Here is a 53,142-nt window from a genome sequence, read left to right on the forward strand (position 1 = left end):
CGAAGTCCTGGCGCGGAACCCCGGCACCCCGTGGGGCCGCCGGATGGCCCACGAAACGGCGATCCACCGCCTCGACGCCGAATCAGCCCTCGAAGACGTCCCGAAGACGCGCTTCTCCCCCGAGTTCGCGAACGACGGCATCGACGAGTTCCTGACCTTCCTCGTCCCGCGGCGCGGTCTCACCATCGGCGTGCGGATCACGACGCCGGAACGGACGTGGACCGTCGGCACGCCGGAGACCGACGTGTCGGGCGCCGCCGACGACGTCTACCGGGCGCTGTACGGCCGCCCGAACAACGCCTCGGTCACCGGGGACCGGCTCCCCGCCGTCTGACCAGCGCGAGGGACAATATCCGGCGTGACCGCTCCCGAACGCCGCTTCGTCATCACCTTCGGCTGCCCCGACCGCACCGGCATCATCGCCCGGATCTCCGGGTTCCTCGCCGAGCACGGCGGCTGGATCGTCGAAGCGGCCTACCACACCGACCCGGACACCGGCTGGTTCTTCACCCGCCAGGTCGTCCGCGCGGACTCGCTGCCGTTCGACGCCGCCGGCCTGCGCACCCGCTTCGCCGAGGTGGCCGCGGACCTGTCCGCGGACTCGAGCTGGCAGGTCAGCGACACCGGTGAGCGGCGCCGCGCGGTCGTGCTGGTCTCGAAGGCCGGGCACTGCCTGTACGACCTGCTCGGCCGGGTCGCGTCCGGTGAGCTCGACGTCGACATCGCGGCGGTGATCGGCAACCACGAGTCGCTCGCCGACATCACCCGCGCGCACGGCATCCCGTTCCACCACGTGCCGTTCCCCGCCGGCGACAAGGCCACGGCGTTCGAGCAGGTCCGCAAGCTGGTCGACGAGCACGACCCGCACGCGGTCGTCCTGGCCCGGTTCATGCAGATCCTGCCCGCCGAGCTGTGCCGCGACTGGGCCGGCCGGGCGATCAACATCCACCACAGCTTCCTGCCGTCGTTCATCGGCGCGAAGCCGTACCACCAGGCGCACACCCGCGGTGTGAAGCTGGTCGGCGCGACCTGCCACTACGTCACCGCGGACCTGGACGCGGGCCCGATCATCGACCAGGACGTGATCCGCGTGGACCACGGCGACTCGGTCGAGGACATGGTCCGCAAGGGCCGGGACATCGAGAAGGTCACCCTCGCGCGCGGCCTGCGCTGGCACCTGGAGAACCGGGTTCTGGTGCACGGCAACCGGACCGTGGTGTTCTGATCCGGTTGCCGTGCCCCGCCGTCACGCCCCGATGGTCGAGGCGTCGATGACGAACCGGTAGCGCACGTCGGAGTTCTCGACGCGCTCGTAGGCCTCGTTGACCTTGTCGGCCGAGATGACCTCGATCTCGGCGCCGATGTGGTGCTCGGCGCAGAACTCGAGCATCTCCTGGGTCTCGGCGATACCGCCGATCATCGACCCGGCCAGCACCTTGTTGCCGCCCAGCAGCGAGAAGGCGTTGTAGTTCAGCGGCTCGCCGGGCGCGCCGACGTTCACCATCGCGCCGCCGACCTTCAGCAGGCCGAGGTAGGCGTCGATCGGCAGCTTGGCCGAAACGGTGTTGAGGATGACGTCGAACTTGCCCTTGAGGACGTCGAACGTCGACTCGTCACTGGTCGCGTAGTAGTCGGTCGCGCCGAGTTTGAGGCCGTCCTCCTGCTTCTTGAGGCTCTGGCTCAGCACCGTCACCTCGGCGCCCATCGCGGCGGCGATCTTGACGCCCATGTGCCCGAGCCCGCCGAGGCCGATCACGGCGACCTTCTTGCCGGGGCCGGCACCCCAGTGGTGCAGCGGCGAGTAGGTGGTGATGCCCGCGCACAGCAGCGGCGCGGCGACGTCGAGGTCGATGCCTTCCGGGATGCCGCAGACGAAGGCGTCCTTCACGACGACCTGGTTGCTGTAACCGCCGTAGGTGTTCTCACCGTCGAAGCCGACGCCGTTGTACGTCTGGACGTTGCCCTTGACGCAGAACTGCTCGGTGCCGGCCTGGCAGTACTCGCACTCGCCGCAGGAGTCGACCATGCAGCCGACGCCGACGCGGTCGCCGACCTGGTACTTCGTCACGTCGGAGCCGACCGCGGCGACCACACCGGCGATCTCGTGACCGGGGACCATCGGGAAGATGGCCTGGCCCCAGTCCTCCTTGGCCTGGTGGATGTCGCTGTGGCAGATGCCGGCGAAGGCGATGTCGATCAGGACATCATTGGCGCGCAGGTCACGGCGCTCGATCGTGGTCGGCGCGAGCGGCGCACCCGGCGCCGGTGCGGCGATGGCGTGCGTGGTCGTGCTCATGGAACCCTCCAAGTTCAAGTACCGTTGTCCTCGTAAGAGGTCTCTTACATGGTCTACGTAAGAGGGGTCTTACATATTTCGAGCGAGAGATGTGATCCAGGTCATGGGCGGCAAGTACCACCACGGTGATCTTCGGGCCGAGCTCGTGCGCGTCTCCCTCGACCTGATCGCCGAGCAGGGGCTCGACGGGTTCTCCGTGGCGCAGGTGGCCAAGCGGGCGCAGGTCAGCCCGGGTGCGCCGTACCGCCACTTCGCGACGCGGGAGGCCCTCCTCGCGGAGGTCGCGCTCAACATCGTCTGCCAGCTCACCGAGCGCGTCGCGGCGGCGATCGCCGAGCACGACGCCCCGGCGGACGCGCTGGCCGCCGCCGCCGGCGCGTACACGCGCTACCTGATCGAGCGGCGGGCCGGGCTGAACGTCATCTACGCGGACGGGCTCCAGGGCCCGGACTACGCGGAGCTGCACGAGGCGGCCCGTGGCCTGACCGACCAGTTCCTCATGCTGTCGCTGACGGTCGCACCGGACCCGCCGACCGGGCTGGAGCTGCTGGAGCAGCTGTTCACCCAGGCCCACGGCTACGGCACGTTCCAGCTCGACGGCATCTTCGTGAAGCAGGGCTATTCGGTGGACCAGGTCGTGGCAAAGTCCACGGAGGCCGCCCGGATCGCGATCGCGGGCCGGATTCTGGGTTAGCTCGGGGTGATGGGGAGCCGGCGCCGGACGGCAGCTGCGCGAGGCTCAACGAGGGATCGCGGACCCAGCAATACTGAACCCATGCTGTGCGTCTTCGACGTCAACGAGACCCTGCTCGACCTCGCCGCGCTCGACGAGACCATCGGCAGCCCCGAGCTGCGGCGCGAGTGGTTCGGGCTGGCCATCCACACGGTCCTGACCGTGACGGCGTCCGGCGGCTACCGCGACTTCGCGGGCATCGCCGGCCAGGCCGCCGTCGAGGTCGCCGCCCGCCACGGCCGGGAGCTGACCCCGGACCAGCTTTCCGCGATCGGCGACGGCCTGCGCTCACTCCCGGCCCACCCGGACGTCGTGGCGGGCCTGACCAAGCTGCGCGAAGCCGGCCACGACGTCGTCGCGCTGACGAACTCACCGCTCGCCACGGCCGAGGCGCAGCTGCAGAACTCCGGGCTGGCCCCACTGCTCGACCGGATCTTCTCGGCCGAACAGGCCGGCCGGCTCAAGCCCGCGCCCGAGCCGTACCGGCAGGTCCTCGACGCGTACGCGCTCCAGCCGGCCGACGCGGTGATGGTCGCCGCGCACGACTGGGACATCGCGGGCGCGCAGGCAGCGGGCCTGCGGACGGCGTTGCTGACCCGCCCCGGCGTCCGCCCGCTGCCCGGCTCGCCCGCGCCCACCTACACCGCGTCGACCCTGCCGGAGCTGGCCGACCTGCTGGGTTAGCTGCTCGGCTGGTACTCGGCTGGTTTACTCGGCGATCCGGACCAGCATCTTGCCGGTGTTCGCCCCGGACAGCAGGCCCAGGAAGGCCTCCGGCGCGTTGCGGATGCCGTCGACGAAGGTCTCCGAGTACTTGATCTCACCGGAGTTGACCAGCGGCGCGATCTCGCTGACGAACTGCTGCTGCAGGCCCCAGTGGTCGAGCACGAGCAGGCCGCGGATGGTGATCCGCTTGGCGATGATCTGCGAGAGGTTGCGCGGCGCCGGCGTCGGCTCGGTGGCGTTGTACTGCGAGATCATCCCGCACACCGCGATCCGGCCGTGGAGGGTGATCGCGTCGATCGCGGCTTCGAGGTGCTCACCGCCGACGTTGTCGAAGTAGACGTCGATGCCCTCCGGCGCGGCCTTGTGCAGCTGCTCGGCGACCGGCCCGTCCTTGTAGTTGAACGCGGCGTCGAAGCCGAGGTCCTCGACCAGGTGCCGGACCTTCTCCGCCGACCCGGCCGAGCCGATGACACGCTTGGCGCCCTTGAGCTTCGCGAGCTGCCCGACCAGCGAGCCGACCGCGCCGGCCGCACCGGAGACGAACACCGTGTCGCCCGGCTTGAACTCGGCGGACTCCAGCAGGCCCGCGTATGCGGTCAGGCCCGGCATCCCGAGCACGCCGAGGTAGGTCGACAGCGGCGCGGCGGAGGCGTCCACCTTCACGAAGCGCTTGGCATCGAGCACGGCGTGGGTCCGCCAGCCGGCCTGGTGCAGCACGTGGTCGCCGGGCTTCACGTCGTCGACGTTCGACTCGACGACCTCACCGACCGCGCCGCCGTACATCACTTCGCCGACCTCGAAGGGCGGCGCGTACGACTTCACGTCGCGCATGCGCCCGCGCATCGCCGGGTCGACGCTCATGATCAGGTTGCGCACCAGGATCTGGCCCTCGCCCGGGCTGGGGATCTCGGTGTCCACGATGGCGAAGTTTTCGTCCGTGGGGACACCGTGCGGACGGGAAGCGAGCCGGATCTCGGTCGCCTGGGCGGGTGCGTTCACCGTCGAACTCCTAAGGTCGAGACGTCAAGCGGGGCAGGCGCCCCGATTTCTCCCGGTACAACCGGGTAACCGGGGCGCACATTCCGATTGTGACGGGCTACACGATCTCCGCAAGTTTTCCCAGAACGCCGTCGTAGATCTTCTTGAGCCCACCGGGCGCGAAGGTCTTCTCGAAGAAGCCGCCGATGCCGCCGGCGCCGTCCCAGGACGTCTCGATCCGGACCAGGCTCTTCTCGCCGGCCTCGTCGACGGTCCACGTGGTGACCATGCTGGAGTTCGCGTCGGTCTCGACCAGGGTGCCGGGCTTCGGCTCGCTGACGGTGGCCTTGACGTCGCGGACGCGCTTCGAGGTCGCCTGCAGCTTCCAGCCGGCCTTGGTCCCGGCGCCGACGCCGCCCTCGGTCACCTCGTAGTCGCGGTAGTGCTCGGTGAGCAGCTTCGGGCGCGTTTCGGCGTAGTCCGCGACAAGCGCGCGCACCTTGTCAGCCGGGGCGTCGATCGTCCGCTCCGCGGTGGCCGTGACCTTTCCCATTGCACTCCTTCTCCCGAGGTACCCGATCAGCGTCGACCCTAGACCGCGAGCGCGAGTGCCAGGGCGGCGGCGTTCACCACGAGAAACCCGTTCGCCAGGCCGAACTGGGCGGAGTAGTCGTGCGCCCGGATGTGCGTGTAGATCGCGCAAACGAAGAACAGCACGAGCCCGGCCGCGGCGGCCACCCCGACGGGCGCCCAGACGACGCCGACCAGCAGCCCAAGCGCACCGGCCGTCTTAAGAGTGCCAATAGGAAAGGTCAACCACGACTCCGGCACCCCGGCGGCGGCCATCCCCGGCAGGATCGCCTTGAAGTGCACGAGGGCAGCGACGCCGGAGAAGCCGTTGAGTGCCACGCCGACCAGCGAGACGATCAGGAAAGCTGTGGTCATCGATCTCCCTTCAGTACGCGACGGCAACGGAATGCCGCACAGTTTCCGGCATGCCAACCGAGCGGAGGACAAACTGAGCGGCATCCGCCCGCGCGATCCGGAAACCACCGCGGACGCTCTGCTCGTACGCGATCCGGTAATGCCCGGTAGGCGGCTTATCGATCAGCAGAGGCAGTTGCACAGACGTCCAGTCGAGGCCGCTCACCCGGAGCTCGTGCTCCATCAGGGCGACGTCCTCGTAGTGCTTCCGCAACCGCAGGTTCGCCAGCGGCGACAGCACGGTCCGCGTGAAGAACCCCACCCCCGGATCCCGCTTCGGCGGATTCGGACGACTCGGCGTCGGAATGGTCGAAATGCCGGCCACACTCACCACAACCAGCCGCCGCACCCCGGCCGCCATCATCGCTGCGACGATGGCCCGAGTGCCGCCGGACGTGACGCCGTACTCACCGTGGTGCCGCGGCCCCAGCGCGGAGATCACGGCATCACAACCGTCCACTGCGGACTTGAGCACCGTCGGATCGGCCGCGACCAAGTCCGCCCGGATGATGTGAACCGGCGCCGTGACAGCGTCCGGATTCCGCACCACGGCAGTAACCTCATGCCCGGCGGCAAGGGCCTGCTCAAGCACATGCGCACCAGTCCGCCCGGTTGCGGCAAAGAGTGTCAGCTTCACCGCAGCACCCCAAGGTGAGTGGCATGGTCGGCAGCCCACCCGTTCACGACAACACACCATCGCGAGCGGCGGCCCGCTCGGTCACCGCCGCACACCGAAGTCGGCGGCTGGTCTTTCACCACCACATCCCAAACCGCGCGACCTGACCGGCAACCCACCCGCTCACCGCGCCCCACCGAACCCCGCGACGTGCTCGACGACCGCTCGCTCACCGCCACACCCCGAACCGCGCGACCCGGCCGGCGCCCCACTCGCTCGCCACGACACGCCGAAGCCCGCAACGTCGTCGGCGGCTGCTCGCTCACCGCCACAGCCCGAAGCAAGCGGCTTGGTCGGCGATCCACCCATTCACCTCGGCACACCGAAGGCCGCAACATCGTCGACCGCTGCTCACTCACCACCACACCCAGAACCACACGGCCTGACCGGCAAACCATTCGTTCGCCGCGAGCCACTGAAGCCAACGGCATGCCTAGCCGCTGCTCGCTCACCGCCACACCCAGAACCACACGGCCTAGCCGGCGACTCATTCGCTCGCCGCGAGCCACCACAGCCAACGGCATGCCCAGCCGCTGTTCGTTCACCGCAACACTCCGAACCACGCGGCCCGACCGACAGCCCACCCATTCACCGCGGCACACCGGAGTCTGCGGCGTGCTCGGCAGCCGTTCGGTCATTGCGCCCCACCGAAGTCGGCGGTGTGGTCGGCGGCCCACTCGGCGAAGGTGCGCGCCGGGCGGCCGAGGATCTTCTCGACCTCGGCCGTCGGCGGGAACTGTGGCCGGACGAGGTGCGCGGCGTAGCGGGCCATCATCGCGGTGACGAACGGTTCCGGGAGTCCGTTGGCCAGCATGCCCTTCGCCGCGATCGGCGCCGGGACCTCGTGGAACCGCAGGGGTCTTCCGAGCGCGGTGCCGATCTGCTGCACCATTTCCTTGTGGGACAACGATTCCGGGCCGGTGAGATCGAGGCGCCGGCCGAGCAAGTCGTCGTCGAGGAGGGCTTTGGCCAGCACCTCGGCCAGGTCGCGTTCGTGGAGCGGCGACTCCTCGAAGTCCGCGTACACGTAGCGGACGTCGTCGCCCGCGAGGATCTGCCCGCCCCACGCGGTGAGGGCGTTGAGCGCGAACGAGCTGGGCCGCAGGCTGACCCATTCCAGTCCGCTCGTGGCGGCCGCGTCGTCGACCTCCTTGTTGCGGTCGCCGCGGAACCGCGACGGCTGCGCGTCGAGCCGGTCGTCCACGTTGGCCGCGGCGAGCGCGACCACCCGCCGGACACCGAGATCCCGGGCCCGCGCGACGACGTCGTACGCGGCGTCGCCGACCGCGCGCGAGTGGAGGAACAGCACATCCGCGCCGCGCAGTGCGTTCTCGAGGGTTTCCGGCCGTTGCGGGTCGCCTTCGACGACCTCGACGTCCGCCGGGAAGCCCGCGTCCTTCGGCGAGCGGGTGATGACACGGACTTCGTGACCCCTGAGCTCGGCGACGAGGAGACGGCCGACCAAGCCGGTCGCCCCGGTGAGCACGATCATGAGGGAACCCCTTCCCCTGGGTTACGCTTGTACCTGAAGTTCAGATGATACGAGGAGCATATCATATGAGTTCCGTAGCAGGTGGTGGGGCGGACGCCGCGCGCCGTCATCGGCGGTCGACCGTGGCCGTCAAGGAGTCGCTGCGCGAACTGCGGAACCAGCTTTCGCTGCTGAACCACCAGGTCAGCTCCCACCTAGCACTCAAGGACGTCGACCTGGACTGCCTCGAGCTGATCGCCCGGTACGGCCCGATGAGCCCGAGCGCGGTCGCCCGCAGCGCTGGTCTGCACCCGGCGACGATGACCGGGATCCTCGACCGGCTGCAGAAGGGTGGCTGGATCGTCCGGGAGCGCGACCCGGAGGCGTCCGACCGGCGCGCGATCGCCGTGCGCGCGGTCCGTGGCCGCAACGCCGAGCTGTTCCGGCTGTATTCGAGCATGAACGCCGCGCTGGACGAGATCTGCGACGAATACAGCGAAGCCGAACTGGACCTGATCACCGACTTCCTCCGCCGTGCGAAGACGGCGGGAAGCGCCGCGACGGGTGATTTGGCCAACAGCTGACCTGGGCTTTTGTGTGTTCTACTCGCACCGTGGCGGGAGACATGTGGGTGGCCGGGGACGCGTATGAGGCCTACATCGGGCGGTGGAGCCGGCGCGTCGCGGAGACGTTCGTCCGGCAGCTCGGCGCCCCGACGAGCCGCCGTTGGCTGGACGTCGGCTGCGGCACCGGCGCGCTGACGTCGGCTGTGCTGGCCGCGGGCGATCCCGCGGAAGTCGTCGGCGTGGACCCGTCCGAGCAGTTCCTGACGACTGCCCGCGCCGGCGTCACCGACCCGCGTGTGACGTTCCAGGTCGCCGACGCGCGCTCGCTGCCGTTCGAAGACGACCGCTTCGACGTCGTCGTGACCGGCCTGGTCCTCAACTTCGTCTCCGACCCGGCGCAGGCCGCTGCGGAGATCGCCCGGGTGACCGCCTCGGGTGGCCTGGCCGCCGCGTACGTCTGGGACCTCGCCGAAGGCATGCAGCTGATCCGGCACTTCTGGGAGGCCGCCGGCGAGCTCGACCCGGCGGTGCCCGACGAAGGCCGCCTTTTCCCGTTGTGCCGCCCGGAACCGCTCGGCCGCCTGTGGACCGAAGCGGGCTTCGACGCGGTGTCCGTCGAGGAGATCAAGGTCCCCACGGTGTTCACCGGCTTCGACGACTACTGGACGCCGTTCCTCGGCGGCCAGGGTCCGGCGCCGGCGTACCTCATGACGCTCCCCGAGGCACGCCGCTCGCAGCTGCGCGAGCTGCTGCGCAGCCGCCTGCCGACCAGCCCGGACGGCTCGATCCCGCTGTCGGCCCGCGCCTGGGTCGTGCGCGGCACGGCGACCGCATGACGAAGGCCGCCCCTTCCGGGACGGCCTTCGCGCGGTTGGTCAGCGAGCGGTTGGTCAGAGACCGGCCTGGGACAGCCAGTCCTTCGCGACGTCGGCGGCCTTCTCGCCGTCGGAGTCGACGCGCTTGTTCAGGTCCCGCATGACGTCGGTCGTGAGCTTCGCGCTCACCGCGTTGACGGCGGTGGCGAAGTCGGCGCCACGCTCGTCGAGCACCTTCTTGTTCACCGCCGGCACGACGTTCTCGGTCGGCACGATGTTCAGGTCGTCCTTGAGCACGGTGTAGTTCGAGTCACCGGTCAGCGGGCTGACCGAGTCGACCGGGATCACCGTGACGGCACCGGACTTGAGCTGTTCGACCCGCGGCCCGGCTTCCTGGATCGTCTGGAAGGTGGCGTTCGTCAGCTTGTAGACGTCCTTGAAGCCCTGGAAGCACGGAAGGCGCTTCTCGCACTCCGGCGGGCCCGCCATGACGACCTTGTCCAGCTTCTTCAGGTCGCTGATCGAGGCGATGCCCTTGTCCTTGGCCAGGTCGGACTTGACGATGTAGGTGTTCTTGTCCTCGGCCGCGGCGAAGTTCAGCAGCGAGACGCCGCTGGGCTCGAACAGCTTCGCGAGCTGGTCGTGCTCCTCCTGCGCGGTCTTCCCGGCGTCCTTGCCGAAGCCGGTGGTGATCGCCGCGCCCTGGTACTCCGGGATGAACTGCAGCTCTCCGGACTTCAGCGACGGGTAGATCAGCTCGCGCGAGCCCAGATTGAGCTTGCGCGTCACCGGGTAGCCCTTGGCCTCCAGCGCCTGCGCGTAGATCTCGGCGAGGATCTGGCTGTCGGTGAAGTTGAAGGAGGCGACGACGATCGGCGCCCCACCCTTGCTCTGCGCGGCGGGCTTGTCACCGCTGTCGCTGCCACCACCACAGGCGGCCAAGCCGAGCGTCGCCGCGACGGCCACCGCCATCACGGACGCGTTCCGGAACCAGCGCACGAATCCCCACTCCCTCGTCACTCGAACAGACGAAAGGACCCTAGCCCGACCCACCGACAACTATCCACATGTTGGGAGAAGGTGCCCAGGATTCCCAGCCTGCGGAATTTCACCGCCCGATCGGGGTAGGGTCGGCCGGTGCATGTGACCGCGGTGACCCCGTTGGCCGCCGACAGCGGACCGCCGATCTTCCAGTGGCGCTGGGTCGACCGCAACGCCGACGACATCGCCCAGCGCCTCGTCGAGCACATCTCACTGACCGGTGCCGCGCTCGGTATCGGCTTGGTGGTCTCCATCGCGCTGGCGGTGTTTTCGCTGCGCTTCCGCTGGTCGTACGGGGTCATCCTGAGCACCGCGGGCGCGCTGTACGTGATCCCGAGCCTCGGCGCGTTCGCCGTACTGGTGCCGTTCTTCGGGCTGACGTTCGTGACCGCGATGATCCCGCTCGCGACGTACACGCTGCTCATCCTGGTCCGCAACATCGTCACCGGCGTCGACCAGGTGCCCAACGAGGTCCGCGAGGCCGCGATCGGCATGGGCTACACGCGCGGCAGGCTGCTGTGGCAGATCGAGCTGCCGCTGGCCCTGCCGGTCGTCATCGCCGGCCTGCGCGTGGCCGCCGTGACGACCATCGGCCTGGTCACGGTCACCTCGATGCTCGGCCTCGGTGGCCTGGGCTACTTCATCCGCGCCGGCATCCAGACGGCCACCCCCAACCCGACGGAGATCATCGTCGGCGTGCTGCTGTCGGTGGTCCTGGCCGTCGTCGTCGACCTGATCCTCTGGTTCAGCGAACGCCTGCTGGCCCCCTGGACCCGGAAGGTGCAGGCGCGATGAGCTTCTTCGACCAGCTGAACGCCTGGCTGTCCGACCCCAACCGCTGGAGCTGGACCGACAAGGCCGGCATCCCCTACCGGACGCTCGAGCACCTCAGGTTCTCCCTCCTCGCCCTCGTGGTCGCGGCCGTGCTGACGATCCCGGCGGCCCTGTGGCTGGCCCACTACCGCCGGGGTGCGTTCCTCGCGAGCAGCGCGGTCAACATCGGCCGCGCGATCCCGAGTTTCGGCTTGATCATCCTGTTCTGGTTCCTGGCCAGCCGCTGGGAGCTGGACACGACGTTCTGGCCCCTCCTGCTGGCGCTGGTCGCCCTGGCGATGCCGCCGTTGTTCACCAACACCTACGCCGGCGTGGTCTCCCTGGAGCAGGAGACGGTGGACGCCGCCCGCGGCACGGGCTACCGCGAGTGGCAGATCATGCTGCGACTCGAGCTCCCGCTGGCGTCGCCGATCATCCTGGCGGGCGCCCGCGTCTCGTTCCTCCAGCTGATCGCCACGGTCGCGATCGGCGCGATCGTCAACGACGGCGGCGGCCTCGGCCGCTACATCGTCGACGGCTTCGCGTTGGGCGCCCAGGGTTACGGCGAGATCTTCGCCGGTGGCCTGGCCGCGGTGGTCCTGGCCCTCCTGTGCGACGGCGCGTTCGCGTTGATCACCCGCCTCGCGACGCCACGCGGCCTCGCCCTCCAGAACGCACGCCGCGACTAGAACGCGCCGACCAGGATCAGGACGCCGAGCACGATCAGCATCACGGGCAGCACCACGTGCCCCCAGCGCGCGAGGCCCCGTGCCACGCCCGGCCGGGTCGCGAGGTACCGGCCGAGCACGCACCACGCCGCGACGCCCACCAGGAACACCACGCCGTAGCCGACCAGACCCGCGGGTCCGGTCGCCGCGAACGCGGGCACGTACACGCCGATGTTGTCGCCGCCGTTGGCGAAGCACACCGCCGCGACCGCGAGCACGCCACTCGCCGAAGCCGGTTCGATGTCGTCCCTGCGCCACGCCTGCCAGGCCGCGCGGATCCCGAGCAGCACCGGCAGGACGCCCAGCCAGCGGACGGCACTCTCCGGAAGCAGCCCCGCCCCGAGCGCGCCGGCGACCGACGCGGTCAAGATCGCCGCGAAGCCGAGGAACTGCCCGGCCACGACCTCGAGCTCGCCGCGACGCCCGGCCGCCTGGCCGAAGAACACCGCGAGCAGCACGAGGTCGTCGACGTTCGTCATGGCGAACATCGCGGCCGCACGCCCGATCAGCCCGACGTCCACACCCGCCCCTCCCGGAAATCCGCTTGGCAGGAGCCGACGCGGGACAGGACGATTCTGCCCATGCCCGCCGTCACGCGCCGCGACTACACCGGCTCGGAGGACCTCCGGACCATGCAGACGCTGGCCCAGCGGATCTGGTCGCCGTCGAGTTCGGTGCACGTCGGCGACCTCGCGTGGCAGCGGTTCCAGCACGTCGGCCGGGAAGCCGAGTGGCCGACCGCGCTGTGGGAAGCGGGAAGCGAAGTCGTCGCCTGGGGCTGGGTTTCGCTACCCGGTGAACTGGCGCTGCTCGTCGATCCCGCGCGCCCCGAACTCGTGTCCGAGGTGCTCGGCTGGTTCGAGGACACCGCTGTCGCCGACGAGCTCAGTGTCACCGTGCTCGACGCCGAGAAGCATGTCGTCGCCGCGTTGGAGCGAAGCGGTTACGCGCTTCAGGAGAGTCCCGTTTTCCAGTCGTACATGTCTCGCCTCCTCGAAGATCTGCCGGCACCGGTGGTGCCCGGCGGGTTCACCGTCCGGCCGGTCGGCGCGGACGATCTGGCGCGGCGCGTGGCCGTGCACCGTGCGGTGTGGCACCCGTCGCGGGTGACCGAAGCGAGCTACCGCAACGTCATGACGGCCTGGCCGTACCGCGAACACCTGGATTGGATCGTGGAAGCACCCGACGGCCGGTTCGCCGCCCAGTGCCTGATCTGGCTCGACGAACACAATGCCGTCGGCGAGCTGGAGCCCGTCGGAACCTTGCCGGAGTTCCGTCGTTCGGGCCTGGCCCGCGCGGTGTGCCTCGCCGCGCTGCACGCGGCACGTGACGCCGGCGCCCGCAAAGCCGTGGTGTATCCCGTGATCGGTCACCCGAAATCCCCAGCTGCCCTCCCGTTGTACCGCGACCTCGGCTTCCGCCCTTATGCGCGCACCCTCACCTTCACCCGGACCCACCGGCGTATCCCTCCTTCCTCGGGGTCCGCGTCCCCGGAGGGCGCACACCGACGAACGTAGCGGCCGCGGCGTCCAGCCTGTCCGATTCGAGTGCGGTTCCCAGCCGGTTGTCCACATCGGGACGGGCCTGTGGACAACTCGGGGGATTTCCCTTGCGCGGCCCGGAATTGTCGGCACCGGCCGATAGACTCGAGACCGGGGGCGCCCCCACGCGCGCGAAGCTATAAGGACGCAAAGCCCGGCGCGGTAAGGAAGTTCGGTGTCCTGGACGCGGTCAGCCGGCGCGGCAGGCGGCGATCAGGCGCTCGATCTCGGGGCCGAGCGGGCGATCCTCATCCAGCGGTGGCACCACGGACCGCACCCATTCGTACGACTCGCGAAGCCCCGCAGCACCTTCGCCACTGGCCAAATACTGTGCCTGGGAGCCCGTGACCAGCTCGCACGCTGTGATCGCGAACAGGTGGGCCGCCGCCGAACGCAGCTGCTCCCCCGCCGCCCACGCAAACGCTTGCACGTCCTCCTGGCCGGCCGAGGTGTCGATCGAACCGAGCGTCGCCGGCGTCGCGAGACGGCGCAGCGCGTGCAGCTCGCCCACCGCGCGCTTGTGCAGCGGCACCAGCCCGGCACGCGGGCCGGGATCGGCCGTGAGCTGCGGCGGGAGGCCGCTGAAGCGCTCGTCGAGCAGCCGGTGCGTCCGCTGCACCGACACCTCGCCGAGGTGCACCAGCGCCGCCGTCAGCGCGTCCATCCGCAACCCGAGGTCCACCGCGTGATAGCCGGTGCCCGGCACGAATTCCCCGTCGACGAACGACGGCGAATCCCCGGGCATCGACTCCCAGCGCAGCCAGGTCTCGCGCAGGTCCTCGGCGACGCGGCTCGCGTGAGCCAACGCGCGCGGCGCGACTCGCACCGAAAGGGGCGCTTGGACGACGTTCGGACGCACGAAACCATCGCTGACCAGGGCGTTCAGTTCCTCCAGCAGGTTCCGCAACTGGTCGTCACCGCCGGCCATGACCGGTGAGAACACCGCACGGGGCGCGCCGAGAATGTCGATCGCGACAGCCGCCGTCAGCGTCTGCAGGCGGATCAGCCGCAGCGCCTCCGCCCAGCCGCGCTGCGCGAGCATCACGGCCATCGGCGACCCCTGGATCAGCGACGCGCCTTCCTTCGGCCCGAGGACGTAGGGCGCGGCTCCACGCGCGGCGAGCGCCTTGGCCGCGGGCGTCTCGACGCCGTTCTCGAGGACCGTGCCGATCCCCAGGAACGTCTGGAAAGCGTGCGACAGCGGGATGATTTCGCCCGAACTACCCAGTCCAGTACGCGGAACCGCGGGGGTGAAACCGTCGTTCAGGCGGTCGACCAGGAACTGCACCAGGTCCGGGCTCACGCCCGACCACGGGCGCAGGAAGTCGCGCAGCCGCAGGACAAGCAGCGCGCGGACGTCCTCCGGCGGCAACCACGGCGGCCCGCCGACGGCGCGGCCGATCAGCAGGTTCCGCTGGTGTTCGGCCTGCTGGCGCGCGTCGAGCGCGACACCCGCGAGGCGGCCCATCCCGGTGTTGACGCCGTACACCGGGTTTTCACCCGTTCGGAGGGCCGTCAAGACTTCGTTCCGACGCCGCATCAAGGCTTCTACCAGCGGTTTGTCCAGAACCAACCGTTCACCGTCGGCGAAATCGCTTCCGGTGATCATCATCGGTACGGCAGCATGGTGCCGACGCCGGAAGCCTCGGCACGGGCCAGGATCATGTTCGCCACCGCGACGTCCGTTGTGGACAGTCCGCGGTGCCAGAACAGAATTCGCTCGGCGTCGTGCTCGCGGCCGGGCTTCTTGCCCGCCACGATGTCGCCGATCTCGGCGTGGACCCCGTCCGCGGTGAGGAGGCCGGCGTTGAGCTGCGGGCGCAGGGCGCCGAATCGCGGGTTGCCGGACTGCGATTCGCGCCAATCGTCGACGACGACCTTGTCGACGTCTTCGAGCAGCGTGAGCTCCAACGCGCTGATCGTGCCGTAGGGCACCAGGAAAGTGCCCGGCCGGAGGTACTCGCGGCGCACCAGCGCCTCGGGTTCGACCAGCCGGGAGGCCTCGACCTGGATGTCCGCGCCGTCCAGGGTCTCCTCGGCCGTGGCGCAGACGCGGACGTCCTTGCCGAGCCGCTCGGACAGCCGGCGGCCGAAGTCCTCACGTGACTCCGGGCGCTTGCTGGTCACGCGGATCTCGGCGAAGTCGAACAACGAGTCCAGCAGCACGACGTTCCACCAGGCCGTACCGCGGGCGCCGATGTGCCCGAGCACGCGCGAGTCCGGGCGGGCGAGGTACTTCGCGCCGACGGCGGTCATCGCGCCGGTGCGAGCTTCGGTGATCATCGTGCCGTCGACGATCGCCCGCGGCATGCCGGTGTCCGGGTCCAGCAGCAGGATCAACGCCATCTCCGAAGGGAGGCCCCGTTCGAAGTTCCCCACGAAGTCACCGACGACCTTCACACCACTGACCTGCTTCGCCGACAGGTGGCCACGAAGGATGTTGAAGTGGCCCTTGCCACCGTTGTCCGGCACGAGGTGCGTGCGCGGCTCGAAGACGACCTGACCGCGGCCGTGGTCGGCGAGCACGTCTTCGACCGCACCGACGATGTCCGCGTCCGTAACGCCGAGCGAGTCGATGTCGGCGCCGGTCAGGTACCGGAGCCAGACCGACGTCACTGCGCGAGACCCTCGATGACCTCGGCCCCGGGCAGCGCAGCCAGCGCTGCGCCGGAAATCAGCAGCTTGCTGCCGCGGATCCCGCTGCCGATGACCAGCTCGGGCGCGTCGGCGACGGCCTTGTCGATCAGGATCGGCCACTCGGCGGGCAGGCCGACGGGCGTGATGCCGCCGTACTCCATCCCGGTGAGTGAGACGGCTTCGTCCATCGGCGCGAACGACGCTTTGCGGACGTCGAGGCGGCGCTTGATCACGCCGTTGACGTCGGCGCGGGTCGTCGCGAGCACGAGCGCGGCCGCGAAGCGGACTTCGCCGGAGCGCTTGCCGGCGACGACGACGCAGTTGGCCGACGCCGTCAGCGGCGAGCCGTAGGCCTCGCAGAAGGCGGCGGTGTCGGCCAGCGACGGGTCGATTTCCGTGACGCCGATGGCATCCGGTTCGGCGAGCGCGGCCAGCGCCTTGGCCACGGGCTCGGCGAGGAGGTCAGTACGCGTGGGTGCGGGAACGACGGTCAGGCTCCCGGCGATGGTCCAGGTCACGACCCCATTAAAACAGCGCCCCCGCCGAGTGCGGCGGGGGCGGGAAGGAGCTCACCAGTTGGAGCCGCCGCGCTGGACCTCGATGAGCTTGGGGCGCACGTCCACGAGGTAGACGAGCGACGCCGCGGCCGCGGGCACCCAGAAGATCATGCCCGGGGAGAAGGGATCCAGGTAGAACAGCACCATCGCCAGGGTGGCCCCGCCGGTGATCAGCATCCAGATGGGCTTGGACTTGCGGTCAGCCGCGGAGTACGCGTCGGCACGCTGGAGCAGCGCGTGCACGAAGGCGAAGAGCCCGACCAGCGCGCTGCCCCAGTGGATGACTTCGATGATCCAGACGGCGACTAGCACAGCCACAGCTTACGGCAAACCGCCCGTACGACCCCGGCCCCGCCACCGAGGGGACGGTGGCGGGGCCGGGGGTTCACGGCGTTTTTACTTGTCGGCCTTCGGCGCGGCCGGCTTCTTCGCGGCGGTGCCGGTGGTGCCGGTGGTGGTCCGGCGGGCCGGGGCGGCCGTCTTCGGGGCCGTCTTGTTCGCGACCTTGCGGGACACCGAGCGGGTCTCGTGGGCGACGTCGTCACCCAGCTCCTCGACGGCCTCGGCGGCTTCGCCGGCGACCTCGGTCACCTTGCGGGCGGTCTTCTCGCCGACCGAGCGGGTGCGCTTGGTAAAGGTGCCCAGCACGCCGTCGACGCGCTCGCGCACCTCGGTGGTGACACCCTCGACCTGACCCTGCGCGGTGGTCAGGGCCTCCTCGAGCTGCTCGATGGCCTTCTTGACCTGCGGCTGGGTGGAGAACTTGTCCCACGCCTGCTCGCCCGACTCGGCCAGCTTGTTGTACAGCTTCAGCGCGGCCTCGGTGTACTCGTCGATGACCTTGCGCAGCTCGGCCGGGTCGAGCTTCTCGCGGAGGCTCTCGACGTCGGTCGGCAGCTCCTGCAGGTTCTTGCGGGCGGTCTCGCTGCTCTTGGTCACGTTCTCGCGGGCCTTGGCCACGGCGTCGGTGACGGCCTGGCCGGCCAGGTTGCCGGCGCCGAGCGCGGCGAGCAGCGGGGTGCGGACCTGGTCGAGGGCGGTGTTGACGGCCTTCTTGACGTCTTCGGTCTTGGGGGTGGTCATGCTGACTCCTTCTTGGTGTCTGCGGCTGGTGTGGTGTCAGTGGTGTCTGCGGTGGGGGATTCGGCGGCCGGCCGTGCCGCGGCGTTCTCCCGTCGGAAGGACTCGTAGACGTCGAGCAGGACCTGCTTCTGCCGTTCGGTCAGCTCGGCGTCGGCGCGAATCGCGTCGCCCACCGGACCACCCGTCGGCAGATCGAGGATCCCGGCCTGCACATACAGCGCCTCGGCTGAAATGCGCAGTCCCTTGGCGATCTGCTGCAGGATCTCGGCGCTGGGCTTGCGCACCCCGCGCTCGATCTGACTCAGGTACGGGTTGGACACTCCGGCGAGCTTCGACAGCTGGCGCAACGAGATCTTCGCGGTGTTGCGCTGCTGGCGGATGTACTCGCCGATGTCGGAAGCGATGTCCGCGACCTTCTCCATGGGGCTGCCGGATCCTGGCTGCGTCCCACCGGTTTCTGTCATCCGGTCACCTCCTCGCGACACCAACGACGCTACGCGCGTGTGCTAGCTATTGCAAGCACCCTGCTTGCAACATCGGGTGTGGTGGTGCTCACCGCTAACGTGGTCGCATGACGAGCGCGGCCCGGCTGCGGCGACGGCTCGTCGAGCTGCTGCTCGACGAGGACGTCCTGCACGCCCCGGAATGGATCGCCGCGTTCCGCGCGGTCCCCCGCCACGTCTTCCTGCCGCGGTTCTTCACCGCGGCAGGCGGACTGTGGGCAGCGGTCGAGCGCGGTGATCCCGGCTGGCTCGAGGCCGTCTACTCGCGCGAAGTCCTGGTGACGCAGCTGGACGACGAGCCAGGCCGCTGGGAGCTCGCCCGGACGTCCGGGCCGGTGACGGGCACGCCCACGAGCTCGTCGAGCATGCCCGCGATCATGGCGATCATGCTCGAAGAGCTGCGGGTGCGGGACGGGCACCGCGTGCTCGAGATCGGCACCGGCACCGGGTACAACGCCGCCCTGCTCAGCCACCGCTGCGGCGCCGGCCAGGTGTCCACAGTGGACATCGACCCCGGGATCGTCGCCGACGCGCGCGAACGCCTGGCCGAGGCCGGTTACCGGCCGGCGTGCGCGGTCGGCGACGGCGCGCTCGGCTTCCCCGCGGGGACCGTCTTCGACCGGGTGCTGTGCACGGCGTCGGTGACGTCGATCCCGCCGGCGTGGCTGGAGCAGACGGTGCCGGGCGGCCTGATCGTGACGACGCTCAACCGCCCGATCGGCGCCGGGCTGGTCCGGCTCGTCGTGGGTGACGACGGCGCCGCGCAGGGGCCGGTCCTCGCGCGAGACGGCCGCTTCATGCCGCTTCGCGCGCATCGGCTGCCGGACACCGAGCCGTTGCCGATGCCGTCGCGCGAAGACTGGGAGCAGACGCGGCTGCCGATGTCGACGCTGCTGCAGCCGCGCAAGCAGTTCGAGTTCTTCGCCGGGCTGTCGCTGCCGGGGGTGCGGGCGGTGCGGGAACACGACGGCGTCGATCCGACCGCGGGCGGCCCGGGCGAGGCCGGCATCGCGCTGGTCCACCCGGACGGCTCGTGGGTCCGCCACCGCAAGCGCGCCGGCGCGCACGAGGTCGCCCAGGGCGGCCCGCGCGCGCTGTGGGAGGTCGCCGAAGCGGCGTACGTGGAGTGGTGCGAGCTGGACAAGCCGGAGCGCGACCGGTTCGGCGTGACGGTGGCCGGCGAGCGCCAGGAGTTCTGGCTCGACGCCCCGAACGGCCGCACCTGGCCGCTGGCCTGAGCCCCGCCACCACAAGAGCGGCCGCCGCCACAAGAGCAGCCCCCGCCCTTCCCGGGGGGCGTCCCCGATCCCAGCGTACCGCCGGTGACCTGGGGAAACGGGGGGTGCGGGAATCTGTGGACAACTTGCGGCCTGTGGATCGCGGACTTGACAACCGTGGTCGGCCAGGACAACTCAGCCCGGCAGGCGGGAGCGGATCCACTTCTCGGCGTAGTCCGCCGTGTCCTCGGCCGCGACGTCCGTGGTGTCGAAGACGTCGACGCCCGAGTTGCGGAGCCAGTTGTTGAACTCCAGCATCTCGTCGATCCGCGGTTCGTCCCACTCGCGCCATGCCGGGCGTGCGCGGAGTCGGCGTCGCAGGGAGTCGGGTGAGCTGACCAGGGCCAGGTAGTGGATCTCGCTGAAGAACACGCGCTCCGGCAGCTGCTCGAACTCCGGGGGTGCGACCGTGCCGCAGAGGACCACCGGGCGGCCGTTCTGGTGCAGCATCGCCGCCATCCGAAGCCAGGCCGAACGGAACGCCCGGACGTCGTCGCGCAGGGCGTCCGCCCACAGGACGTCCTGCTCCAGCACCACCACTTCGCCGGCGAAGCGCGACATCAACAAGGGCCCGATCGTCGACTTTCCGGCTCCGCTCGGGCCGGTCAGCGCGAACAGCGGCAGCCGCTGGAACGGCCATTGGTGTTCGCACCGGGCGCACGTCAGGACGGCGCCGGCGGCGACCGGGCGGGCTGCCCGGTCGCCGCACGACGGGCAGATCCGCAGGTCGAGACCCACTTCAGTCGAAGAGGTTCTCGAGGAAGCCGCGCTTGCGCTGGCCGTGGCCGTACGGCCTCGGCGAATCCGAATACCCCCCGCGGTGCGGCCGCGGCGAGTCCGAGTAGCCCCCGCCGCGGTACCCCTTCGGCGAGTCCGGGTGGCCGCCTCGGTAGGGGCGCGGCGAGTCGGCGCGGCCGTACTGCGGGACCGGCGCGCCGTACGGCGGTGGAGCCTGGCCGTAGAAGGAGCTTTCCGCACCCGAGATGGCTTCGAGCTCACCGCGGTCCAGGAAGATCCCGCGGCAGCCCTCGCACTGGTCGATGTGGACGCCGTTCTTGTCCACGGTACGCATCTGGTTCTGACACTTCGGACAAATCACACATCCGAGACTACGCACAAACCGTTCAGCAGGCGCAGAGGCAGAACGGGTGCCCCACCGGATCGGCGTAGACGCGGAACGTCTTCGGGGTGTCGTCCAGCAGCTTCGCGCCCAGGCCGAGCACGCGCTCGTGCGCCGCTTCCAGGTCGGTGACCTCGAGATCGAGGTGCATCTGCTGCGGGTTCTCCGCGGACGGCCACGCCGGCGGCCGGTAGTCGGGCACCCGCTGGAACGCGATGCCCGCGCCGCCGGCCGGGTTCGGCAGCGTCACCCAGTGGCCGTCGTCGGCGACTTCGGGCTCGCCCCACTCCAGCACCGCCCGGTAGAACGCGGCCAGGGCCACCGGGTCGGGGCAGTCGAGGGCCACCACACCCAGCGTCGGTACCGCACCCATCGTCGCTCCCTTCGATCGCGAATAACCAGTGAACGGAGTATGTAGGTTAGCTCTCGAGGGTGCAACCACCTTCCGCCGTACACTGGTTCCGTGCACACCGACGCGTCCCTCGTGGTGGAGTTCCTGAACACGGTCAACGTCGAAGAGGGCACGGACCTGCTCGAACATCCCGGGCAGTGGCGCGAGTGGGCGACCGGGCACACGCTGCGGGCCAACCCGGCCGCCGAGGCCCGGGCGGCGCGAGACGCGCTGCGGGCCGCGATCGGCGATCCGCGGCTGCCCGGCGGCAGCGTCGACGTGGGCACCCGGATCTCCCTCACCGACGACGGCCCGGCCCTGATGGCGGACGACGTCGTCGGCGCGGTGTTCGCCGCCTGCACCCGGCTGGTCGTGCGCGGCGACTGGATCCGGCTGAAGATCTGCCCCGCCGACACCTGCCTGTGGGCGTTCTACGACGAGTCCCGCAACCGCTCGCGGACGTGGTGCTCGATGCGCGTCTGCGGCAACCGCGAGAAGGCGCGCGGCTGGCGGGCCCGCACGGCCACGGGCTGAGACTCTCATCCGAGCGGCGGACCCCCGACCAGCTGTGGACAACTCGTCACACCAGCACCACATATCCACGCCCCGGACGGGCCTACCCCCACACGTTGTGGACAGGGATTAGGCCATCACCGTGAAAAGCTGTGGATAACCCGGGGGATAACTCAGGTTCCTGTGGACAACTGGTTTGAAGGTCCCCCACGTGTGGTATACGCCGTAGCCGTCAGAACAGCAGCTCCGCGACGGTGTAGATGACGAGCCCGGCCAGCGCGCCGACGACCGTGCCGTTGATGCGGATGAACTGCAGGTCACGGCCCACCTGGAGCTCGATCTTGCGGGACGTCTCCTCGGCGTCCCAGCGCTCCACCGTGTCGGTGATGATCGTGGTGATCTCCTGCGAGTAGTTCTTCACCAGGTACGCCGCGGCGCCCTCGACCCAGCCGTCGACCTTGCCGCGCATCTGGTCGTCGGAGACCAGCCGCCCGCCCAGCGACATCAGCCCGGTGCGGACGCGCCGGCGCAGCTCGCTCGACGGGTCCTCCGCCGCGTTGAGCAGCATCTCCTTGGCCGTGCTCCAGGCCGAGCCGATCAGCCGCTGCACCTCTTCGTGGTGCACGATCTGGCCCTTGACCTGCTCGGCGCGCGCCATGACGTCCGGGTTGGTCTGCAGGTCCTGGGCGAACTCGCCGAGGAACTTGTCCAGCGCCAGCCGCATCGGGTGGTTGACGTCGGTCTTGACCGCCCACGCGAACGACAGCACCTCGCCGTAGACCTTGTCCGCGAGCATTTCGTCGACGAACTTCGGCGACCAGCTCGGCGCCCGGTCGGACACCACGCGCAGCATCGTCGTGTGGTTGTCGCGGACCCACTCGTACGCCTGGTCGCACATCAGGTCCACGAGCTTGTGGTGCGCGCCGTCGGCGAAGACGCCCTGCAGGATCTTGCCCAGCGGCGGGCCCCACGGCTTGTCGATGATCCGCCGCGCGACGGCCTGTTCCATGATCGCCTGGACGTCCTCGTCCCGGAGAACGCGAACCGCGGCCCGGACCATCGTCGCCAGCTCGGACGTCACGCGCTCGGCGTTGTCCTCCTGCGCCACCCACGCGCCGAGGCGCCGGGCGATCTCGACGCGCTTGAGCTTGTCGCGGATGACCTCCTCGGAGAGGAAGTTGGACCCGACGAACTCGCCGAGGCTGTTGCCCAGCGCGTCCTTCTTGTTCGGGATGATCGCCGTGTGCGGGATCTTCAGGCCGAGCGGGTGCCGGAAGAGCGCCGTGACGGCGAACCAGTCGGCCAGCGCGCCGACCATGCCGGCTTCGGCGGCGGCCCGCACGTAGCCGACCCAGCCCGCCCAGCCGCTGGCCTGGGCCCAGCTGGTCAGCAGGAACACGACGGTGGCGCCGATCAGGAACGACAGCGCGACCAGCTTCATCTTGCGCAGCGCGCGCCGCTTTTCCGCTTCACCGGCTGCGCCGCCCGGCGGGTCGGCCGGGGTCACCTTGGCGGGGGTCAGTTGCTCCACCCTGCCATTGTCCGCGAGGATCGCTGATCGTGCGCGAACCTGCTCTAGTCCCCCGCCTGCGGCCGTTCACCTCGACCATCTTCGCCGAGATGACGGCGCTGGCCGTCCGGCACGACGCGGTCAACCTCGGCCAGGGCTTCCCGGACACCGACGGACCCGCCGGCATGCTCGACGCGGCCAAGAACGCCCTGTTCGGCGGCGCGAACCAGTACCCGCCGGGTCCCGGCCGCCCCGAGCTGCGCGCGGCCATCGCGCGGCACCGGCTGCGCTACGGCACCGAGTACGACCCGGACACGGAGATCCTGGTCACCGCGGGGGCCACCGAAGCCATCACCGCGACGCTGATCGCCCTGACCGAGGCCGGCGACGAGGTCATCGTCATCGAGCCGTACTACGACTCCTACGCCGCCGCGGTCGCGATGGCGGGTGCGCAGCGCCGGGTCGTCGGGCTCGTCGAGGGCGAGGACGGCCGGTTCGGCCTGGACGTCGACGGGCTGCGGGCCGCCGTCACGCCGCGGACCCGGGCGATCCTCGTCAACTCGCCGCACAACCCGACCGGCACCGTCTTCACCCGCGCCGAGCTCGAGGCGCTGGCCGCGCTCTGCGTCGAGCACGACCTGATCGCCGTCACGGACGAGGTGTACGAGCACCTGGTGTTCGACGACGCGGAACACATCCCGCTGACCACGCTGCCCGGCATGCGGGAGCGGACGGTGAGCATCTCCAGCGCCGGCAAGACGTTCAACTGCACGGGCTGGAAGATCGGCTGGGTCTGCTCGACGCCCGAGCTGGTCGCCGCGGTCAAGGCGGCGAAGCAGTTCATCACGTTCGTCTCCGGCGGGCCGCTGCAGCCGGCCGTCGCGCACGCCCTCGACCACGAGCTGCCGTGGGTCGACGGGCTGCGCGAGAGCCTGCAGGAGAAGCGCGACCGGCTTTCGGCCGGGCTCGCCGACGCCGGGTTCACCGTGCGGCCGACGGCGGGCACCTACTTCGTCTGCGTCGACGTGCGGCCGCTCGGTTTCACGGACGCCGCCGATCTGGCGTGGGAACTGCCCGGCCGGGTCGGGGTCGCCGCGGTGCCCGTCAAGGTATTCACCGATCACCCGGACGAGTGGAAACATCTTTTGCGTTTCGCCTTCTGCAAGCGCAATGAAGTCATCGACGAGGCCATCACCCGGTTGCGCAAACTGGTCTGACGTCCGTCGTCGCGCCTTTGGTGGCCGCGAGGCGGCGGGTCCCTCACTTGCCGCAGTGCTTCGTGACGCTCCGCGGTCACCGAAAGCGGGCCGATGCCGCCGTCGGGCCGCCGGTGGTCACGGACCGCATCCGGGCGTCTCACAATTCGGAAACGTGCTGATCGCTCAATCGAAATCGGCGAACACGCACCGAGCGCGACCGGTCGGGTACGGTCCGCCACCCCGCCGTCGAAAACATCAGGTCAACGCCGAATGACCCCAAACCCGGCACTCGTCCGAATGGCCGCACAGAGACGTCCGAACGGCACTGAGAGTGATCAACTCGTCGGCCGTAGATACCTTGCCCGGTAGGGCCGTTCCGCCTTACGGGCTGGATAGAACGCGGGAGAGATGAAAGACTCCCGAGCGGTGCTAGAAAGAGTGCAGTCCCGGGGGATCTGCGACCTGGCCGGAGAAAGACCCCAGCAAGATCGGACTCGAGCGTGCATCGCGAGAGCCTCAGGCGCGGACGGTGGTGGTGACGGTGAGTGGCACGGTGTTCGTGCGCCCCGGCGCCCCTGCGCGGCCTGCGCTCACAGCCGGTGAAGCCACGCCCTCGCCGCGCCCTTGGGCGGCGGCACTTCCCCGTCCCGCGGCCCGGATCCTGCTCGCCGGCGGCCTGACCCTGGCGGGCTGGCTGCTCGGCGCCGCACTGTCCGGGAACACCGCGTCGGCCGCCGAAACGACGACCTGCCAGCACTCGACGGTGTCCACTGTGGAGCACGGCAGGCACGGCCACCACCACCGCACGAGTCACCGCGAGACCAGCGCCCCCACCTGCGCGCAGCAGCCCGCGGCCGGTGACGACACGAAGCAGGACGGCGCGAAGCAGGACGACACGGCGCAGCAGGCCGAAACCCCGGCGGACGAAACCACCGCCGACACGCAGGCCGTCGAGACCAAGACCGCCGAGAGCCCGGCCGCCCAGAAGCAGAGCCTGGCGAAGCAACAGTCCACGAAGGACGTTCAGACCGCCGAAGAGCCATCGGCCAAGGCGACGACGTCCGGCAGCGGCCTGCTCGGCGGGCTCGTGGGCAACGTCCTCAACGTCGTCGGCGGGACGCTCACCACCGTCAACAACACGGTCGGCGTCGTCACGCACACCGTCAGCACCGTCACCGACACCCTGAGCCACACCGTTCTCGCGCCGCTCACCCAGCCGCCCGCGAACAACCCGAACGCGCCGGTGCTGCTCCCCCTCGACGACATCCTGGACCCGATCCTCAACGGCGCCTCGAACTCCGCCGGTGTCACGGCGACCGTGCCCGACGCGGTGACCGGCGTCGTCACCCAGGTGACGAGCCCCGCCACCACCCTCACCCAGACCGCGCCCGTGACGACTCCGGCCACCGCGGAAACCCAGACCGGCGACCGGACCGCGGTGGTGCACCTGGTCGAGGTGCAGCACACGCTGCCGGCCGTCCAGGAGCAGCCGCGCGACTCGGGCGTCCACGCCCGTAATGGCGGCGGCGACTCCACTCCCGGCCTCCCCGGTGGCGGTACCACCGCGCCGAGCGCGCCGGCTCCCACTGCCGCTCCGGGCCACGACGGCCCCGGTGGCGCCCGCCCGCAGTTCGCGCTGCACACCGACGACGCGACCACCACGCAGCTGAAGCTCATCGGGGCCAGCCGCGACCACGACGTCGACGGCGCGGGGCGCGAAGCCGCCCTGCCCACCACCTCACCTGACTGACCCCGAACCGGGCAGCCGGGGACAAGTGCGTCCAAACCAAGATCATCTTGACGGACGTCCACGCCGTTAGCGCGCGACCTTTCCCCTGCTCCAGTACGTGATCCGTGACCCTTTCACGTCTCGTGACGCTGCATCGCGTCCGACGTACCCCAGGGGCGAACCATGCGCAGTAACCACAGTCTTTCCGACCGGCCGACCGCGCCCGGCCGGGTCGGATCCCGGTCCCGGCGTCGCACTGCCCCTGCGACGCCGGGACCCACACCGGGCGTGCTCCGGGAGTTCCTGCTCACCGCGCCGAGCAGGGGCTCGTTCTACCGAGAGCCCGCCTGAGCCGCCGGCTTCCCGGCACGTCGAGGGGCTGTGCCGGGAAGCCGCGGTACCCGCATCGGAGTCACGTACCGATGCGGGTGGTGGAAACAGGCCGGTGCGCCGGATGCACACGAACGCCGCCCATCCCTGGGAGCAGGCTCGCATCCGGCGCACCGGTCCGTTCGTTTCAGGCGACCGGGGCGTCCAGCGACCGCGGTGTGCCGCGGACCGCGGCCTCGGCGGCGCTCAGGCGGCGGACCGCCTCGTTGATCGTCTCCGGCGGCAGCGAGAACGGCAGCCGGAGCCAGCGCTCCAGACCACCGTGGACGCCGAAGCGCGAACCCGGCGTGATCTGGACGCCGTGGCCCGCGGCCGCCACCGCCAGCCGGGAGCTCACCGGCTCCGGCATCCGGCACCACAGCGACAACCCGCCCTTGGGCAGCGTGAACGTCCAGTCCGGCAGGTACTCGCGCACCGCCGCGGCCAGCGCGTCACGGTTGCGGCGAAGCTCCTCACGACGCCGGGCGAGCGCGGCCCAGCCCTCGTCGCGCAGCAGTTCCGTGAAGATCACCTGCTCGAACACCGGCGACCCCAGGTCCACCGCGTAGCGCGCCGAAACGAGCCGGCCGAGCAGGTCCTCCGACGCGCGGATCCAGCCGAGCCGCAGCCCGCCCCAGTGCGACTTCGACGCCGAGCCGACGCAGATCACCAGGTCCCCGGCGAACGCGGCCAGCGGCGGCGGTCCCTGCAGCGGGTCGCCCTCCAGGTCCAGCTCGACGAGCGTCTCGTCCACCACGACCGGCGTCCGGGCACGGGAGAGCACCGCGCCGAGCCGTTCGCGGCCTTCGGCGTCCAGGCGCAGGCCGGTCGGATTCTGGAAGTCGACCACCAGGTAGCCGAACCGGGGTGACGCCTGGCGCAGCACCGCGTCGACCCCGGCGATGTCCCAGCCGCGCTCGCCGGTGGGGTCGAGGGCGACCGGCACCGGGATCGCGTGCGCGGCGCGGATCGCCTCCAGCGCGTTCGGGTAGGTCGGCTGCTCGACCAGCACCCGGTCACCCGGGCCGGCGAGCATGCGCAGGGCCAGCACGAACGCGTGGTGCGCGCCGTTGGTGACCATGACCTGCGCGGGTGTCGTCGGCAGCCCGCGCTCGGTGTAGCGCTGGGCGATCCGCTCGCGCAGGCCGGGCAGGCCACGCTCCTGGTAGCCGTGGCCCCCGAGGTAGCCGGTGAGCTCGCGGCGGGCGACGTCGACCGCGCCGATCATACCCGGGATGGCCGGCGAGGACGCGTGCGTGAAGTCGATCAGGTCGCCGCCGGCCGGGGCGAGCGGTTCGCGGCGACGACGGCCCGGCGCGGCGATCCACGAACCCGCGCCGCGGCGGCTGGCGACGAACCCGTTCTCCCGCAGCCGGTCCAGTGCCCCGCCGATCAGCGTCCGGCTGGCGCCGAGCGCGTCGGCCAGCTCCCGCTCGGCGGGCAGCCGGGTGCCGAGCGGGAGCTGGCCGTCGAGCACCTGCAGCTCGATGGCCGCGGCGAGATCGGCCGCGCCCTGCCGCGAGCCACCCTGGCGCCACGAGCCCAGCATGACGGCCAGTCGCGGACCAGAGATGCGTCCACCCAGTGGGAGTGCGGGTTCCATCAGGCCAATATCCCAGAATTGGCTATGGTTTACCAGGCCACTTACCCCCGATAGTGGTGATGTGGCTCAGATCGATCTCCGGCCCGTCCGGATCTCCCGTGACCCCGCCCGCCGCAGCGTCCAGCTGCTCGCGGGCCTCGCCCTCTACGGCACCAGCTCGGCCATGCTGACCCGCGCCCACCTGGGGCTCGAGCCCTGGGGCGTGCTGGCCGAAGGCATCATGAAGCACACCGGGCTGACCTTCGGCACCGTGACCGGCATCGTCTCGGTGGCCGTGCTGCTGCTGTGGATCCCGCTGCGGCAACGGCCCGGGATCGGCACGGTCGCGAACGTCGTGGTCATCTCGGTGGTGATCGACCTGGTCCGGGCGGTGCTCCCGGACCAGCACGACCTCGCCTGGCAGGTCGCGTTCCTGGTCGGCGGCGTCGCGTTGAACGGCGTCGCCACCGCGACCTACGTCGGCGCCCGGCTCGGCCCGGGCCCCCGTGACGGCCTGATGACCGGGCTGGCGGCGCGCACCGGCTGGTCGGTCCGGCTGGTGCGCACCGGCATCGAGGTCGCCGTGGTCGCCGCCGGCTGGCTGCTCGGCGGGACCGTCGGCGTCGGCACCGTGCTCTACGCACTGGCGATCGGCCCGCTCACCCAGGCGCTGCTGCCCCTCGTCACCTGGCGCGAAGCGGAGAGCGAAGAGCAGGAGCGCGCTCACTAACCCGCCTTGCGCTGCTGCACGATCCGCCGCAGCGTCACGTAGTCGGCGCCGCGGCGGGCGAGGACGTCGTCCGTACCACGCTGCTGGGCCAGCGCCAGCAGGATGTGCTCCTGCCCCAGGTGCTTGTCCCCCAGCCGGACGGCTTCCTTGAGGCTCAGCTCCAGCGTCTTCTTCGACTGGCTGGTGAACGGGATGTGCCCGCGTTTGGCCGGGCCGAGCCGGCCGGCCAAAGCCCCTTCGCCGTGGGTCTGCTCGACGGCTTCCACGATCTGCTCGACGTTGATGCCGAACTCGGTGAGCGCTTCGGCGTCGGCGTCGCTGACCCCGCCGCGGCGCCGGGTGCGGGCCAGCTCCGCGGCGACGTCCTCGGTGGAGACGCCCAGTTCGGCGAGCAACGGGACGTCGGCCTTCAGCAGCCCGGCGAGCAGGTGCGGTGGCGCGATCACCGCCGAACCGGACTCCCGCGCCACGATCTGCGCCTCGATGACGGCCATCCGCGCGTCGGCCGTGAACCTCTCGAACATCAGTGCCTCCCGTACTTCTTGTGCACGGCCTGCCGGCTGACCCCCAGCTCGGCGGCGATCTCCTGCCACGACCAGCCGTGCATCCGCGCGCTGCGGACCTGCACGGCCTCCAGTTGTTCCAACAGCCGCCGGAGCGCGGCGACCGCACGCAGTCCCACCCGGGGATCGCGGTCGCCGGCCCGGGCGGCCAGGTCTGTCGCTTCCGTCATGCCGTCAACCTACGTTGACATTCCAAGCCTGTCAACTTTGGTTGACGCGCTCACCGCGAAAGGACCGTCCGGCCGACGTACAGTCGGGCCATGCCCGAGATCGTGTTCGCCGAGCGGGCCGGGGTGGGCGCCGACGGCCACCCCCGCCCGACCGAAGACCACGTCGTCGTGCTGGACAACGCGGTTCTGCTCCTCGACGGCGCCACCTCGTCGGATCCCTCGCTGCCCCCGGGCGGCTGGTACGCCGAACGGCTGGCCCGGCGCCTGGCCGACGACCTGCGCACCACGCCCGAAGCCGACCTGACCGACGTCTTGACCACCGCGATCGCCGTCGTCACGGCGGAGAACGAGCTGCGCCCCCAGCGTTCGCCGTCGAGCACCGTCGCGGCCGTGCGCTGGCTCGACGACCGCGTCGACGCGCTGGTACTGGCCGACAGCCCGGTGATCGGCTTCGGCGGCTTCGGCACCGGCGGGGTCGACGTCGTCTCGGACGACCGGCTCGCCGGGCTGCGGCGGCGCGGGATGCTCCAGACCGGCGCGGACGTCCGCCGCCGGCGCAACGCGCACGACGGGTTCTGGGTCGCCGAAGCCGACCCGGGTGCCGCCGCGCACGCGGTGAAGCGCAGCTGGCGGCGCGCCGACGTCGACGCCGTCCTGCTCGCCAGCGACGGGGTGTCCATCGGCGTCGACCAGTACCGGCTGTTCGACTGGGGCGAAGCACTGGCGACCACCCGTGCCGACGGACCGGACGCGGTGCTGGACGCCGTCCGGACCGCGGAGAAGCAGGACCCGGACGGCGAGCGCTGGCCGCGGCCGAAACGCCACGACGACCAGGCGCTCGTCCTCGTCGACTTCGCGGCCTGTTCCAGGGTGTGAATCAGGGTCTTCCCGGATCACGTCCGTCCGGTTCTTCGGGAACCTGGACGGCATGGGGACGGAACAGGGGAAACGCACGAGGCCGTGGACGTTCGTCGCGCTGGGCGCGATCGGCTGGGGCCTGTTCATGGCCGTGGTGCTGCACATCATCAGCTCGCACGACCCGGTGTACGACACGTTGTCGAGCTACACCGTGACCGACCGGGGCGAGGGCATGCTCGCGGCGAGCGTGCTGTCGCTGGCCATCGGCTCGCTGGCCGTACTCGGCGCGCTGCACGTCGCCGGCGTGCCGCTGTCGCGGACGACGCGGCTGCTGCTCGCGCTCTGGTCGCTCGGCATGGCCGCCGCCGCGGTGTTCCCGGCGAGCTACCCGGCCGCGCCGAACCCGGTGAGCGGCGAGATCCACCTGTACGCCTGCCTGGTCGCGTTCTGCAGCCTGCCCGGCGCGGCGTTCACGCTGCTGGAACCGCTGAAGGGCCGTCCGGAACGCGTTCTCGTCGTCCGCACGCTGCGGCTGTCGGCGGTGACGTTCGGGTTCTTCGCCTTGAGCTTCGTGTTCGTGCGGCTGAGCGAGGCCGGGATCGAGCCGTTCCCGTTCGTCTCGGACGTGGTCCCGATCGGCGTGACGCAGCGGGTGCTGCTGCTCGCGGACGTCGTGCTGCTGCTGACCCTGCTCCGGGTGGCGGCCCGGCTCGAATCAGCGTTCGACGGCAGCCGCGAATTCGGGCGCGTAGCCGTACAGGCCGGGCATCCCGCCGGTGTGCAGGAACACCACGTGGTCGTCCGGGGCGAAGTGGCCGGCCCACTCGACCAGCGCGGCGGCCACCTTGCCGCTGTAGACCGGGTCGAGCACGACGCCTTCCGTGCGCCCGAACAGCTTTAGCGCGTCCCAGACCGCGTCGGTCGGGATGCCGTAACCGGGGCCGAGTGTGGAGTCGCCCAGCCGGACGTGGTCGAGCGACGGCGGTGCGACGCCGAGCAGCTTCGCCGCACCGGCGGTGAGTTCGCGCAGGTTCTCCGTGGCCTCGCCGAGCGGGTGGCTGACGCAGGCGACGCCGACACCGAGGCCGCCGAGCAGCCCGCTGGCCAGCGCCACCCCGGCCGCGGTGCCGCCACTGGCGTGCGGGACGACGAGGTGGGCGCGGTCGATGCCGCGTTCGGCGAGCTGCGTCGCCAGCTCGTGGGTGGCGCGGACGTACCCGAGCACGCCCAGCTCGTTGGACCCGCCGACCGGGACCGTGGCGACCTTGCGGCCTTCCGCGGCGGCTTCGGCGACGAGCCGGTCGTAGGTCCGGCCGGTCTCCTCGCCGTCGGCGCAGACGTGGACCGTCGCGCCGAAGAGCCAGTCGAGCGGGATGTTGCCGGAGTGCTCGTACGCGTCACCGTCCCGCGGGACCTTCGCGGTGAGGACGAGCTCGCAGCGCAGGCCGAGTTTCGCGCAGGCCGCGGCGGTCTGGCGGCCGTGGTTGGTCTGCAGGGCACCGAAGGTGATGACGGTGTCCGCGCCGGCTTCGAGGGCGGCGCCGAGGTGGTACTCGAGCTTGCGGAGCTTGTTGCCGCCGGCGCCGAGCGGGTGGACGTCGTCGCGCTTGAGCAGGAGGTTCGGCAGGCCGAGCGCCTCGCCGAGCCGGGGTGCCTCGTGCAGCGGAGTCGGCCAGCCGCCCAGGTCGACGCGGGGAACGGCGTCCAGGGCGGCGGCCGGGAATCCGTCGAAGTCGAACGTCATGCCCCCACGATAGGGGCCGCGCACCGGAAGCGGAGGGCCGTGAACGTCCCCACGTCGCGCGCGTCGATCTTCTCGAGGGAGACGTCTTCCAGGTCCGGGTCGTCGAACAGCCGCAGCCCCGCGCCCAGCAGCACGGGTGCCACGTCGACGTGCAGCTCGTCGGCGAGCCCGGCCCGCAGGACCTGCCGGACGAGGCTCGCGCCGATCACCTTGACGGCCTTCGCCCCGGCGGCCGCCTTCGCCCGGGCGACCGCCGACGCGATCCCGTCCGTGACGAACGTGAAGGTCAGGTTCTCGTCCTGCTTCGGCGGCACCGGCGGCGGTGTGTGGGTCAGCACGAAGATCGGGACCTGGAACTCGTAGTTGCCGACGTACCAGTCCGGGTCCTCGGACATGGCGAACGTCCGGCGGCCCAGGACGACCGCGCCGGTCTCCTTGATCAGCTCGTCCATGAACGCGCCGCGGGACGCGACCGGGTCGGACAGCCGCGCCGTGCGGCCCTGCCGATCGGCGACAAAACCGTCCAGCGACATGGTCATGCCGGTGTGCACCGTGGCCATCGTTGCTCCTTCTGTTGTGTTTCCGGGGTAGACCGCCCGAGCCGCGAAAACTCATCGGGAGTTTCAGAAACCGTCGGTTTCCGGTAACGTTCGTTCGAACGAACGAGAACTTTCGGGGGCTGCCATGACCGCGACGCCGAAGACCGGCCTCGACTTCACCGGGCTCGCCGCGCAGGCCGGGCAGCTCGCCGCTGGCTCCGTCACCTCGGCTGAGCTCACCGCCGCCGCGCTCGGGCGGGCGCACGCGGGCCAGGCCACGCTCAACGCCTTCCGGTACCTCCGCGACGACGACGCCCTCGCCGACGCCGCCGAAGCCGACCGGCGGCTGGCCGCCGGGGAACGCTCGCCGCTGCTCGGGGTGCCCGTCGCGATCAAGGACGACGTCGACCTCACCGGCCTGCCCACCGCGTTCGGCTGCCCCGGCGAGTTCCCGGCCGCCACCCGGGACGCACCCGCCGTCGCGCTGCTGCGCGAGGCCGGGGCCGTGATCATCGGCAAGACCAACACACCCGAACTGGGCCAATGGCCGTTCACCGAAGGCCCGGCCTTCGGGACCACACGCAACCCGTGGGACCTCGGGCACACGCCCGGCGGTTCCTCGGGTGGGAGCGCGGCCGCGGTGGCGTCGGGGGTCATCGCGGCCGCGCTCGGCTCGGACGGCGCCGGCTCGGTGCGCATCCCGGCCGCGTGGACCGGGCTCGTCGGCGTCAAGACCCAGCGCGGCCGCATCCCCACCGACGGCGAACTGTTCCACGGCCTGACCGTGCTCGGCCCGCTCGCCCGCACCGTCGAGGACGCCGCCCTGCTGCTGGACGCGGCCGCGGGCACCGGCCGGACGTTCCAGGCGGCCGCCACCCGCGAGCCGGGGCGGCTGCGGATCGGGCTGTCGACGCGGATCCCGTTCACCGCCACCAAGACCCGCCTCGACCCGGTCGTCGAAGCCTCCGTGCGCCGCCTCGCCGAGTCGCTCGCCGGGCTCGGCCACGAGATCGTCGAGGTCGAGCCGGACTACGGGCTGATCGGCCTGACGTTCCTGCCGCGCTCGCTCACCGGCGTCCGCGACTGGACGCTGCGGGTGCCCGACCGGGCCGGGCTCGACCCGCGCACCCGCAGCAACGCCAGCCAGGGCCGCCTGCTGGCCGGGCCCGCGCTGCGCCTGGCCCGCGCGCTCGAGCCGGGGCTGCACCGCCGGATCGGCTCGGTGTTCGGCCGCGTCGACGTCCTGCTGACCCCGACGACCGCCACTCCGCCGCCACCGATCGGCACGTTCGACGGGCTGTCCGGCTGGGAGACCGACCAGGCCATGATCGCCGCCTGCCCGTACGCTTGGCCGTGGAACGTGCTGGGCTGGCCGGGGGTCAACGTCCCGGCCGGGCTCACCGCCGGCGGGCTCCCGCTCGGGGCCCAGCTGCTCGGCCCGTCACACGCCGAGGAGCGGCTGATTTCGCTTGCCGCGCAACTGGAAGAGGTCGAACGGTGGCCGGAGCGGCATCCCGAGACAAGCTGGTAAGCACCCGGGACGCCATCCTGCGCGGCGCGCTGGCCGTCGTCGGCGAACACGGCGTCGGCGGCCTCACGAACCGCCGGATCGTGGCCGCCGCCGGGGTTTCGCTCGGCACGCTCACCTACCACTTCCCGAGCCAGACGGCGTTGCTGCGTGAAGCGATGCTGCTGTTCGTCGAAGAGGAGACGACCAAGCTCGGCGCGATCGTCGACGGCCACCGCTCGGACGGGCTCAGCCTCGAGCAGGCGGCGTCGATCGTCGAGCACGTGATCGCGCAGCTGCCGTTCGGCGCCGACGAGCTCGGCGCGCACGAGCTGTACCTCCAGTCCGCGCGCGACCCGGAGCTGCGCGAAGCGTCTTCGCGCTGCTTCGCGGCGTACGACGAACTGGCGGTGACGATCCTCGAAGCGCTGGCCGTACCCGATCCGCGGCGGCTGGCCGGGCCGGTCGTCGCGCTGATCGCCGGGCTGCAGCTGCGGCGCCTCGCCACCGGTGACACCGCGACCCCGGTCGCCGAGCCGCTGATGATGCTGATCCGCGGGGCCTGATGGCGCCGCCGATCGTCCGGGGCACGGCGGCGTGGAAGTACTTCGGTGACTTCCGCGACGGGCTGCTGGCCGGGCAGGTCCTGGTGCTGCAGGTGGCGCACCCGGTCGTCGCGGCGGGTGTGCGTGACCACTCGAACTACACCTCGGATCCCTGGACGCGCCTGATGCGCACCGGCGCGTCGCTGTCGATCTACGTCTACGGCGGCACGGCGGGCGCTCGCGTCGAAGCCGACCGGTTGCGCTCGTTGCACCGCACCTTCACCGGCGTCTCCGGTGGACGCCGGTACAGCGCGTTGAACCCCGCCGCGTACGCCTGGGTGCACGCGACGCTGGTGAAGGTTCCCGTTGACGCGCAACGGTTCTTCGGCCGTCCACTGTCCACTTCGGAGCTGGACGAGTACTACGCGCAGATGCGTGCCGTCGGCCGGATGCTGGGCGTGCGCGAGCAGGACCTGCCGCCGGACTGGGCGGCGTTCGAGCGCTACTACGACGCGATGGTCGCGGACTTCACGCTGAACCCGACCATCACCGCGCTCTTCGAGACCATCCGGACGGTGGACAAGCCGGTCTCCTGGCTGCCGGACTCGTGGTGGCGGCTGCACGCCCGGGCGCAGATGTTCCTGCTCCGGGCCACGCTGCCCCCGGAGCTCCGCACCCGCCTCGGTCTACAGTGGACAGCCGACGACCAGCGCCGCTTCACGCGTTTCGCCCGCTGGGTACGGCTCCTGTGCCTGCCGATCCCGGCCGGGCTCCGAACGGCGCACATGCGCTGGATCGGCAAGCTGAACGTCTGGTTCCGCGCCCACCCCGGCGCCTACCGCCTCCTGATCCGCCACGACAACGGCCCCGGCGCCCGCCCCGAGACGCATCTTTCCCAGCGAAAGTGACGCTCTCGGCCCCGGCGGAGCTTTCGCGGGGAAAGAGGCGTCAGGGGGTGTGGGGGCGGACTCGGGCGTAGTGGGCGCGGGCTTTGGCGCGGTTTCCGCAGCGGGACATCGAGCACCACTGGCGGTTGCGCCGGGGGGAGGCGTCGGAAAAGCGCAGGCCGCAGTCGTCGGCGGCGCAGATGCGGATCGAGGCCTCGCTGGTCGCCAGGTCGATGGCGTCCGCGGCCAAGGCCGCGAACGCCGCCGCCACCGGGTCCGGCGGCGCCGGGACTTCGCGACGCAGGCCGCCGTCGCCGAACGCCAGCTGCGCGGGTGGGGCCGGAGCCGCGGCGGCCGTGGTGTTCAGCAGGTCTACGTCCCGCCACCTGGGCAGCTCGGCGAGCAGGACGCGGTCCACGGCCTCGCGCAACGCTTTTGCCGCCAGGACGTTTCCGGGCGTGACCGAGCCGGCGGTGAAGCCGGCCAGGCCGAGCCACTCGGCCAGCGCGTCCGGCCCGGTCAGCAGCTCGACGCCCTCGGCGTGCCGGGCGCGGCGCGTGTTGACCAGGTCGAGGCACGGGCGGCCGCCGTCGAAGACCCATTCCATGCCCTCATCCTAACCCTTGAATGCGGTTAGAACCCCGCGTACCGTCTAACCCCATGAACAGGTTAGAGAGCATGGCGACGGTGAACGACCTGCGGATGCACTACCTGCGCGCCGGCGACGGGCCGCCGCTGTTCCTGCTGCACGGCTGGCCCCAGACGTCGCACTGCTGGCACAAGGTCCTCGAACCGCTGGCCGAGACGCACACCGTGATCGCCCCCGACCTGCGTGGTTACGGCCGCACCGACAAACCGCGCCAGGGCTACGACAAGCGCACCATGGCCGCCGACGTCGCCGCGCTCGCCGAGCACCTGGGATTCGACCGGGTCGCCGTCGCCGGGCACGACCGCGGCGGCCGCGTCGCGCACCGCTGGGCGCTGGACCGCCCGGACCAGGTCGAACGCCTCGCCGTGCTCGACATCGCGCCGACCCGCGCGATGTGGCAGCGGCTCGACACCGGCGTCGCGAAGGCCTACTGGCACTGGCTCTTCCACCTCCAGCCCGACCTGCCGGAGCTCCTGGCGGGCCAGAACATCGCCGCCTACCTCGGTTACTTCTACGAACGCTGGACCTACCAGCGCCACAGCCTCGCCCCGGACGCCGTCGCCGAGTACGTCCGCGCGTTCTCGCAGCCCGGCGCGCTGCGAGCGGGTTTCGACGACTACCGCGCGTCCTTCCCGGACGACGCCGAGCTCGACGACGCCGATTTCGCCGCCGGCAAGCGGATCACCCAGCCGCTGCTCGCGCTGTGGGGCGCGAACGGCCTGCTCGGCACGCTGCCGACGCTGGACATCTGGCGGGAGTACGCGAACGAGGTCACCGGCGTGGCGCTGGCCGAATGCGGACACTTCCTCCCCGAGGAGCAGCCCGGCGAAGTCGTCTCCCACCTGCGGAAATTCTTCAACCCCTGAGACTCCAGGGTGTGATTGTCCCCCGGGCTGGGGACCGAGGTTCCCTCGCCGCCGTGACGCCCGCCACCCCGCGGCGTCGCTAGGTTCGGACCACGATGGGGACCACACCGAAAGCCACTCTGCTGCTCCTGCTGGCCTTGCTGGGAATCACGCTCGGCACGGGGACCGCGCACGCCGACGGCGCGCCGACGGGCGCCGACATCCAGGTGGCGCAGACACTCGGCGCACGCGAGCTGACCGTGATCATCCGGCGGGTCGACACGACGCCGTCGCCGCTGCGGGTCGACGTCGTCACGCACCAGGGCACCGCGCCCGGCACGTTGCACCTGACCGCCGCGGCCGACGGGGTCGTGACGTCGCGGGGTGACGTCGTCCTCGGTGCTGCGCCCGGGATGTACGAGGGAACACTGCAGGTCGGCAAGCCGGGGCCGTGGCTGCTTTCGCTCGGCGACGGGACCGGGCCGGCCGCGACGATCCCGTTCCTGGTGCCCGCGCGGGTCGTCCCGCCGTGGGAGAAGGCGACCTACGGCGGGTTCGTCGCGGCGGGCGTGTTCCTGCTGCTCGCGCTGGTCGTCGGGCTCCGGGCGCGGCGGACGGCGTTCGCGCTGATCCCGGCGGGCGGCTTGGTCGCCGCCCTCGCCGTCGCGGTCACCGGCGCGCTGCTGTCGGCGAGCACGCCCCCGCCACCGGCACCCGGCAGCCAGCTCGACCCGACGTTCGACAACGTCACCGACCCGTACGCGAACGCCCAGCTGTCCACAGTGGACTACTCGCGGCCGCCGGTGAACCTCGCCGTGCACACGGTGCCCGGTGGCCTGCGGCTGGCGCTCACCGACGGCGCGACCGGCCTGCCGGTCGACGACCTGCTGATCCACGACAACGCGCTCGTGCACCTGGTGCTCGTGTCGCCGTCGGGGCGGATGAGCCACCTGCACCCGGTGCGCGTCGGGCCCGGCGACTACCGCGTCACCGTCGCCGATCCGGAGGCCGGCACGTACGCCGTGGCCGCGGAGCTCGTCCGGCGCGGCGGCGGGGTCCAGCTCGCGCGGTCCACAGTGGACCTCACCGGCACCGCCGCGCCCGCGCCGCAGCCGGCCGGCGCCGGACCGCGGACGGTCGACGGCATCCCGGTCGACCTCACCATCTCCCCCGGCACGCCGACCACCGTCACCGCGCGCTTCCCCGCCGGGGACCTGCAGCCGTGGCTGGGCATGCTCGGTCACCTCATCGTCGCCGGGCCGATCACCGGGCCGGACGTCGGCGCGGCCGCCGCGAAGGCCCCGGCGTGGGCGCACGTCCACGCCATGATCCCGCCGGTCGCCGGCCAGCTCGACCGCCCCGACGAGACCGTCGCCGCGTACGGCCCGGACGTCGGCTTCACCTACACCTTCACCGCGCCCGGCCGGTACCGGATCTGGCTGCAGGCCGAACGCGACTACCGCGTGGTCACCATTCCCGCCGTGGTCGACGTCCCGACGACAGGAGCCGGCCGATGAAACGCCCGACGTTGCTGATCACCGTGGTCGTGCTGGTCGTCGCGGCCGGGGCCGCCTGGCTGCTCTGGGGCGGCAGCGGCGCGAAACCCACGACGCAGCAAGCGACTTCCGGGCCGTACACCGTGCAGTTCTCCGCGGACCAGCCGCGCATCGGCGGCAACACGTTCGCGGTCGCCGTCACCGGGCCGGCGCCCGACGCCGTCACCGTCGCGCCCGTCATGGCGCAGATGGGGCACGCGCTGGCGCCGGTCCCCGCCGGGCCGGACGGGCCCGGCCACTTCCGCGCCCCGGACGTCGGGCTCCCGATGTCCGGGCAGTGGGAGATCACCGTCTCGCTGCAGGGCCCGGGCGGGCCCGCGCAGGTCGTCTTTCCGTTGCTCGTCAAGTAAAGAAAGGTCGGGGGAAATGGATCTCACCGCATCCGGGGTCAGGACGACCACGGTCGCGAAACAGGCGCGAACGGGGTTGCTGCCGGCGAACGTCGTGCTCGGCGGTTCGATGCTGTCGCTGGTCGGGCTGACCTGGGACATCCAGTGGCACAGCGACGTCGGGCCGGACACGTTCTTCACGCTGCCGCACCTGTTCCTGTACGCGGGCAGCGCGGTCGTCGGCCTGGCGAGCCTCGCCGTCGTGCTGCTGACGACGGCGGCGCGGCGCGCGGGCCGCCCGGTCGACCCGCGGGTCGGCGGGCGCGTGGTCAACGTGTTCGGCAAGACCTTCGCGGCCCCGATCGGCTACCTGGTCTCGGGTGTCGGCGCCGCGACGTTCCTGCTGTACGGCCTGTGGGACCAGTGGTGGCACGGGCTCTACGGCTTCGACGCGGTCATCGACTCACCGCCGCACATCGGCCTGCTGCTGTCGATCACGATCTCGCTGATCGGCACGACCGCCGTGTTCGCCGCGGCCCGGGAACACCGCTGGGGCCGGATCGGCGTGCTGGCGTCGCTCACCGTGCTGCTCACCTTCGGGCCGGTGCTGGCGCTCGGCCTGCAGCAGGTGCCGGACGACTACGCCGACGCCGTCTCGATCGGCTGCTCGATGATGGCGGTGCTGCTGGTCGCGGTCGGCGCCGGGTTCTTCCGCCGGCCAGGCGGCGCGCTCGGCACCGCGGCGATGGTCGCGGCCGTGCAGGCGGTCTTCTGGTGGTTCTCGCCGTGGGCCGCGCAGGCCTACGCCGACCTCGTCGGCCTGCCGATGCGGGACGCGATCTCCGGGGTGCCGGAGATGCCCGCGCTGACGCCGATGGCGTTGCTGCCGGTGGCCGCGCTGATGGAGCTGGGTTACCTCTTCGGCCGACGCCGCGGCTGGCGCGCGGGCCGCGTTTCGGTGGCCGTGGGCGGGTTCGCCGGGCTGCTGATCGGGCTGAGCCTGCCGGTGCAGCGAGCCATGCTCTACACCGGCGCGCACGTGCCGCCGGTCTGGTACCTGACCACGACCGCCGTGCTCAGCGCGGCACTGGGGCTGCTCGGCGGGTTCGCCGGGTGGCGGTTCGGCGGGATGCTCTGCCTGCTGGCGCCCGCGAAGAAGGGGGAAACCGCTGATGCGTAAGGCAGTGTTGTTCGGGGCTTCGCCCCGGCCGGGGGCTACGCCACCCGGAACCCCCAAAAGGCGAATTGTTCTGGCCCTGGCCGCCGTGGCCGGGCTGCTGTTCGCCACCGAGGCACCGGCGAACGCGTACGAGCCCGTCAACATCGTGCACACCGAGCACGTGCAGGCCGGGCCGTACGCGATGACCATCGGCTTCAGCACCTGGCCGCTGCGCGCGGAGCAGTCGCTGGACTTCACCTTCATCCCCGACGGCGGGATCGAGAACAAGTCCGGCACGCTCACGATGATCAACCCGGAGGGCGGGAAGAACCGGATCCAGCCGCTGGTCCGGCACCCGCGCAAGCGCGAGGTCTGGGGCCTGGACGTCCGGTCGATGCCCCGGCCGGGCGAGTGGACGTTCCGCTTCGTGGTGAACGGGCCGGCCGGGACCGGCACCGGTGACCTGCGTGCGCTGCCGGTGCTCGAACAGCCGGGGCCGCCGATGGGGCTGAGCTGGGCGATCAGCACGCTACCGCTGATCGGGCTCGTGGTGATCGTCGTGCTGGCGTGGCGTCGCACCCGGGGCCGGTTGCGGGGTGGGGAGCTCCCGGCAATCGGGTGAGATATCTGTCACATACGGCAGTCACACGTATCCACGCTGTCGCGAAGGCCTCCTTCACCGTAGAGGGAAGGGGGCCTTCGCGATTTTCTTACACGGTCGGGTGATGATGATCACCCGCGCAGGGGACACGTCAGGCGGGCAGATCGAACTGCCCGGCCTTCACGGCAACCAGGAACGCTTCCCACTCGGCGCTGTCGAACACGAAGACGGGGCTGGTCGCGAGCTTGGTGTCGCGGACTCCGATCAGGCCTTCCCGACCCAGGTTGACCTCGACGCAGCTGCCACCGTTGGGCTCGCTGGCGAACGACTTCTCCCACGCGGCCTCTTCGAACAGGGACACGGCCGTGCTCGGATCGTAATCCGCGAACGACGGATAATCCGCCATGGGTCGTACCTCCGTGGATCGATGGGGGGCGCGGCCGTGACCTGGTCGAAGGTACCCGCTCCCGGCTACTCAGTGTCTCAATGGAGCAGAGTGCAGGGCCAAGCGGGTGATCAACTAGCTCCGGCCTCGACATGAAGATTATTCCAGGAGTAGGATTAATCGCATCGGCCGGGGGCGGCGCTGTCGGTGAACGACAACCCGCATGCGGCGGGCGGCACGATCGCCGCGCCGGCCGCGCACAGCACACCATCCACCATCGCAGAACCTCATGGGGGAGGACCAGCGTGATTACCGAGGACAGTGCGCCACCCGGCGTCGTCGTCGTGGGCAGGCTCGCCAGGGGAACCGCCGGTGAGGCCCGCCGAGTGGTCCACGTCTTCGGCGTGGAGGCCACCGCGGCCACGAGTGAGCTGGTCCGTACCAAGTGCGGGGAAGCGCTTTCCCGCACCGATGTCGAATGGCTGGCCCCCGGGGTCGGCATGCCTTGTGAACCCTGTCTCGGACTGACCACCGGCGAACCCGCCCGGTCACCGCGACGAGAGCTGGGGGTGTAGACGATGGCCGTCCGCTTGAACTCGCTCTTCCGCCGTGAGGAAGACCACCACGGTCGCCTCGGCATCGCGGACGAGCTGCGGAACCGGTTCGGTTTCAGCCTGATCCAGGCACCGCTGCGCAAGACCACCACCTGGGCCACGGACCTCGACGTCCCGGCCCGCCACTCCGACGGCGTCCGCACGACGCGGCCGCTGGAGACCGCGATCGACCTGGCACCGCTGCTGCGCGGCCGGATCGGCTCGCGCGCCTGACTGAGCCCTGCCACCACACCGAAGGAGCCCCGGTTCACGACGAACCGGGGCTCTCGCCGTCTCCGGGCCCGAAAGTCCGTGAAGGCCACGTTGAGGGACTCTGAGTCCCTCAACGTGGCCTTCACGGACATTTGCCGTTGCGGGGCTACGGTTTCCGCAGCAGCAGGGCGCCCCGGCGGAAGCGCTCGTTTTCGCCGGGCACCCGGTAGACGCGGCCGATCTCGGTGAGACCCGCGTCCCGCGCCAGCGCGGCCAGGTCGTCCAGGGGCCACCGGTAGGCCGGCGTCACCGTGTGGTCGAACACGGTCAGCGGCTCGCCGTCGGATTCGAAGCAGCCCAACAGAACGTGACCACCCGAGGCCAACGTCCGGGTGAATTCGGCGAAGTACCCCGGCACCTCTTCGGGCGGGGTGTGGATCATCGAGTACCAGGACAGAATCCCGGCGAGCGAGGCGTCCGGGACGTCCAGCGCCGCCATCGAACCGACCTCGAAACGCAGATCGGGCGCGGCCGCGCGGGCCAGCTCGATCATCGCCGGGGACAGGTCGACGCCGAAGACGTCCAAGCCGCGGTCCCGGAGGTGCGCCGTGAGGTGGCCGGGCCCGCAGCCGAGGTCGGCGACGAGCCCGGCGCCACGCACGTGGTCGACGAACGCGGCCAAGGCGGCGTTGTCCAACGGCGAAGCGTCCCAGACCTCACGGACGAACTCGGCGTACCGGACCGCCATGGCGTCGTAGGCGGCAGCCGTCACGGCTTGCGGCCGAGGCCGCAGATGTGGCCGCTGAACGCCGGGTCGCTCGCCAGCTTCTTCGTGGCCCGGGACTCGATCTCCTCCGGGTGCCACTCCGGCAGGTAGACGATGCCCGGCTCCACGAGCTCCAAGCCGTCGAAGAACGACGAGAACTCCGCCTTGCTGCGCAGGTAGAGCGGGGTGCTGGACTTGTTGTACTGCTCCACGATCGACGCACGGCTGTCCGAGTCGGCCAGCGCGTCGAGGCCCTCGGTGGTCAGGTGCGACGACAGGAAGTACGAGCCGGACGGCAGCAGCGACAGGTACTTCTGGATGGTCTCGGCCACCGGCTCGTCCTTGCCGAGGAAGTACAGGACGCCGACGATGATCAGGCCGATCGGCCGGTTCGGGTCGAGGACGCCGGTGTCGAGCGCGCGCTTCCAGATGTCGGCCGGGTCGCGCAGGTCACCCTGCAGCACCGCGTGCCGGTCGGCGACGCCCTCCTGCTCGAGCAGGATCTGGGAGTGGGCCACGGCGACCGGCTCGTTGTCGACGTACACGCACCGCGCGTCCGGGTTCACCTCGGCCGCGACCTCGTGCACGTTGCCGACCGTCGGGACGCCGGAGCCGAGGTCGAGGAACTGGTCGATCCCGTTGCGCGCCAGGTACCGCACGCCGCGGCCGAGGAAGTCCCGGCCGACGCGGGCGACCGTCTTGATCATCGGGAAGGTCTTGACCGCCTGCTCGCCGAACTGGCGGTCGATGGCCCAGTTGGCGTCACCGCCCAGGAACCAGTCGTAGATGCGGGCCGCGTTCGGCCGCTCCAGGTCGACGCCTTCGGGGGCCTCGGGATCCTGCGTCGTCATGCGTTCCGTCCTCCAGGCTTGCGGCCGACACCACCGACCACGCTCGCGAGGGGGACCGTGGCGGCGCCGGGGTCAGGGCGCCACTCTCCCACAGGCACGATTCCCGGCTCGACGACGTCGAAGGTACCGAAGAACGCGGCGATCTCGTCGAGCGACCGGGAAACCGCGGGCGTGCTCGACCGCGCGGACAGCTTCACCAGACGCCGGATCTGCTCGAGCTCCGCCCCCGTGACCCCCGACTCGGTCGCGTGCGACAGCACGTAGGCCGACCCGGGCGCGAGCAGCGTCCGGTAGTCGCGGATCGCCTCGCGGACGCCGGTGACGTCGGGCAGGAAGTGCAGCACGGCCACGCTGAGCAGGCAGATCGGCTCGTCCGGGTCGAGCACGCCGGTGGCCAGCGCGGCTTCCCAGACCTCCTCCGCGTCCCGCAGGTCGGCGTGCAGGACGGCGTGGCGCGCGGGATCGCCGGCCTCCTCCAGCAGCATCCGCCCGTGCGCGACGGCGACCGGCTCGTTGTCGACGTAGACGCAGCGGCCGTCGTCGATGTGGTCGTCGGCCACCTCGTGGACGTTGCCCGCGGTCGGGATGCCGGAGCCGAGGTCGAGGAACTGCCGGATGCCCTGGGAGAGGCAGTAGCGCACGGCGCGGCCGAGGAAGTCGCGGTTGCCGCGGGCGAGGGCGCGCGCCAGTGGGAACGCCTGCACCGCCTGTTCGCCGTACTGCCGGTCGACCGCCCAGTTCGCGGTGCCGCCGAGGGCCCAGTCGTAGATCCTCGCCACGTTCGGCCGGTCGAGATCGACGGCGTCGGGGAGGAAGTCGGGGTCCACGATGTCCCCTTCGGGCGCAGCTTCCGGTGGTGGGTCGGGGCGCAACAGCAGCACTCTACCGAAAGTTGTTCACCACTTGGACGCCTCGCGCCGCCGTTCGCCCTATTGGATCTGCTGCATCTGGGCGCGGTAACCCTCCGCGAGCTCCTTGAGGAACTGCCGGGTTTCCTGACGCTCCAGCGCGGCCCCGCGCAGCCTGTCCCAGGAGTCGACGAAGATGTTGAAGTCCTTGACGTCGTCGAGGTACAGCCCGCCCGCGGAGTGCTCGATGTAGACGAAGTCCCGGGTGCGGTCCGGGAAGCGCATGATCGTGAAGTCGTTGGGCACCGCGGCCAGCCGCGCGCCGAAGGGCAGCACGTGGACGTAGACCCGCGCGTGCCGCTCGAGCGAGAGCAGGTGCTCGACCTGGTCCAGCATCACCGCGGGCGCGGACCCGCCGGGCGCCCGGCGCAGGGCGCCTTCGCTGATGATGAACCGGTAGTACGGCGGCTGCTGCTGCTCGAACACGGCCTTGCGGTCGAGCCGGTTGCGCACCAGCGACGTCACGTCCGTGGCGCCGAACTCGGTGAACTGCTTGAGCATATAGTGCTCGGACTGCAGCGGGCCCGGGATGCGCTCGCCGTGCCAGGTGAGGATCTCCGCGGCGGCCGGCTCCAGGTCCGTGAAGGTGCGGAACCAGTGCGGCACCACCGAGCGGTAGCCGGACCAGTGGCCGCGCTGCCCGGCGGCCGCGCGCGCCAGGTTCATCAGCGTGTCGGCCTCTTCGCCGTTGATCCCGAACGCGTTCAGCATCGATCGCACATCCCCGAGCTTGACCCCGACGGCACCGGACTCGATCTTGTTGACCTTGCCCTGGGTGCAGCCGAGGACCTCGGCGACCTGTTGCTGTGTCATCCGCGCCGCGGTGCGGGCGTGCCGGAGCTCGTTTCCGAGCTGCTTCCGGCGCGAGGTGACGGTGCTGGCCATCGCCCTGCTCTCCCGGACCACTACCAAGCGACGGCGGCCTCCCGGTCGCCGTCGCGCGCGAACTATCGAACCCACCCAGGCTAGTGCTTGACCTTGCGGAACTCGATGATGACATCGCGCAGCGTTCCAGGAAATGTCGCGGAATGCCAGTCACCTTGGTCTTCACTCGCCTGGACCAGCGGATTCGTGATGGTTCGGCCAACCGGCGGGCACCGGTCCGGGGCATAGTGGTGCGCGTGACCGATCGCTCCCCCTCCGCCGCCGCCGTCACCCGGCTGGCCGACCAGGTCCACGGGTACGTCCAGCCGGACGGCTCGTGGTACATCAACAACTGCGGTTTCGTCGACGCCGGTGATCACACCGTGCTCGTCGACACCTGCTCGACCGAGCGGCGGACGCGGGCCCTGCTCGCCGCCGTCGAGGGCGCCACGGGCCGGCCGGTGACGACGCTGGTGAACACCCACCACCACGGCGACCACACCAACGGCAACTACCTGGTCGAGGGCGCCACGATCATCGGGCACCGCAAGACCCGCGAGCTGATGGTCGCCGAGGGCATCCAGACGTTCGAGGGCATCTTCACCGGCAGCGACTGGGGCGAGCTGCGGTCGCGCCCGCCCGAGGTCGTCTTCGACGACCGCCTGACCGTGCACGCGGGCGACGTCACGATCGAGCTGATCCACCCCGGCCACGCGGCCCACACGACCAACGACGTGCTCGTCTGGCTGCCCGAGCAGCGGGTGCTCTACGCCGGTGACCTGGTGTTCAACGGCGGCAGCCCGTTCGCGCTGATGGGCTCGGTGGCCGGCTGGCGGAAGGCGCTCGACGTCGTCCGCGAGCTGGAGCCGTCGGTCATCCTGCCCGGTCACGGCCCGGCGTGCGGCCTGGACGTCGTCGACCGGGTGGACGCCTACCTGGCCTTCGTCCAGAAGGCGGCCGAACGCGGGAAGGCGGCCGGGCTGGCCCCGCTGGAGCTGGCCAAGGACACCGACCTCGGCGACTTCGCGGACCTGACCGAGCAGGAGCGGCTGCCGGGGAACCTGCACCGGGCGTACGCCGAGCTGGACGGCGCCGAATGGGGTGCGCAGATCGACCTGCTCGCGGCCGTGACGGACATGGTCGCCTTCAACGGCGAGCCGATCCGCTGCTTCTCCTGAACTGAGTGGCCCCCGTCGCCGTGACCTCCCTTGAGGCGTCGATCGGACTAGTGTCTGAATCGAGAGAGTCTTCGGAAGGATGCGGATGAGCAAGAAGGCGAGCATCGGGGTCACCGGCCTGGCGGTCATGGGCCGCAACCTGGCCCGGAACCTGGCGCGGCACGGGCACACGGTGGCCCTGCACAACCGGTCCGAGGAGCGGACCCGCACGCTGGTGGACCAGTTCGGCGACGAGGGCGACTTCATCCCGGCGTACTCCGCGCAGGAGTTCGTCGACGCGCTCGAGCGGCCCCGGCAGGTCGTGATCATGGTCAAGGCGGGTGCCCCGACGGACGCCGTCATCGAAGAGTTCGCGCCGCTGCTGGAAGACGGCGACGTGATCATCGACGCCGGCAACGCGCACTTCGCCGACACCCGCCGCCGGGAGAAGGCCCTGCGCGAGCGCGGGCTGCACTTCGTCGGCAGCGGCGTCTCCGGCGGCGAGGAAGGCGCGCTGCACGGGCCGAGCATCATGCCCGGCGGCTCGAAGGAGTCCTACGAGTCCCTCGGCCCGCTGTTCGAGGACATCTCGGCCAAGGTCGACGGCGAGCCGTGCTGCACGCACATCGGTGCCGACGGCGCCGGCCACTTCGTGAAGATGGTGCACAACGGCATCGAGTACGCCGACATGCAGCTGATCGCGGAGTCGTTCGACCTGCTGCGCGGCGCGGGTGGCTACTCCCCCGCCGAGATCGCCGACGTGTTCCGGACCTGGAACACCGGGCGGCTCGACTCCTACCTGATCGAGATCACCGCCGAGGTGCTGGCGCACGTCGACAAGGCGTCCGGCAAGCCGTTCGTCGACGTCGTCGCGGACGCCGCCGAGCAGAAGGGCACCGGCCGCTGGACCGTGCAGATCGGCCTCGACCTGGGTGTCCCGATCTCGGGCATCGCCGAAGCCGTCTTCGCGCGTTCGCTGTCCGGCTCGACGTCGCTGCGCTCGGCCGCCCGCGGCCTGGGCGGCCCGACGCGGTCGCCGCTGACCGGCTCGTCGCTGGAGCGCTTCGCCGACGACGTCGAGCAGGCGCTGTACGCGTCGAAGGTCGTCGCGTACGCGCAGGGCTTCAACCAGATCCAGGCCGGCGCGACCGAGTACGGCTGGGACATCGACCTCGGCAAGGTCGCCTCGATCTGGCGCGGCGGCTGCATCATCCGCGCGAAGTTCCTCAACGACATCACCGCGGCCTACGCCGACGAGCCGGGCCTGCCGACCCTGCTCACCTCGGGCGGCTTCCGCAAGGCCGTCGAGGACGCGCAGGACTCGTGGCGTTCGGTGATCTCGACGGCGGTCCAGCTGGGCATCCCGACGCCGGGCTTCTCGACGGCGCTGGCGTACTACGACGGCCTGCGCGCCGACCGCCTCCCGGCGGCACTGGTGCAGGGCCAGCGCGACTTCTTCGGAGCGCACACGTACCGCCGCGTCGACCGCGACGGCTCGTTCCACACGGCCTGGGCCGAGGACTCCCGCCCGGAAGCCTCCGCCTGAGCCCAAAGCCGTGAATGGCCCATTGAGGGACTTAGAGTCCCTCAATGGGCCATTCACGGACTTTCGGGGTGCCTGAGCGGGAAGACCCCCTGGTCCATCCCGTTCAGAGCAGCGTCACCCAGGCCAGCGCGAGTAGGGCGGCCAGGCAGAAGAGCCTCACTGGCCTCGTGCGGCGAGGATCTCCGTCAGGACCGCGACGATCTTCTCCTCGGCCTTGTCCTTCCTGATCCCCAGGCCGTCGAGCACCTCGAAGCCGACGCCTTCACGCTGCTCCAGCAGCGCCAGCAGGATGTGCTCGGTCCCGATGTAGTTGTGCCCGAGCCGCAGGCCTTCGCGCAGGGTCAGCTCCAAGGCCTTCTTGGCCTCGGCGCTGAACGGCATCGGGTTGGGCACCTCGCCGGCCCGCTCGGGCAGCCGCGCTTCGGCGGCCTCCTGGACGGTCTCCAGCGTGACGCCCTGAGCGAGGATCGCGCCCGCCGCGAGGGCCGCGGGTTCGGTGAGCAGGCCCAGCACGAGGTGCACGGTGTCGATGGTCGGACTCGCGTTGTCGATCGCCGCCTTCTGCGCGGCGACGATCACGTGCCGCGCGCGGTCGGTGTAGCGGCCGTAGACGCGCTCGATCGCGCCGGAGACGTCACCGCCCGGGTCCACCTTCGGCACGAACCGCTTCTGCGCGGCCTGCTTGGTGACGCCCATGCTCTTGCCGATCTCGGTCCAGGACGCGCCGGAGCGGCGGGCCTGGTCGACGAAGTGGCCGATGAGGTGGTCGGCGACGTCGCCGAGGTGCTCGCCCATGTAGACGGCGTCGGAGAGCTGGGCGAGGACGTCCTGGTCGTTGTTGCTCTTGATCGCGCTGATGAGGTCGTCGAGCTTGATGGGGTTGGGTACGGTCATGCCGTCAACTGTAGGTTGACGATCTCGGTGCGTCAACCACGAGTTGACGATCTCAGGCGGCGCGTGCCTTCATGTGCGCCTTCAGGTCGAACCCGCTCGCTTCGAGGTCCGCGTACCGCGGGTGCGGGTCGGCCGTGAACAGGCGCCGGGCGGCGATGTGGTCGGCCGGGCGGTTCACCGACTCGACCGCGATGAGGACGTCGTCGCGGAACGACAGCACCGAGAACTTCCCCGCCTCGCGGTCGCCCGCGACGACCGTCCGGTCCGCGTCGGCCAGGATCCCGGCGATCTGCAGCTTCGCGCCCGACTGGTCGGTCCAGAACCACGGCAGGCTCGCGTACGGCTCTTCGGTGCCCGTCAGCGCCGCAGCGACGCACCGGGCCTGGTCGACGGCGTTCTGCACCGACTCCAGCCGGGTCGCCGCGCCCGCCTGCACACACGGGAAGTTCGCGCAGTCGCCGATGGCGAAGATCCGCGGGTCGGACGTCCGCAGGTGCTCGTCGACGACCACGCCGTTCGCGACGTCGAGACCGGCCGCCTCGGCCAGCGCCGTCTCCGGCACGACGCCGACGGCGATCACAACGAGGTCGGCGGGCAGCCGGGTGCCGTCGGACAGCTCGACCTCGCGCACCCGTGAGTCGCCGTGCAACGCGGAAACGCCCTGGCCGAGCAGCACCGTGTGGCCGGCTTCGCGGTGCAGTTCCGCGAAGTACTCCGAGATCTCGGGCGACGCGACCCGGTTGAGCAGCCGGTCCTGCGCCTCGACGACCGTCACCGGACGGCCGGCGTGCGAGGCGAACTCGAGCCCGATGAAGCCGCCGCCGACCACGACGACGTTCCCGGCCTGCGCCAGGGACGCGCGGAGCTGGTCGGCGTCGCCGAGGGTGCGCAGCGTCAGCACCCCCGGCAGGTCCGCGCCCGGCACCGGCAGCGCCCGGTTGCGCGCGCCGGTGGCCACGACGAGGTGGTCGTAGGCCAGCTCCTGGTCGTCTTCGAGGTGAATGCGGTTGGCGGCCCGGTCGATCGACTTGACGCGCGCGTCGACGAGTTCGATGTCCTTCTCGGCGAAGAAGTCCTCGCCGCGCAGGTGCAGCTGCTCGAGCCCGGCTGTCCCGGCCAGGTAGGCCTTCGACAGCGGCGGCCGCTGGTACGGCACGCCGGGTTCGTCCCCGACCAGCACGACCCGGCCGTCGAAACCCCGGTCGCGCAACGACGCCGCGGCCTGGAACCCGCTCTGCCCGGCTCCGACGACCAGCACCGTGCTCACTCCCTGCTCACCCATGACTTCATCTGAGCACAACCCGCCCGGCGCGTCGAGGAGTGGATCAGTGGGGTTCACCGCTGGTCTTGAGGGCCCGCGGCGCGCCCAGCACCCGCGAGATCCCGCGCGCGGCCGCCCGCACCGCCGGGACCAGCGTCCGCGGGTCGGTGCCCTCCGCCGGGACGACGACCGAGATCGCCGCCGCGACTTCGTCGTCCGAGCCGTAGACCGGGGCCGCCACCGAGAGGGCGATCAGCTCGATCTGGCCGTCGCTGATCGCGTAGCCGTTGCGCCGGACGTCCGCCAGGACGCGCCGCAGCTCGCCTTCCGAGCTGATCGTCTTGGGCGTGAACACCTTCAGCGGGCCCTCGACGACCTCCGCCTGGACGTCGGCCGGGGCGTGCGCGAGCAGCACCTGGCCGACACCGGTGGCGTGGGCGGGCAACCGGCCGCCGACCCGGGTCAGGACGTTGACCGCACCACGCCCGGAGATGCGCTCGACGTAGACGACCTCCGGCCCGTCGAGCACCGCGAGCTGCACGTTCTGGTGCGTGGCCTCGTAAAGGTCCTCGAGGAACGGCATCGCGCTCTCGCGGAGCTCGGCCCCGTGCGGCGCGAGCGAAGCGACCTCCCACAGCCAAAGCCCGACGCGGTACGCGCCCGCCTCGTCGCGGACGAGCGCACCACGCCGGGTCAGTTCGCCGGCGAGCCGGTGCGTGGTCGACAGCGGCAGATCGACGCGCCGGCTCAGCTCGGACAACGTCAGCCGAGGCCGCTCGGCGGAAAACGCGCCGAGCAGATCGAGGACGCGGTCGACGACCGACGGCGGCCGCTGCGCGCTGTGTCGCATGGGATCAGTCTTCGCATCGGCGGGAAGCGCCGCAACCCGCGGGCAGAGCCATCGCAGCTCACGCGAGTCGGGCCTAGATGGGAGCCGCCCCGGGGCCACACCCGGGGCGGCACGCTCGTCAGAGGTCGTCGTCCGGCAGGAACGGCCGCATGAACGTCCGCCGGTACCGGATCACGCAGCCGCTTTCCTCGCGGATCTTGTCGGCCTCGATGAAGTCCGGGTCGACGCCGAACAGCGTCCGGTACTGCTCGTACGCGGCGAAGCTCTCGAAGCTGAACAACGCCCGAGCCTCGTCGCTCGCCCCCTCCGACGGCAGGAAGTAGCCGTGGTGGACGCCGCCTTCCCGGTGCACCAAGCGCATCCACGCGGCGGCGAACCGTTCGAAGTCGGGCAGTTTCGCGGGATCGATGACGTAGTCGACGACGCAGGTGATCATCAGTGGCCGCCCCAGACGCGGTCGGCCGTCTTCACGATCAGTTCCAGCTTCCGCAGCTGGTCGTCCACGGTGAGGTCGTTGCCCTCCTCGGTCGAGGAGAACCCGCACTGCCCCGACAGGCAGAGCCGGTCGACGTCGACGTACCGCGACGCCTCCTCGATCCGCCGCACCAGGACGTCCGGGTCCTCCAGCTCCGGCCGCTTGGTCGTGACCAGGCCGAGCACGACCTTCTTGTCCTTGGGCACGAACCGAAGCGGCTCGAAACCGCCGGAGCGTTCGTCGTCGTACTCCAGGAAGAACCCGTCGACGGCCAGCTCGCCGAACACGGCTTCCGCCACGAATTCGTAGCTGCCCTCCGCGGCCCACGACGACCGGAAGTTCCCACGGCACAAGTGGGTCGTCACGGTCAGGTCGTCCGGACGGCCGGCCAGCGCCGCGTTGATCGTCGCGATGTTGCGCAGGTGCTGGGTGTCCGGGTCGCCGCCCATCCGCGCGACGAGCTCGCGCTGCACCGGGTCGTTCAGGTACGCGAGGCTCGTGTCGTCGAGCTGCAGGTAGCGGCAGCCGAGGCCGGCCATCGCGGTGACCTGCGCCTTGTACGCGGCGCTCAGGTCGTCGAAGAACTCTTCCAGCTCCGGGTAGACGGTCTCGCTGACCGCCGCCCGCCCGCCGCGGTAGTAGACCATGCTCGGCGACGGGATGGTCAGCTTCGGCGTCACGCCGGGGTCCACATGGGACTGCAGGAACCGGAAGTGGTCGGCGAAGATCGGCTCCTCGAGCCGCACCTTGCCGTCGACCTGCAGGCCCGGCGGGCTGAACTCGAGATCACCCGCCAGGTTGTGGAACTTGACGTGCAGCCGTTCGTCGCTCTTGGAGACGCCGCCGAGCGCGTAGATGAAGTCCATGTGCCACGAGGCGCGCCGGAACTCGCCGTCGGTGGCCGAGCTCAGCCCGGCCGCCCGCTGCATCTTGATCACGTCACGGATCGCGTCGTCCTCGACCGCGCGGAGCTGCTCCGCGCCGATCTCACCGCTTTCGTGCCGCCGTCGCGCGTCGCGCAGCACCGGGGGCCGCAGGAGGCTCCCGACGTGATCGGCGCGAAACGGCGGGCCCACCTGGGAAATACCGCCCGATGTCATGCACCGATGGTCACACATCACGGCCCGATCCGCCGCACCCCGGAAACACGATCATCACGGCGGCGTCTTGCTACCGTCATCCGCACCGCGTTGGCTGTGCTGCTGAAAAGGGGGCTGTTGATGACGAAACCCGAGGTCCACCCGGTAGACCAGGGCCTGCCCGCCGGCCGGCTGGCGCTGCTCGGCCTGCAGCACATGTCGATCATGTACGCCGGCGCCGTCGCGGTGCCGTTGATCGTCGGCAGCGCGCTCAAGCTCGACCCGGCGACGATCGGCCTGCTCGTGAACGCCGACCTGCTGGTCGCGGGCATCGCCACGCTGATCCAGTCGATCGGCATCGGGAAGCTGCTGGGCATCCGGCTGCCGGTCGTTGCGGGTGCGACGTTCAGCGTCGTCAACCCGATGATCCTCATCGCGTCGCAGTACGGCCTGACCGCGGTCTACGGCGCGATGCTGGCATCCGGCGTTTTCGGGCTGCTCATCGCGAAGCCGTTCGCGAAGCTGATCCGATTCTTCCCGCCGCTGGTCACCGGGACGCTGCTGCTCGTCATCGGCGTCTCGCTGCTCGGCCCCGGCGCGGGCCTGATCGCGGGCAACGACCCGACGGCGCCGGACTACGCGGCCCTGTCGCACATCCTTCTCGCGTTCGGCGTGCTCGCGCTGCTCGTGCTGTTCACGCGCGTGCTGCGCGGGTTCGCCAACCAGATCGGGCCGCTGCTGGCCCTGGCGATCGGGCTGGTGGCCGCGATCCCGCTGGGG

The 53,142-nt window shown here is 70.9% G+C and carries 62 protein-coding genes and 1 pseudogene (2 of these 63 only partly in view); 29 read left to right on the forward strand and 34 right to left on the reverse strand.

The window, feature by feature from the left end; translation table 11 throughout:
* Window positions 1-334, forward strand: partial view of a maleylpyruvate isomerase family mycothiol-dependent enzyme gene (locus ACIOD2_RS18755; RefSeq protein ID WP_400539380.1) — the 3' portion only. It extends 188 nt beyond the left edge of the window; 334 of the gene's 522 nt are visible here — the last part of the coding sequence; the start codon falls outside the window, past its left edge; the stop codon is at window positions 332-334.
* Window positions 335-358: 24 nt separating this feature from the next.
* Window positions 359-1,225 (forward strand): formyltetrahydrofolate deformylase, encoded by an 867-nt coding sequence (purU, locus tag ACIOD2_RS18760; RefSeq protein ID WP_400539383.1) that lies wholly within the window; start codon window positions 359-361, stop codon window positions 1,223-1,225.
* Window positions 1,226-1,246: 21 nt separating this feature from the next.
* On the opposite strand, the gene ACIOD2_RS18765 is transcribed toward purU, so the two are convergent.
* Complete coding sequence (locus ACIOD2_RS18765) at window positions 1,247-2,296, reverse strand: NAD(P)-dependent alcohol dehydrogenase (RefSeq protein WP_400539385.1); 1,050 nt, start codon at window positions 2,294-2,296, stop codon at window positions 1,247-1,249.
* Window positions 2,297-2,399: 103 nt separating this feature from the next.
* On the opposite strand from ACIOD2_RS18765, the gene ACIOD2_RS18770 reads away from it, so the two are divergent.
* Both ACIOD2_RS18770 and ACIOD2_RS18775 read left to right on the forward strand, forming a co-directional pair.
* On the forward strand, window positions 2,400-2,990 hold the full coding sequence (locus ACIOD2_RS18770) for a TetR/AcrR family transcriptional regulator (protein WP_400539388.1): 591 nt from the start codon (window positions 2,400-2,402) through the stop codon (window positions 2,988-2,990).
* 81 nt (window positions 2,991-3,071) lie between these two features.
* Window positions 3,072-3,713: a haloacid dehalogenase type II gene (locus ACIOD2_RS18775; RefSeq protein ID WP_400539390.1), complete on the forward strand. Its 642-nt coding sequence runs from the start codon at window positions 3,072-3,074 to the stop codon at window positions 3,711-3,713.
* A gap of 24 nt (window positions 3,714-3,737) precedes the next feature.
* Here the strand turns inward: ACIOD2_RS18775 and ACIOD2_RS18780 are convergent, their stop codons facing one another.
* The 5 genes from ACIOD2_RS18780 to ACIOD2_RS18800 form a co-directional block, all read right to left on the reverse strand.
* Window positions 3,738-4,754 carry an NADP-dependent oxidoreductase gene (locus tag ACIOD2_RS18780; protein WP_400539392.1) on the reverse strand — a complete coding sequence of 339 codons (1,017 nt, stop codon included), beginning with the start codon at window positions 4,752-4,754 and terminating at the stop codon, window positions 3,738-3,740.
* A gap of 97 nt (window positions 4,755-4,851) precedes the next feature.
* Complete coding sequence (locus tag ACIOD2_RS18785) at window positions 4,852-5,286, reverse strand: SRPBCC family protein (protein ID WP_400539394.1); 435 nt, start codon at window positions 5,284-5,286, stop codon at window positions 4,852-4,854.
* Between the two features lie 38 nt (window positions 5,287-5,324).
* Entirely contained in the window at window positions 5,325-5,678 is a 354-nt protein-coding gene (locus ACIOD2_RS18790; protein ID WP_400539397.1) for a DoxX family protein, read from the reverse strand.
* A gap of 10 nt (window positions 5,679-5,688) precedes the next feature.
* Complete coding sequence (locus tag ACIOD2_RS18795; RefSeq protein WP_400539399.1) at window positions 5,689-6,354, reverse strand: NAD(P)-dependent oxidoreductase; 666 nt, start codon at window positions 6,352-6,354, stop codon at window positions 5,689-5,691.
* A gap of 673 nt (window positions 6,355-7,027) precedes the next feature.
* Window positions 7,028-7,885, reverse strand: coding sequence for an NAD(P)H-binding protein (locus tag ACIOD2_RS18800; protein WP_400539402.1), 858 nt, complete (start codon window positions 7,883-7,885; stop codon window positions 7,028-7,030).
* A gap of 65 nt (window positions 7,886-7,950) precedes the next feature.
* Here ACIOD2_RS18800 and ACIOD2_RS18805 point away from each other — a divergent pair, with 65 nt between their 5' ends.
* Window positions 7,951-8,448 (forward strand): MarR family transcriptional regulator, encoded by a 498-nt coding sequence (locus ACIOD2_RS18805; RefSeq protein WP_400539404.1) that lies wholly within the window; start codon window positions 7,951-7,953, stop codon window positions 8,446-8,448.
* Window positions 8,449-8,477: 29 nt separating this feature from the next.
* The gene (locus ACIOD2_RS18810) at window positions 8,478-9,266 is read left to right on the forward strand and encodes a class I SAM-dependent methyltransferase (protein WP_400539407.1); all 789 of its coding nucleotides are present in this window, start codon (window positions 8,478-8,480) and stop codon (window positions 9,264-9,266) included.
* A gap of 54 nt (window positions 9,267-9,320) precedes the next feature.
* Here ACIOD2_RS18810 and ACIOD2_RS18815 read toward each other — a convergent pair whose 3' ends face one another.
* A complete protein-coding gene (locus tag ACIOD2_RS18815; protein WP_323329298.1) occupies window positions 9,321-10,244 on the reverse strand; it encodes an ABC transporter substrate-binding protein in 924 nt (307 codons plus the stop codon).
* 138 nt (window positions 10,245-10,382) lie between these two features.
* Between ACIOD2_RS18815 and ACIOD2_RS18820 the strand changes: the two genes are divergently transcribed.
* Window positions 10,383-11,081, forward strand: coding sequence for an ABC transporter permease (locus ACIOD2_RS18820; RefSeq protein ID WP_400539410.1), 699 nt, complete (start codon window positions 10,383-10,385; stop codon window positions 11,079-11,081).
* Window positions 11,078-11,788 carry an ABC transporter permease gene (locus tag ACIOD2_RS18825; RefSeq protein WP_400539413.1) on the forward strand — a complete coding sequence of 237 codons (711 nt, stop codon included), beginning with the start codon at window positions 11,078-11,080 and terminating at the stop codon, window positions 11,786-11,788. The genes ACIOD2_RS18820 and ACIOD2_RS18825 overlap by 4 nt, the downstream gene beginning before the upstream one ends.
* Here ACIOD2_RS18825 and ACIOD2_RS18830 read toward each other — a convergent pair.
* Window positions 11,785-12,348, reverse strand: coding sequence for a cadmium resistance transporter (locus ACIOD2_RS18830; RefSeq protein ID WP_400539415.1), 564 nt, complete (start codon window positions 12,346-12,348; stop codon window positions 11,785-11,787). The two genes, ACIOD2_RS18825 and ACIOD2_RS18830, sit on opposite strands and share 4 nt — an antisense overlap.
* Before the next feature lie 60 nt (window positions 12,349-12,408).
* Between ACIOD2_RS18830 and ACIOD2_RS18835 the strand changes: the two genes are divergently transcribed.
* Window positions 12,409-13,344: a GNAT family N-acetyltransferase gene (locus tag ACIOD2_RS18835; protein WP_400539418.1), complete on the forward strand. Its 936-nt coding sequence runs from the start codon at window positions 12,409-12,411 to the stop codon at window positions 13,342-13,344.
* Window positions 13,345-13,558: 214 nt separating this feature from the next.
* On the opposite strand, the gene ACIOD2_RS18840 is transcribed toward ACIOD2_RS18835, so the two are convergent.
* The 6 genes from ACIOD2_RS18840 to ACIOD2_RS18865 all read right to left on the reverse strand — a co-directional run bounded on the left by ACIOD2_RS18840 (window position 13,559) and on the right by ACIOD2_RS18865 (window position 18,067).
* Window positions 13,559-14,980, reverse strand: a complete 1,422-nt coding sequence (locus tag ACIOD2_RS18840) for an aromatic amino acid lyase (protein ID WP_400539420.1) — start codon at window positions 14,978-14,980, stop codon at window positions 13,559-13,561.
* Complete coding sequence (locus tag ACIOD2_RS18845) at window positions 14,977-15,984, reverse strand: ornithine cyclodeaminase family protein (protein WP_323329286.1); 1,008 nt, start codon at window positions 15,982-15,984, stop codon at window positions 14,977-14,979. The genes ACIOD2_RS18840 and ACIOD2_RS18845 overlap by 4 nt, the downstream gene beginning before the upstream one ends.
* Complete coding sequence (locus tag ACIOD2_RS18850) at window positions 15,981-16,523, reverse strand: YbaK/EbsC family protein (protein WP_326945841.1); 543 nt, start codon at window positions 16,521-16,523, stop codon at window positions 15,981-15,983. Before ACIOD2_RS18850 ends, ACIOD2_RS18845 begins: the two co-directional genes overlap by 4 nt.
* Before the next feature lie 51 nt (window positions 16,524-16,574).
* A complete protein-coding gene (locus tag ACIOD2_RS18855) occupies window positions 16,575-16,874 on the reverse strand; it encodes a DUF2516 family protein (RefSeq protein ID WP_400539424.1) in 300 nt (99 codons plus the stop codon).
* 84 nt (window positions 16,875-16,958) lie between these two features.
* Window positions 16,959-17,645, reverse strand: coding sequence for a hypothetical protein (locus tag ACIOD2_RS18860; protein ID WP_400539426.1), 687 nt, complete (start codon window positions 17,643-17,645; stop codon window positions 16,959-16,961).
* On the reverse strand, window positions 17,642-18,067 hold the full coding sequence (locus ACIOD2_RS18865) for a helix-turn-helix domain-containing protein (protein ID WP_400539429.1): 426 nt from the start codon (window positions 18,065-18,067) through the stop codon (window positions 17,642-17,644). Before ACIOD2_RS18865 ends, ACIOD2_RS18860 begins: the two co-directional genes overlap by 4 nt.
* A gap of 149 nt (window positions 18,068-18,216) precedes the next feature.
* Here ACIOD2_RS18865 and ACIOD2_RS18870 point away from each other — a divergent pair, with 149 nt between their 5' ends.
* Complete coding sequence (locus ACIOD2_RS18870) at window positions 18,217-19,386, forward strand: methyltransferase domain-containing protein (RefSeq protein ID WP_400539432.1); 1,170 nt, start codon at window positions 18,217-18,219, stop codon at window positions 19,384-19,386.
* A 174-nt stretch (window positions 19,387-19,560) separates the two neighbouring features.
* On the opposite strand, the gene ACIOD2_RS18875 is transcribed toward ACIOD2_RS18870, so the two are convergent.
* From ACIOD2_RS18875 to ACIOD2_RS18885, 3 genes are read right to left on the reverse strand one after another with little or no spacing between them, the layout of a single operon-like run.
* Window positions 19,561-20,163: an AAA family ATPase gene (locus tag ACIOD2_RS18875; protein ID WP_400539435.1), complete on the reverse strand. Its 603-nt coding sequence runs from the start codon at window positions 20,161-20,163 to the stop codon at window positions 19,561-19,563.
* Between the two features lies 1 nt (window position 20,164).
* Entirely contained in the window at window positions 20,165-20,524 is a 360-nt protein-coding gene (locus ACIOD2_RS18880; protein ID WP_400539438.1) for a zf-TFIIB domain-containing protein, read from the reverse strand.
* Window positions 20,525-20,549: 25 nt separating this feature from the next.
* Window positions 20,550-20,918, reverse strand: a complete 369-nt coding sequence (locus ACIOD2_RS18885; RefSeq protein ID WP_400539441.1) for a VOC family protein — start codon at window positions 20,916-20,918, stop codon at window positions 20,550-20,552.
* A 90-nt stretch (window positions 20,919-21,008) separates the two neighbouring features.
* On the opposite strand from ACIOD2_RS18885, the gene ACIOD2_RS18890 reads away from it, so the two are divergent.
* Complete coding sequence (locus ACIOD2_RS18890; RefSeq protein WP_400539444.1) at window positions 21,009-21,470, forward strand: CGNR zinc finger domain-containing protein; 462 nt, start codon at window positions 21,009-21,011, stop codon at window positions 21,468-21,470.
* 211 nt (window positions 21,471-21,681) lie between these two features.
* Here ACIOD2_RS18890 and ACIOD2_RS18895 read toward each other — a convergent pair whose 3' ends face one another.
* Window positions 21,682-22,980 carry a DUF445 domain-containing protein gene (locus ACIOD2_RS18895; RefSeq protein ID WP_400539447.1) on the reverse strand — a complete coding sequence of 433 codons (1,299 nt, stop codon included), beginning with the start codon at window positions 22,978-22,980 and terminating at the stop codon, window positions 21,682-21,684.
* A gap of 29 nt (window positions 22,981-23,009) precedes the next feature.
* On the opposite strand from ACIOD2_RS18895, the gene ACIOD2_RS18900 reads away from it, so the two are divergent.
* Window positions 23,010-24,176 carry a pyridoxal phosphate-dependent aminotransferase gene (locus ACIOD2_RS18900; protein ID WP_400539449.1) on the forward strand — a complete coding sequence of 389 codons (1,167 nt, stop codon included), beginning with the start codon at window positions 23,010-23,012 and terminating at the stop codon, window positions 24,174-24,176.
* Window positions 24,177-24,699: 523 nt separating this feature from the next.
* Window positions 24,700-25,908: a hypothetical protein gene (locus ACIOD2_RS18905; protein ID WP_400539452.1), complete on the forward strand. Its 1,209-nt coding sequence runs from the start codon at window positions 24,700-24,702 to the stop codon at window positions 25,906-25,908.
* Window positions 25,909-26,404: 496 nt separating this feature from the next.
* On the opposite strand, the gene ACIOD2_RS18910 is transcribed toward ACIOD2_RS18905, so the two are convergent.
* Window positions 26,405-27,859 carry a PLP-dependent aminotransferase family protein gene (locus ACIOD2_RS18910; RefSeq protein WP_400539454.1) on the reverse strand — a complete coding sequence of 485 codons (1,455 nt, stop codon included), beginning with the start codon at window positions 27,857-27,859 and terminating at the stop codon, window positions 26,405-26,407.
* 61 nt (window positions 27,860-27,920) lie between these two features.
* On the opposite strand from ACIOD2_RS18910, the gene ACIOD2_RS18915 reads away from it, so the two are divergent.
* A complete protein-coding gene (locus ACIOD2_RS18915; RefSeq protein WP_400539456.1) occupies window positions 27,921-28,568 on the forward strand; it encodes a YitT family protein in 648 nt (215 codons plus the stop codon).
* Here the strand turns inward: ACIOD2_RS18915 and ACIOD2_RS18920 are convergent.
* Together ACIOD2_RS18920 and ACIOD2_RS18925 are read right to left on the reverse strand one after the other, a co-directional pair.
* Window positions 28,565-29,092 carry a Clp protease N-terminal domain-containing protein gene (locus ACIOD2_RS18920; RefSeq protein WP_400539459.1) on the reverse strand — a complete coding sequence of 176 codons (528 nt, stop codon included), beginning with the start codon at window positions 29,090-29,092 and terminating at the stop codon, window positions 28,565-28,567. The two genes, ACIOD2_RS18915 and ACIOD2_RS18920, sit on opposite strands and share 4 nt — an antisense overlap.
* Entirely contained in the window at window positions 29,092-29,301 is a 210-nt protein-coding gene (locus tag ACIOD2_RS18925; RefSeq protein ID WP_323329256.1) for a helix-turn-helix domain-containing protein, read from the reverse strand. Before ACIOD2_RS18925 ends, ACIOD2_RS18920 begins: the two co-directional genes overlap by 1 nt.
* 90 nt (window positions 29,302-29,391) lie before the next feature.
* Here ACIOD2_RS18925 and ACIOD2_RS18930 point away from each other — a divergent pair, with 90 nt between their 5' ends.
* Together ACIOD2_RS18930 and ACIOD2_RS18935 are read left to right on the forward strand one after the other, a co-directional pair.
* Complete coding sequence (locus ACIOD2_RS18930; protein ID WP_400539462.1) at window positions 29,392-30,177, forward strand: hypothetical protein; 786 nt, start codon at window positions 29,392-29,394, stop codon at window positions 30,175-30,177.
* A gap of 127 nt (window positions 30,178-30,304) precedes the next feature.
* Window positions 30,305-30,793: pseudogene (locus ACIOD2_RS18935) on the forward strand (DUF998 domain-containing protein); the annotation flags it as partial.
* An 81-nt stretch (window positions 30,794-30,874) separates the two neighbouring features.
* Here the strand turns inward: ACIOD2_RS18935 and ACIOD2_RS18940 are convergent.
* On the reverse strand, window positions 30,875-31,903 hold the full coding sequence (locus ACIOD2_RS18940) for a D-cysteine desulfhydrase family protein (RefSeq protein ID WP_400539465.1): 1,029 nt from the start codon (window positions 31,901-31,903) through the stop codon (window positions 30,875-30,877).
* Complete coding sequence (locus ACIOD2_RS18945) at window positions 31,900-32,463, reverse strand: dihydrofolate reductase family protein (protein WP_400539467.1); 564 nt, start codon at window positions 32,461-32,463, stop codon at window positions 31,900-31,902. Before ACIOD2_RS18945 ends, ACIOD2_RS18940 begins: the two co-directional genes overlap by 4 nt.
* 124 nt (window positions 32,464-32,587) lie before the next feature.
* Here ACIOD2_RS18945 and ACIOD2_RS18950 point away from each other — a divergent pair, with 124 nt between their 5' ends.
* Genes ACIOD2_RS18950 through ACIOD2_RS18960 form a run of 3 tightly spaced genes read left to right on the forward strand, consistent with a single transcriptional unit; the run spans window position 32,588 to window position 35,402 of the window.
* Window positions 32,588-33,973 (forward strand): amidase, encoded by a 1,386-nt coding sequence (locus ACIOD2_RS18950; RefSeq protein WP_400539470.1) that lies wholly within the window; start codon window positions 32,588-32,590, stop codon window positions 33,971-33,973.
* Window positions 33,940-34,515, forward strand: coding sequence for a TetR/AcrR family transcriptional regulator (locus tag ACIOD2_RS18955; protein WP_400539472.1), 576 nt, complete (start codon window positions 33,940-33,942; stop codon window positions 34,513-34,515). The genes ACIOD2_RS18950 and ACIOD2_RS18955 overlap by 34 nt, the downstream gene beginning before the upstream one ends.
* Complete coding sequence (locus tag ACIOD2_RS18960; protein WP_400539475.1) at window positions 34,515-35,402, forward strand: oxygenase MpaB family protein; 888 nt, start codon at window positions 34,515-34,517, stop codon at window positions 35,400-35,402. Before ACIOD2_RS18955 ends, ACIOD2_RS18960 begins: the two co-directional genes overlap by 1 nt.
* Before the next feature lie 40 nt (window positions 35,403-35,442).
* Here ACIOD2_RS18960 and ACIOD2_RS18965 read toward each other — a convergent pair whose 3' ends face one another.
* A complete protein-coding gene (locus ACIOD2_RS18965; protein WP_400539477.1) occupies window positions 35,443-35,988 on the reverse strand; it encodes a CGNR zinc finger domain-containing protein in 546 nt (181 codons plus the stop codon).
* A 53-nt stretch (window positions 35,989-36,041) separates the two neighbouring features.
* Here ACIOD2_RS18965 and ACIOD2_RS18970 point away from each other — a divergent pair, with 53 nt between their 5' ends.
* From ACIOD2_RS18970 to ACIOD2_RS18990, 5 genes are all read left to right on the forward strand, one after another.
* The gene (locus ACIOD2_RS18970; RefSeq protein WP_400539480.1) at window positions 36,042-36,896 is read left to right on the forward strand and encodes an alpha/beta fold hydrolase; all 855 of its coding nucleotides are present in this window, start codon (window positions 36,042-36,044) and stop codon (window positions 36,894-36,896) included.
* Window positions 36,897-36,991: 95 nt separating this feature from the next.
* Complete coding sequence (locus ACIOD2_RS18975) at window positions 36,992-38,392, forward strand: hypothetical protein (RefSeq protein WP_400539483.1); 1,401 nt, start codon at window positions 36,992-36,994, stop codon at window positions 38,390-38,392.
* Window positions 38,389-38,781, forward strand: coding sequence for a FixH family protein (locus tag ACIOD2_RS18980; protein WP_400539485.1), 393 nt, complete (start codon window positions 38,389-38,391; stop codon window positions 38,779-38,781). Before ACIOD2_RS18975 ends, ACIOD2_RS18980 begins: the two co-directional genes overlap by 4 nt.
* Window positions 38,782-38,797: 16 nt before the next feature.
* Window positions 38,798-39,940 (forward strand): hypothetical protein, encoded by a 1,143-nt coding sequence (locus ACIOD2_RS18985; protein ID WP_400539488.1) that lies wholly within the window; start codon window positions 38,798-38,800, stop codon window positions 39,938-39,940.
* A gap of 76 nt (window positions 39,941-40,016) precedes the next feature.
* The gene (locus ACIOD2_RS18990) at window positions 40,017-40,541 is read left to right on the forward strand and encodes a hypothetical protein (protein ID WP_400540403.1); all 525 of its coding nucleotides are present in this window, start codon (window positions 40,017-40,019) and stop codon (window positions 40,539-40,541) included.
* Window positions 40,542-40,671: 130 nt separating this feature from the next.
* Here the strand turns inward: ACIOD2_RS18990 and ACIOD2_RS18995 are convergent, their stop codons facing one another.
* On the reverse strand, window positions 40,672-40,926 hold the full coding sequence (locus tag ACIOD2_RS18995; protein WP_392758121.1) for a DUF397 domain-containing protein: 255 nt from the start codon (window positions 40,924-40,926) through the stop codon (window positions 40,672-40,674).
* A 284-nt stretch (window positions 40,927-41,210) separates the two neighbouring features.
* Between ACIOD2_RS18995 and ACIOD2_RS19000 the strand changes: the two genes are divergently transcribed.
* Both ACIOD2_RS19000 and ACIOD2_RS19005 read left to right on the forward strand, forming a co-directional pair.
* Complete coding sequence (locus ACIOD2_RS19000; protein ID WP_400539491.1) at window positions 41,211-41,480, forward strand: hypothetical protein; 270 nt, start codon at window positions 41,211-41,213, stop codon at window positions 41,478-41,480.
* Between the two features lie 3 nt (window positions 41,481-41,483).
* Window positions 41,484-41,732, forward strand: coding sequence for a hypothetical protein (locus ACIOD2_RS19005; RefSeq protein WP_392758117.1), 249 nt, complete (start codon window positions 41,484-41,486; stop codon window positions 41,730-41,732).
* A gap of 145 nt (window positions 41,733-41,877) precedes the next feature.
* On the opposite strand, the gene ACIOD2_RS19010 is transcribed toward ACIOD2_RS19005, so the two are convergent.
* The 4 genes from ACIOD2_RS19010 to ACIOD2_RS19025 form a co-directional block, all read right to left on the reverse strand.
* On the reverse strand, window positions 41,878-42,483 hold the full coding sequence (locus ACIOD2_RS19010) for a class I SAM-dependent DNA methyltransferase (RefSeq protein WP_400539494.1): 606 nt from the start codon (window positions 42,481-42,483) through the stop codon (window positions 41,878-41,880).
* Complete coding sequence (locus tag ACIOD2_RS19015) at window positions 42,480-43,328, reverse strand: SAM-dependent methyltransferase (RefSeq protein ID WP_400539496.1); 849 nt, start codon at window positions 43,326-43,328, stop codon at window positions 42,480-42,482. The genes ACIOD2_RS19010 and ACIOD2_RS19015 overlap by 4 nt, the downstream gene beginning before the upstream one ends.
* On the reverse strand, window positions 43,325-44,155 hold the full coding sequence (locus tag ACIOD2_RS19020; protein WP_400539498.1) for an SAM-dependent methyltransferase: 831 nt from the start codon (window positions 44,153-44,155) through the stop codon (window positions 43,325-43,327). The genes ACIOD2_RS19015 and ACIOD2_RS19020 overlap by 4 nt, the downstream gene beginning before the upstream one ends.
* A gap of 102 nt (window positions 44,156-44,257) precedes the next feature.
* Entirely contained in the window at window positions 44,258-45,121 is an 864-nt protein-coding gene (locus ACIOD2_RS19025; RefSeq protein WP_323329226.1) for a helix-turn-helix transcriptional regulator, read from the reverse strand.
* A 236-nt stretch (window positions 45,122-45,357) separates the two neighbouring features.
* On the opposite strand from ACIOD2_RS19025, the gene ACIOD2_RS19030 reads away from it, so the two are divergent.
* Window positions 45,358-46,278 (forward strand): MBL fold metallo-hydrolase, encoded by a 921-nt coding sequence (locus tag ACIOD2_RS19030; protein WP_400539503.1) that lies wholly within the window; start codon window positions 45,358-45,360, stop codon window positions 46,276-46,278.
* Window positions 46,279-46,363: 85 nt separating this feature from the next.
* Window positions 46,364-47,803, forward strand: coding sequence for an NADP-dependent phosphogluconate dehydrogenase (gndA, locus tag ACIOD2_RS19035; protein WP_400539506.1), 1,440 nt, complete (start codon window positions 46,364-46,366; stop codon window positions 47,801-47,803).
* A gap of 156 nt (window positions 47,804-47,959) precedes the next feature.
* Here gndA and ACIOD2_RS19040 read toward each other — a convergent pair whose 3' ends face one another.
* From ACIOD2_RS19040 to ACIOD2_RS19060, 5 genes are all read right to left on the reverse strand, one after another.
* Entirely contained in the window at window positions 47,960-48,697 is a 738-nt protein-coding gene (locus tag ACIOD2_RS19040; RefSeq protein ID WP_400539508.1) for a Clp protease N-terminal domain-containing protein, read from the reverse strand.
* Between the two features lie 52 nt (window positions 48,698-48,749).
* Window positions 48,750-49,964 (reverse strand): NAD(P)/FAD-dependent oxidoreductase, encoded by a 1,215-nt coding sequence (locus ACIOD2_RS19045; RefSeq protein WP_400540405.1) that lies wholly within the window; start codon window positions 49,962-49,964, stop codon window positions 48,750-48,752.
* Between the two features lie 58 nt (window positions 49,965-50,022).
* Window positions 50,023-50,808 (reverse strand): IclR family transcriptional regulator, encoded by a 786-nt coding sequence (locus ACIOD2_RS19050; protein WP_400539511.1) that lies wholly within the window; start codon window positions 50,806-50,808, stop codon window positions 50,023-50,025.
* Window positions 50,809-50,926: 118 nt separating this feature from the next.
* Complete coding sequence (locus tag ACIOD2_RS19055) at window positions 50,927-51,244, reverse strand: NIPSNAP family protein (RefSeq protein WP_400539514.1); 318 nt, start codon at window positions 51,242-51,244, stop codon at window positions 50,927-50,929.
* A complete protein-coding gene (locus ACIOD2_RS19060) occupies window positions 51,244-52,383 on the reverse strand; it encodes a 5-methyltetrahydropteroyltriglutamate--homocysteine S-methyltransferase (protein ID WP_400539516.1) in 1,140 nt (379 codons plus the stop codon). The genes ACIOD2_RS19055 and ACIOD2_RS19060 overlap by 1 nt, the downstream gene beginning before the upstream one ends.
* Window positions 52,384-52,503: 120 nt before the next feature.
* On the opposite strand from ACIOD2_RS19060, the gene ACIOD2_RS19065 reads away from it, so the two are divergent.
* Window positions 52,504-53,142, forward strand: the 5' end (the start) of a protein-coding gene (locus ACIOD2_RS19065) for a nucleobase:cation symporter-2 family protein (protein ID WP_400539518.1). 693 nt of this gene lie beyond the right edge of the window; 639 of the gene's 1,332 nt are visible here — the first part of the coding sequence; the start codon lies at window positions 52,504-52,506; the stop codon falls past the right edge of the window.

This window comes from Amycolatopsis sp. NPDC088138 (genome assembly GCF_044741685.1).
Classification (GTDB): Bacteria; Actinomycetota; Actinomycetes; order Mycobacteriales; family Pseudonocardiaceae; genus Amycolatopsis.

Coding starts and splice junctions, on each gene's coding strand:
- ACIOD2_RS18765 (WP_400539385.1), bottom strand. CDS start 2,296: ATGAGCACGACCACGCACGCCATCGCCGCACCGGCGCCGGGTGCGCCG.
- ACIOD2_RS18770 (WP_400539388.1), top strand. CDS start 2,400: ATGGGCGGCAAGTACCACCACGGTGATCTTCGGGCCGAGCTCGTGCGC.
- ACIOD2_RS18775 (WP_400539390.1), top strand. CDS start 3,072: ATGCTGTGCGTCTTCGACGTCAACGAGACCCTGCTCGACCTCGCCGCG.
- ACIOD2_RS18785 (WP_400539394.1), bottom strand. CDS start 5,286: ATGGGAAAGGTCACGGCCACCGCGGAGCGGACGATCGACGCCCCGGCT.
- ACIOD2_RS18790 (WP_400539397.1), bottom strand. CDS start 5,678: ATGACCACAGCTTTCCTGATCGTCTCGCTGGTCGGCGTGGCACTCAAC.
- ACIOD2_RS18800 (WP_400539402.1), bottom strand. CDS start 7,885: ATGATCGTGCTCACCGGGGCGACCGGCTTGGTCGGCCGTCTCCTCGTC.
- ACIOD2_RS18805 (WP_400539404.1), top strand. CDS start 7,951: ATGAGTTCCGTAGCAGGTGGTGGGGCGGACGCCGCGCGCCGTCATCGG.
- ACIOD2_RS18825 (WP_400539413.1), top strand. CDS start 11,078: ATGAGCTTCTTCGACCAGCTGAACGCCTGGCTGTCCGACCCCAACCGC.
- ACIOD2_RS18835 (WP_400539418.1), top strand. CDS start 12,409: ATGCCCGCCGTCACGCGCCGCGACTACACCGGCTCGGAGGACCTCCGG.
- ACIOD2_RS18840 (WP_400539420.1), bottom strand. CDS start 14,980: ATGATGATCACCGGAAGCGATTTCGCCGACGGTGAACGGTTGGTTCTG.
- ACIOD2_RS18860 (WP_400539426.1), bottom strand. CDS start 17,645: ATGACCACCCCCAAGACCGAAGACGTCAAGAAGGCCGTCAACACCGCC.
- ACIOD2_RS18865 (WP_400539429.1), bottom strand. CDS start 18,067: ATGGAGAAGGTCGCGGACATCGCTTCCGACATCGGCGAGTACATCCGC.
- ACIOD2_RS18870 (WP_400539432.1), top strand. CDS start 18,217: ATGACGAGCGCGGCCCGGCTGCGGCGACGGCTCGTCGAGCTGCTGCTC.
- ACIOD2_RS18885 (WP_400539441.1), bottom strand. CDS start 20,918: ATGGGTGCGGTACCGACGCTGGGTGTGGTGGCCCTCGACTGCCCCGAC.
- ACIOD2_RS18910 (WP_400539454.1), bottom strand. CDS start 27,859: ATGGAACCCGCACTCCCACTGGGTGGACGCATCTCTGGTCCGCGACTG.
- ACIOD2_RS18920 (WP_400539459.1), bottom strand. CDS start 29,092: ATGTTCGAGAGGTTCACGGCCGACGCGCGGATGGCCGTCATCGAGGCG.
- ACIOD2_RS18925 (WP_323329256.1), bottom strand. CDS start 29,301: ATGACGGAAGCGACAGACCTGGCCGCCCGGGCCGGCGACCGCGATCCC.
- ACIOD2_RS18930 (WP_400539462.1), top strand. CDS start 29,392: ATGCCCGAGATCGTGTTCGCCGAGCGGGCCGGGGTGGGCGCCGACGGC.
- ACIOD2_RS18940 (WP_400539465.1), bottom strand. CDS start 31,903: ATGACGTTCGACTTCGACGGATTCCCGGCCGCCGCCCTGGACGCCGTT.
- ACIOD2_RS18945 (WP_400539467.1), bottom strand. CDS start 32,463: ATGGCCACGGTGCACACCGGCATGACCATGTCGCTGGACGGTTTTGTC.
- ACIOD2_RS18950 (WP_400539470.1), top strand. CDS start 32,588: ATGACCGCGACGCCGAAGACCGGCCTCGACTTCACCGGGCTCGCCGCG.
- ACIOD2_RS18960 (WP_400539475.1), top strand. CDS start 34,515: ATGGCGCCGCCGATCGTCCGGGGCACGGCGGCGTGGAAGTACTTCGGT.
- ACIOD2_RS18965 (WP_400539477.1), bottom strand. CDS start 35,988: ATGGAATGGGTCTTCGACGGCGGCCGCCCGTGCCTCGACCTGGTCAAC.
- ACIOD2_RS18970 (WP_400539480.1), top strand. CDS start 36,042: ATGAACAGGTTAGAGAGCATGGCGACGGTGAACGACCTGCGGATGCAC.
- ACIOD2_RS18975 (WP_400539483.1), top strand. CDS start 36,992: ATGGGGACCACACCGAAAGCCACTCTGCTGCTCCTGCTGGCCTTGCTG.
- ACIOD2_RS18980 (WP_400539485.1), top strand. CDS start 38,389: ATGAAACGCCCGACGTTGCTGATCACCGTGGTCGTGCTGGTCGTCGCG.
- ACIOD2_RS18985 (WP_400539488.1), top strand. CDS start 38,798: ATGGATCTCACCGCATCCGGGGTCAGGACGACCACGGTCGCGAAACAG.
- ACIOD2_RS18995 (WP_392758121.1), bottom strand. CDS start 40,926: ATGGCGGATTATCCGTCGTTCGCGGATTACGATCCGAGCACGGCCGTG.
- ACIOD2_RS19005 (WP_392758117.1), top strand. CDS start 41,484: ATGGCCGTCCGCTTGAACTCGCTCTTCCGCCGTGAGGAAGACCACCAC.
- ACIOD2_RS19015 (WP_400539496.1), bottom strand. CDS start 43,328: ATGACGACGCAGGATCCCGAGGCCCCCGAAGGCGTCGACCTGGAGCGG.
- ACIOD2_RS19025 (WP_323329226.1), bottom strand. CDS start 45,121: ATGGCCAGCACCGTCACCTCGCGCCGGAAGCAGCTCGGAAACGAGCTC.
- gndA (WP_400539506.1), top strand. CDS start 46,364: ATGAGCAAGAAGGCGAGCATCGGGGTCACCGGCCTGGCGGTCATGGGC.
- ACIOD2_RS19040 (WP_400539508.1), bottom strand. CDS start 48,697: ATGACCGTACCCAACCCCATCAAGCTCGACGACCTCATCAGCGCGATC.
- ACIOD2_RS19050 (WP_400539511.1), bottom strand. CDS start 50,808: ATGCGACACAGCGCGCAGCGGCCGCCGTCGGTCGTCGACCGCGTCCTC.
- ACIOD2_RS19055 (WP_400539514.1), bottom strand. CDS start 51,244: ATGATCACCTGCGTCGTCGACTACGTCATCGATCCCGCGAAACTGCCC.
- ACIOD2_RS19060 (WP_400539516.1), bottom strand. CDS start 52,383: ATGACATCGGGCGGTATTTCCCAGGTGGGCCCGCCGTTTCGCGCCGAT.